A 57,671-nucleotide genomic window follows, 5' to 3' on the forward strand; every position below is an offset into this window, starting at 1 on the left:
AGAAGCATAATAGTTGGGAACACCCGGCGTTATATCCTCTGGCTTTATAGCATAGGGGATAGCCTTGCGCACCGGCATCTCACAGCTCGATACTATCGTGGCTGCAAGCGTGCTGAAACCCAGGAACTTCAGGAAGTCGCGACGCGGCGTTGTAGCGTTGAACACGCTCTCGCTCAGGTCGAAGGGCAACTCTTCCTTGAACTCGTTCTCCCCTATCTCCTTCTGTGTTTCGATATTCCGGCGGTCTTCGAGGTCCGACCAATATTGTTTTTGACTCATAAATTTATGATCCGTTTCTTAGTAGCAGGCCTGCTTTCGCAGATGCCCATCACTTTGTGTTTTTATTCTGAATTCTAAAAACTTCTTTTTTAACACTGTTCCCGGTACCGAAGTACCGTGTCTACTAGTAGTGGCACTTCTGACACTCCATACCACCCAGCTCGGCCTCGGTCACTTTCTCGCGCTTACCGCTCTTCAGTTCTTCGTGGTACTTAGAGAAGATGCTGTAATAGTTGTTGTTGGTGAACTGTACCTCTGTCTGGCGGTGACAGTTGATACACCAGCCCATAGACAGCGGAGCGAACTGGTAGACCTCGTCCATCTCTTCTATGTTGCCATGGCACTGCTGGCACTGTACCTTGCCCACTGCAACGTGCTGTGAGTGGTTGAAGTAAACGTGGTCGGGCAGGTTGTGGATCTTCACCCACTGTATAGGCGTAGCCTTTATGTTGCCGTTCTCGTCGCGTATGTAGTCTTTCTTCACAGGATCCCAGCCGGCATATTTGTAAAGAAGCTGTATCTGCTCTGTACCGTTGATGGTCTTGCCTTCTGCGGTCTTCAGCGGATGGTCTTCCTCGCCGCTGTAAGAGTTTATCTGCTTGTGGCAGTTCATACATACGTTCGATGACGGTATCATGGCCTGGCGGCTCTTCTCGGCGCCGGCGTGGCAGTACAGGCAGTTCACCTGGTTTATACCTGCATGCACTTTGTGAGAGTAGTATATAGGCTGTAGTGGCTGGTAGTTCTGCTGGCGGCCTTCGTTTATGGCACCGTTCACTATCCAGTAGCCAGAGAGTATGAAGATCAGTATGGCGGTCACCGCTATCACCAGCTTGCTGCGGTACAGGGGTATCTCTTTTTCGTTGGGTATGCCTTCTTTTTCGTTGGCAGCGCGGCGCAGGCTGTTGTTGGCCTTCCACAGTATCAGTACCAGTACCAGCAGCGACAGTGTTATCACCGTATACAGCCAGCCGTTGCTCTCTGTGCTCTGTGAACCTGCAGCAGCGGTCTCGCCACCCTTATCGGCCTTGGGCGGCTCTACACTGTTCACATAGGCGAATATCGCATCTATTTCTTCCTCTGTCAGTTGGGGGAAGGGCGTCATCGCCGCCTTGTTGTATTTGTTGTAGATGTCTACGGCCGTTTTATCGCCCGCAGCTATCAGCTTGGCCGAGTTGTGCACCCAGTCATAGCCCCACTGCTTGCTGGGGAAGGTAGCATTGATGCCCTTCAGTGCCGGACCCGTCGCATCCTTCAGCGGGTTGTGACAAGACGCACAGTTGGACATAAAGAGCGCTTTCCCATCGGGAGCGGCTATGGCGGGAACATTGCATAACAGCAATACTACAAAGAACGACAGTACGCTACGATAGCAAATTCTGAACATCGGCTTTATTGATTCTGGCACAGGAATAAATATTGAAAATTAACTTTCCTTTATATAAAAGCGAGGCAAAACTACAAAACGATCTTTAAAATAGGAACACATTTTGTAAAAAATGTTCTTCAATACTGGCGCGGCTTTCAACCGATTTTTTTGTATCAATTTTTTCTCAATGTCATTTTTTTGTCAGGAAAAACCACACATTTTTTTGCATATCGGCAGGTTTCCCACAGGGGTATTAACATTTTCGTATCTGCATGACCATAGGTCTTCCCGTTTTGCGAAATTTTTTTACCGATACTGAAAAGGCCCGTATGCTATAGTTCTCATCTTTGCGCTGCCTTTGCCGGTACGGGCTTCTTTATATAAAAGCCATACTCTCTTCCCATTGCCCACCGGCGCCTTTTTTATACTGAATGTTCGCTATACGCCTGCACTATACGGCATGCTGTGATGGGCCTATATACTGCCCGTTCTGCCGCCATCTACAGGTATAGAGGTGCCATTCACATAGGCCGCCCCCGGCGATGCCAGGAAGGCCACTACGGCCGCTATCTCCTCTGGCCTGCCAAAGCGCCGTGCGGGTATCTCGTTCAGCATTTCCTGCTCTACCTCCTCGCGGTCCTTTCCCATCTTGGCAGATCTATTGCCCACAATAGTGGATAGCCGCTCTGTGGCCGTAGCGCCGGGCAGCACATTGTTCACCGTTATACCATACTGGCCCAGCTCATTGGCCATGGTCTTGGCCCACGATGCCACCGCCCCGCGTATGGTGTTCGATACGCCCAGCCCGCTCAGCGGAATCTTCACCGATGTGGATATGATATTCACTATACGCCCGAAGCCCTCGCGCTTCATGCCCTCTGCTACTAGGGTGGCCAGTATGTGGTTACATATCAGGTGCTGTGTAAATGCATTGGTGAATTCCTCTGTACGCGCCTGTGTTATAGGCCCGCCCGCAGGCCCACCCGTATTGTTTATCAGTATATGTACCGTGTTGGCAGTCACAAAGGCTGCTACTGCGCTGCGCACCTGGTCGGGGTCGGCCTGGTCGGCCACTATATAGCCGTGCTGCTGCCCCGCAGTAGTGGCCAGCGTGGCCACAGCGGCTTTCAGCTTTTCTTCATTGCGCGATAGCAGTATGCATCTGGCCCCCATCCCGGCCAGTGCCTGTGCCGATGCCAGGCCTATACCCTGTGTGCTGCCGCCTATCAGTGCTGTTCTGTTCATTAAAGTATGCGCTGTCATATGCTGTGTTGTTCTGTTTCGTATCGATGTGTGCTGTTACGCCCGCTCAAAAATAGCAGATAATGCGTGGTTCGCATCAGGAAAGATACACGCCCTATCATCTCGGGCCGTTCATACAGCTTTGCATAACGAAAAATGCGCTACCGTAAACCCCTCGCTACCTTTATAGTGGCGCCGGGATGCCACCATTGTTTGTTTTTACTGTGTTTTCCACACGTTATCGAGTTGTTAGTGGGCTCTATTATGTATTGCTTAAATGACATTTCATGTACTTTTGTCATAAGAAAAACCGTTCCGACCAGAACGATAATATCCGGCAAATGAGAACACTCTTACATACTTCCTGCTTTCTGCTCGCTTTACTTGGCTTTGGTATCAATAGTATGGCCCAAAGCCCCACTGCGCCTGCGCTTGGCTTCAACGTATTCCTCGAGGGCAATGCCCGCCTTGTGAACAATGAGACCGAAGGCCCGCTGGCGTGCGGTGGCAACCTTATTGTGGCCGGTGGCTACCAGGTATCCATCAACGATCCCGGTACGTTCTATGTATCGGGCGTGCGCACCACACTTGTTGTAGGTGGCCGCATAGAATACAGCAGTGGCACCCTGCAGGTGAACCAGAACGGGTATATGAAAATAGGCAACTGCATAGGGTCTACCGTATGGTACCAGGACCCCAACGGCGCCTATCCGCCCATTCGCATCACTCCGGGCAGCAGTTATGATGGCTATCCGCGCATCCACCTGCAGGCCAGCGCCAATACCCTGGGCGTAAGCGCCGCCGTGAACCCCATTTGCCAGGCCAATGTCATAGATTTCGCATCGGCATTCGCTACCATGAGGGCCTGCGCGCTGTCTATGAAAAACCTCACCGACAATGCCTACATCACCAACTCGGGCGGTACACCCATACCTCATACAGGCCTGCCATCGCAGGTGAAGATAACACTGAACCCCGGCCTTAATGTGCTCAATATCTCAGGTGCAGACTTCAACGCCATGAGCGAGCTTACCTTCATCAACAGCCCCAGCGCATCGCAATACCTGGTGGTGAATGTGAACGCGCCCGGCTCTTTCACCTTCAATGTGCCCAACATAAACGGTGTAGGTCTTGCACAGTGCAAATATATCCTCTACAACTTCCACAATACCACTGCTCTTAACATAGCAGGTTATGGTGTTATAGAAGGTACACTGTTCGCCCCCAATGCCGACATCACCAAAACGGCCAATATGGCCAACATAGAAGGGCAGATAATAGCCAAGTCCTACCACCATGCCGGTGGCGAGAACCACTATGCCGTATTCGCGCCATCTATAGGCGGCTGCAGCGCTACTACGCCTACACATGCATCTTTCACCGTGAACAGTAATATACAGTGCCTTGCATGCAACTCTTTCTCATTTACCAATACTTCTACCGGCTCGGGTACGCTCTCTTACCTGTGGCGCTTTGGCGATGGCACCACATCTACATCTGTGAGCCCATCCAAGATCTATACCGCTACCGGCACATATGCCGTTAAGCTCAGGACCACCGGCACAGGCGGCAGCGACTCTACCACCATATCTGTGACCGTAACAGACAACCCTGCCTATGGTTTCTCCATCAACGACTCTGTGCAGGCCCTCACCGGCAACAGCTTCGCATTCACCAGCACCACACCCACATTCGGCAATACCTACTTCTGGATATTTGGCGATGGCGGCACTTCTGCCGCTGTAAACCCTGTGCATACCTATACTGCAGCAGGCGTATATACCGTTATGCAGCGTGTCACAGGTAGTGGCGGCTGCCTCATAAGCATGTACAAAACAGTAGTGGTAGAAAGCGACGCTGTAGGCGGTGGCGGCGGCGGCGGCCTGGAAAGCGAAAGCCTTGGCGACCTCATCAGCAAACGCGAATATGCCAAGATAAAGAACAGCGTGAACAGCAAGCCCGACCTCAGCACATTGCCTACCTTCAGCAAGCCAGGCAGGCTGGCCCTGGCAGCAAAGGGTTCGGCCGCTACCAGCTCTCTGGAGCGTTTCATACCTGCCAACCTCGATGCCTCCTCTACGCCTAAGATCACCTCGCCCAGCGAGCTCAAAAACATTACCCGCGCAGTAGATGCCTTCGCCGTGGATTATATGAAGAACGACATATCGAAGGCCGTGGTGCTGGGTATCACTACCGAAGGCAGGGTGTACAATCATACCAAGTCCATATGTGATAGGTTCCGTGGTGCAACGCTCGTAAGCACACGCGTGGTTACCATCAACGGCTACAACTTCATAGAGTTCGCGCTGAAACAGAACGATGGCCATGTAGAGCACTCTATCACCTTCACCCTGGGCAAGACGGCAAATGTGCCCAACTTCAGGCTGCAGGCCAAATGGCTCATTTCCGAGTACTCGGGTGACGACTCTGTGTTCAACTTCCAGGTATGGGCTACCTCTCCTGAAAGCGTAGAGAAGCTGACCAAGGACCTGCTGGACAATGCAGCGAACATAATGCCCATACAGCAGGTAGATGCCAGCTTCGGCCTGCCACAGACCTATATGGCCAGCGGTACCAGGAAGAAAGAATTCCTGAACGTGAATATAGCCAGCACCAGGCCTTCCAACAATACGAAGATGATATTCATACGCAGGCTCAATGAGACCGCCAATGAAGATTCCCTCATCATACCGTTCAATATAGCGGCCGGTAACGAGAACGATTTCAGCATTCCCATTTACGATGGCTACGAATATGAAGGCCATTACTATGTGAACGATACACTGGTAGATGATGTATACCTTGCCGATGGCGGCTGGAGCCTGGATGTGGACAATAGCTACACCAATGTCATCAAATTCAAGCCCGATAACAACCAGGGCAGGATATATAGCGATGACGAATTTCCGCTGTACAGAAGTGTAGAGGTAAAGGCCAGCACAAATGATTATGTATCTATCTACAAGTTCATAAAGGCCGGCCAGGAAGCCGCAGACCTGTCGAAGTACAACTCTTACAAGTTCTTTGCAAGGGGTTCTGGCGAAATGACCATTCGCCTCATAAAGAGCTCTGTAGTGAAGTTCTCCGATCAGTACCAGACCACCGTCAAGCTCGATCCCGCCGGTCAGAACCACCAGATCAGCTTTGAGGACTTCACCTCAAAGAACCTGCCCGCAGCATTTGATGCCAGCGATGTAACGGCCCTGGTCTACACCTTCGAAATGAAGGGTGTGCCTACCGACCTCAGCTTCTTTGCCGACGAGCAGGCCTTCTCGCCCACAAAAGTGCAGAGCATAAAGGCCCTCTCTTCAAAAGCAGTAGAGCTGTTCCCCAACCCGGTGGCCGATGGTAAGTTCCAGGTAAAATTCGTGAGCGAAGAGCCCCGCGATATGGACCTTACGGTTACCGATCTTACCGGCAAAGTGATGTACAGGCAAACGGTACATGCCATTATGGGATACAACAAGGTAGATGTAGAGTTGCCCGCATCTGTACCTGCCACGGTGATGTTCGTTCAGCTGGGCAACGACCAGGTGATGTACGGCATCACCAAGCTGGGCATTGCGAAATAATAGTTCGTACCCGATAGCAGATAACTTTGGAAAGGCTTTCCCACCGGGAGGCCTTTTCCTTTTGTACCGGTAGCGGTAAGGGTGCGTGTGTGCCGCCACACACATAGAACTATTTCGCAACGATAAAGCCCGATAACATGACCGCGATCGCCATAACGCAATAATTATTTACTTTTACACCCTCTGATCTGAACATCTGACCCCACCCCACAGTTACCGATGAATAACGCACAGGCCGTAACAAAAGAACGTTTCCATTTTATAGACGGTCTTAGAGGTATAGCATCTATTCTCATAGTGTTGCACCACTCCGTTACATCAGCCATCGCCAGGTTCTTCATTGCCCGCGGGCACGATCATATAGGTACCATCGTCACTTATTTCACTCAGTCGGGTGTAGTATTGTTCTTCACACTCAGCGGCATAGTACTATTGCGTCCCTACCTGCGTGGCGAACGCAAATTCAAGGTAGGAGAATACTTTGTGCGAAGGATCAAAAGAATATATCCGGCATTCTTCGTTGCACTCGTTTTTGGTTACCTGGTGCTCAAGTTCATTGCCTGGGGCCCTCAGACCTTCTATAGTGATATGTGGGGCGGCATGGATACTTCATTTCAGAAATTCCTGCAGCAGGCCCTTATCCTCAGTATGTCGGGCGTATACTTCAATCTTGCATGGTGGAGCCTGCAGATAGAGGTGGTCTTCTATATACTGGTGCCGCTGTTTGTACTGGCGTTCAGCTTTCGCAAACAGTTGAATTATCTGTATTTTTTCATCAATATAGCCGCTGTGGTAATAGGCTCGCACCTGCTGCAGTTATATTTCGAGGCGCACCACCCAGAAATATACTCTCTTAGCCAGCCCGTGCTGAACATGGTGCATTTCATAGACGCGCCGGTATCTTTTGTGCTGGGCGTATACCTTGCCAAGTACGACTTTAAGCCATATGCCGGCTGGGTACTTGTAGCCGCCGGTGTGCCGCTGGTGCTGCTGCCACCTACGGGCCCGCTTATTAACTCGGGCTACAGCCTCATATATGGGGGCCTGCTCATATTCGCCTTCAATAGCAAAAAGCTGCGTTCCCTGCTGGACACCCCTATTATGATATGGCTGGGCGAACGCTCCTACTCCCTGTTCCTGGTACATTTTTCCGTCTTCTACCTTGTCAACTACATATGCTCTATGTTCCTGCCCGACCGTAATATGCTCTATGGCATACTGACGCGTGGCGCAGGTATACCACTTGCATTCCTTTGCGCCATGACACTGTTCTACTTCGTAGAGCGCAGGCAGGCCAGGGGATTGGTAACAGACAGGATATTCTGGCCATGGCAGCTGCGCAGGCTGAACAAGGATGCGCTAAAAGACAAATAGCAACAGATGACCGGGGAAAGGAACAATGATATGGTAGTAAGGCGAACGATGATATGGCTCATCGCCATCACGCTTGCCTGCTATTTCGGCACCATTCTCTACAAAGGCCCATGGGTGGATTGCGACCTGCTGGAAGGCATCTTTTCCCTAAGCAACTACCTGAACGGCCAGGGCTTTCACCAGGTATACGGCATAGATGAGCGCTACCACATGCTGCCTTTCTTCCTTTCGTACTGGGCGCCGGGGCAGTATGTGTATTCGTGGGGTATAGCCAGCCTGCTGCATACCAATATCGGCAATGCCATTATCATCACCAATGTCATTTTTGTTTCGGTAGGTCTATATACTTATTACCGGTTGCTGCAGCATTTCCGCTTTAGCGACACACTCATTTTCACAGCCATATTCATGCTGGTGATACAGCGCTTTTTCAATGGCCTGCTGCTGAAGATGAACGGGGTAGATATATACCTTATCGTATTCGCATCGGCCACGGTACTGCTGTACGAGCGCTACTATGCGGCGCGTACAGCGCGAAAGCATGCGCTATTGCTTGCCGCCCTGTTCCTGCTGCTGTGTGCAGGGCTTTTTTCCAAGAACAGTTTTCTGCTGTTCGTCATCACTTGTTCGGCCTTTTATTTCATTTACTATGTAGTGCGCTACCTGCGCAATATGCCCGGCAGGCCCTCGCTGGTGAAAATAGCCCTGCCCGCCATTGTGAGCCTTACTGCTGCTGTTATCTTCCAAGTGTTCATCTATGGTCGTGGCCGTACCCCGTTCGATGAGCGCTTCAATGAGGCCCCGCTAGACCTTACTGCCCTGAAACTGGCCAATATCTTTATCAAGCCCGCAGTGCAGACCCTCGGCTCGGGCTTTACACTCGATGCCCTGCTGCTGCATATACCCTCTACCAGCAAAAGCTATTTTTCCTACCTGTTCGATTTCTCGTGGGAGGGTATCGCAGGTAGTATCCTCATACTCATACCCCTCATATATTCCATATACCGTTTCTGCGCGGCTCATAAAAAAGCGCTCTTCCCCTACCTGGCGGTAGCGGCCGTGTGCGTGTATACGCTGTTCTTTGCCACGGCCATAGTACAGCGGTCCGATGTGTATGCCGAGGACAGGCTGTTCCTGCCCATGCTGCTGCTGTTAATGCCCGTATATGCCTATACCGTACTGTACGAAAAGAGACCGGTACGGTATGCGATGTTCATTTTTGTGGGTATATCCATAGCATTCTCGGTGCTGTCTGTTCCGGTCACCTTCAAATACTATGGCAAGAGCCGGTATATAAAGAAGGAAGGCCTCATCAGCGGGTTCCTGATACATTCGGAGACCGCCAATTTCGATGAGCTGGAACAATTGGGCAGGCTCCTGTCGGAAAAATACCCCAAGAACAACCTGCTGATCACCAGCTCATCGACCGGATTTTTGCTCATGCAGACAGAGCTGCCCTGTATAGTTACAGACCTCACCACCCGCAGCGATATGGATGCGATGATAGATACCAACATGGCCTTTCTGCAAAAGAATGGCACCTCTGTGCTATCGGTAGTGAAGGCCAATAGCATACCTATAAGAACGGGCAGATACCAGGTGCTGGAACATATACGCCTGAAGGACAATGAACTGTATGTGATAGCTACCCGGAAGCGGGACACAGTAAGCCAATAAAAAAGGCCGCCCCGGATAAAGGCGACCTCTCTCGTGCCGTTGCCGGCACGCACAACTATTATCAAGACAGAGGGTTCAAGGCTTATTCAATGATCTTCGCGGGGGCGCGAACAACGATGCAGTAGCCCGTACAGGCCTTAGGCCTGGGTCTTTACGAAGTTCTCCAGCTTGCGCACATAGTCGAAGTAGCCGAACTGCATGCGCACCCAGAACAGCATGAACACCAGCACACTGGACCCGAACATGATGTAGGTGATGTGCGGCTCGCCGCCCAGCAGGAACAATATGACAGAGGCGCAGAACAGGAAGGCGCAGAACAGCATTACCAGCAGCGGCCCACCATAGTCTATAACGCGTATCTTGGATGTCATAACTATATGATTACCATCGCCTTCCTTCACTACATCCACATCGGTTATGGGCAGCGTTCGTATCTCATTCAGGTCTTCGGCATGGGGCGCTATCTTCAGCAGTGTTTCCTGGTCGTAGACCTCGAAATCGAGGTTGTGGATCTTGATGTGCTTACCGGCCAGGCGGTTCATAAAATCCTCCTTTGAAACAGGCAGGGGGTATTTGCGAGTTCGTGTGAATATCATAAAATATGGTTTTTATGGTGAACGATCACTCTTATATATATGATAGACACATAAACTGTGCCAAAAGTTTGTACTTTCAAAAAATATTTTGTAGGTATACCATGTTTTTAACTTTTCAAAACATCTACATTAAATTATTTTTCACAAATACTATTTTTTACTCTGTATTACTTGCTGTATGACAAGCGACGAGTTGCGTTTAACTATCGGTAATATGCTGTTGCGGTTGTACCAGACATATTTTGCGGGGGGATGAGGATGTGATATGCGACAAAGATCTGGTATGATGTTTGTGGCAAAGGCCGCCAGGAACGGGAAAAGCACGATGAAGCTAATGGAACCGCTCCCCGACCCTCTTCAAAGGAGAGGGTGGTTGGCTGTGGTCCGAACGCGGGCACATTCATTAGTATCGTAGGTGTGAGGTCGCCAGAGCCCGTAGCCATGCCTATAACTGTCGTTCTCCGGTTGGCTATCTTATGAGCGTCACTTCGCCTTTGTACACCTTATCCACATTGCCCAGCTTTGCCATGATGATGGAGTAATGGTATACACCTATATCGGCAGGTCTGCCATTAATGGTGCCATCCCAGCCTTGTGCATCGCCGGTCTTGTGGTCGTACACTACTGCACCCCAGCGGTCGTATACCTTGAAGTCCACTATGCGCTGGTATTTGATACCGCGTATGCGGAAGAGGTCGTTAAGGCCATCGCCATTGGGGGTAAATGCCGTGGGTATGTACTCGGTCATGTCGGTCTCTACATATATAATGGTCTTGGCAGAGTCTATGCAACCCCACTGGTTCATGCCATATACTGTATACAGGGTAGAGTCGAGCGGCTTTGCCACGGGGTTATTGATATTGGGGTTGGTAAGCGAGCCATCATTGGGCACCCAGGTATAGAAGAGCGGGTCGCTGGTGGCCTGTGTGGCCGTAAGCTGTATCTCCTCGCCATACTTTATGATGGCATCGGCAGGGTCTATCGTTATCTTCACGGGTGGGGCCACCATAATGGTGATGCTATCTTCCCATTTGCAGGTAGGCATAGGGGTCTCTACCGTCACAGTATACTTGTATACGCCCGGCACCATGGTAAAGAACTGCGGAGCCAGCGATGTAGTAGCATCTATGAGGTAGGTGGTAGGCGACCAGGTAAAGGTATAGGGCAGCTCCTCGGGGGTGTACCGCACATTGAGCGGCATGGGTAGACCTATACATACCGTAGTGTCGCTGATGAGGATATCGACCCGTGGGTCCCATATGGAATACTTGATGGTATGCTTTATATCGGGGCAGTTGGGGTAAGAGGCAGTAACGGTATATATGGTCTCTGCGGGCGGGTATGGCGGCGCTATGGTAGGCAGGTAAATGAGCGGATCGGACACACCGGTAGTGGGGCTCCAGCTATAGGAGAACTCGGTGTCGCCAATGCCGCGTACCTGGTAGCTGCCGGCAGGATAGCATATGATGGTATCGAGGGTATGGAGCTGGAAATCGTTGGGCAACACATGCAGGAATATGGTATCGGTACTGCTGCAATCGTATACGGGTGCGCTTACGGTCACATACTGCCAGCGGTCCACACTATCGGACGGAGTAAAGACCGGGTTGGCGATATTGGGGTTGCTGAGGTCGGTACCCGGCGACCATAAGTAAGTATAGGGTATGCCTACCGGCGTGGCCGTGACCCCTAGCTGCAGGGGTGTGCCATGGCAGGTTATCTTCAGGTCGGGCCCGGCATCGGGCGTAGGGCGCTCGTATACGGTAATGGTGATACGGTCTCTGGACGGCGCACAACCCGGGAAGACGCCCGTGAGCGTATAGGTGGTGGTGACCGTAGGTGAGGCTATGACCGGGCTAAGGGTAGATGTGCTGCTGAGCGCAGTGCCGGGTGTCCATGTAAAGTCGAGCATGGTATCGCCATCGGCCATAAGGGTCACATACTGGCCACGGCATATGGCGGTATCAGATGTGAGTATGTTGAGCCTGAACGAATCGAGGATGGTGAGCTCGGCGCTGTCCAGGATGGCAGGCATGCCGCCACAGGTATAGGGAGCGAGGATGTAGAGCTTCACTACTTTGGGACCTGTGGGCGGTACAGGTAGCCCATTTATCCATAAGATCTGCACAGAATCTGTAGCGGGTATGATCACGCTATCGGGTATCCAGGTATAATCGAACCCATTGACAGCGGTACCGCCTATGAGATATTTGATAGTGAAGGGGTTCGCAAGGTTGCCCCTGCGCTTGAACACGAACTTGCCCGGCATGCAACCGCGCACGCAATACTGCGAAGAGGTGGTATCGTTGGGGTTGATACCCTGCGGGGCCACGCTGATAGAAGTAGAGGTAAGGCTACCGGCCTCGAGGAACACACCGGAATCGTAAATACCATCGTTGGCATCAGATACGCCAAGCTTCAGGTGAAAGGTATCGCAGGGGGTCACGGTGGCAATGGCCATGAGCTTCCTGGTGATACCGCTGTAGGTAATGAGGGTACCGGCAGCATTGTTGATGAAATAGGCACAGAACGGCGCACCGGGGCCCATGGCAGTACATGTGGAAAGCGGGTAACCGCCCGTGGCGCCACAGTTGATACTATTGATGCATACAGGGATATTGGTGCCGGGCACAAGGGCTATATTGGTAGCTGCAGGATAGCCCGGACCGCTGATGAAAAAGCCGAAAGGATCGTTGAAGGGTGAGCAGGTGTAGCCGGGATATTCTTCGGAACCGAATATATAATTGAACCGAACGGTATCGCCGGCAGGGCGGAAGTCGAAATCGAGGAGGCAGGCATTGTACGATGTACTGCCGGCAAGGGTAGTGAGCATGGGGTGACCGGGCGCACCGTTATCTACCGAGGCAAAGAAAGAACCCGGACCCGCTGCCTGTGTGGCCACGCCCGATGTGAGCACGATGCCGCTATCGAAAATGAGTGGCGATGATGCAGTGACAGAGAAAGTACCATGAGCCGTGGGCAGGCAGGTAAGCACAGCGTTCATGCCTATGACACCGGGGCCCAGCAGCTTGTTCATAATGGTGGTGGCAGTATAGCCGGGCGTACTGCCGGGCGTGATAACTATCTGCGCCCGGGCGCCTGCAGAGAGTAAAAGAATGCTTAAGGCAAGGTATAATTTCTTCATGTGCTCCATCATTTAGGTATAATGATAATTGCGATAGAGGTGTAAGGTGTGGCACTGGCAATACGCGACATATCATATCGCCTCATACTAAATATTCCTTCCCGGTAAGATATCGGGTATGCGTTTATTATTAGACAGCATAATTTACCTTACCGTTGGGCACGAACCCGATTCATTCTCTTTCAAATATAAAGCAAATGTCGATATACTTGTATCTTAAAAAACGCAAAGCGTAATGTGTATAAAGGCACAGGCCGTGATATAGGTAATATATTTACAGTGTGTCATATTATGCCGGGGTTGCTTAATTTGCGTGCATGGCTTTGAATTTTTGCAAAAAATACCTGTTGCTGCTGCCCGTAGTGGCGATGGCCACAGGCTGCGGATCGGCGAAGAAAGGAGGAAAAATGCCTGCGCGTATGCCCGGCACATGGCAGGCGCAGCCCATAAAGATAGATGGCGACTGTACCGACTGGCCATCGCCCTACCCCAACTATGATGCCAAGGCGATGGTGGCCTATGCGACATCGAACGATGCGGAGAACCTGTATGTGACCATACAGACCGGCGACCCGCTGACGCAGATAAAGATACTGAAACAGGGTATGGCCGTAATGATAGACACAGGAGGGCGAAAGGATGCCAGCTTTGTGATAAACTACCCGCTGCAGAACCCCGACGACCTGTCGGAACTATTTGCGCAGAACAAGGATGGCGGTACATCATCGCACCTGAGCCGCCAGTTCGACCAGAAGCTACAGAAAAGCGCAGAGGGCTGCAACCAATACTCGCTCGATGGCTTTGGGCCATGCAACGGGGGATATATGGTGTCGCAAAGCGCCCCCTGCGGCGTAAGGGTGACATTGCGCATAGACGAATATAAGCAACTGGTGTGGGAGGCGGTAGTACCCTTCAAGGCCATATTGAACAAAAGCAATATATCTGCCGCAGATGCGGGTAAGGCCATAAGCGTGTGCTATGCGATAAAGGCCTTCAAAGCGCCATCTACCAAGGCCGATAACGCGGCCACACCCATGAACAACAATATGGGAGGACAGACGGGTATGCCCGGTGGACGCATGAACAGCATGCAGATGAACAGCCCGGGCACGGTGCGCGCCAGTGGCGGGCCGAACGGACATCTGTACGAAAGCACGAAGACGTGGAAACATTTTGGGCTGGCATGGGGAAAATGACCTGGCGATCTTTGTGTTTCCTTAACCTGAAGCGCTCTTGCATTTTCGCTCCATAACTGTAACTTTGTCTGTTCAGTATCATTTTTTCAACCACCCGGTACAGCACCCGAATATGGATCTTCAATTACTGGCTGCAAATACGCCGTTCAACTATTTTCCTATTGCCCTGCAGATAGTGGTGGCCATAGGCTTTGTTGTGGTAATGATGGCAGTGACCCACCTGCTGGGCCCCAAACGCCGCACACAGGACAAGCTCATCAACTTTGAGAGTGGTATACCTTCTGTAGGCAATGCCCGCCAGCCCATGGGCATCAAGTACTTCCTGGTGGCCATACTGTTCGTACTGTTCGATGTGGAGGTGATATTCTTCTACCCCTATGCGGTGAATTTCCGCTACCTGGGGCAGGAGGGCTTTATAGAGGTACTGCTTTTTGTGGGTTTCTTCCTTTGCGGCTTCATATATATAGTGAAGAAGGGCGCACTGGATTGGGAAGACTGACGATAACAGAAGCGAACGAAATATCAAAAATAATAGCATCGAGCATTATTAAAATGAAGGGTGACCAGGTAACGAGTTGAGGGTTGTGGATAGTGTGTATCTTTTAATTTTTGCTTTTTAATTTTTTAGTTTTTATGCCTCGTCCGGTACAGTATAATACGAATATAAAAATGGTGGAGATGCCCGAGGGCTACTCCGGAGAGGGCTTCCATGCCACATCTTTCGATAAGGTGGTGGGCCTGGCCCGCAAGAATTCATTGTGGCCACTGCCGTTCGCTACATCGTGCTGCGGTATCGAGTTCATGGCCACCATGGGCTCCAACTACGACCTTTCGCGTTTCGGCTCGGAGCGTATGGGCTTTACCCCCCGCCAGTGCGATATGCTGCTGGTAGCCGGTACCATAGCCAAAAAAATGGCGCCCATACTGCGCCAGGTATACCTGCAGATGGCCGAGCCCCGCTGGGTGATAGCCATAGGCGCATGCGCCAGCAGCGGTGGTATATTCGACTCTTACTCTGTACTGCAGGGTATAGACCAGGTGATACCTGTGGACGTATATGTGCCCGGCTGCCCGCCCAGGCCCGAAGGCATACTGGATGGCATACTCAAGCTGCAGGACATAGTGCAGAACGAAAGCCTGCGCCGCAGGAGCAGCCCGGTATACAAAGAACTGATGACCAGCTACGGTATACAGTAAGCAGCCCCGCCCGCAAAGGGAGGAGATAGGTTGTGGTATTATTTAAATAAAAAAGCCCTTTTTAGGGGTTCGGGGTTATGACGAACGAGATATTGAAACAACGGCTCACAGACAAATTCGGCGAGGAACTGACCGAATGGGGCGAGCCATATGGCATGCTTACCTTTCGTGCACCGGCCGAAATGAACCTGAAAGTGATACAGCACCTGTATGATGATGAGGAACTGCGTTTCCGTTTTCTTACAGACCTGACGGGTATACACTACCCCGACAGGGCAGGCGAGGAGCTGTGCGTGGTGTACCACCTGCACAACCTGGTAGACAATGTGCGCCTGAGGATGAAGGTGTATGTGCCTATAGACCGGCCCGATGTGTATACGGCCACCTCGGTATTCTCTGGCGCCAACTGGATGGAGCGTGAGACGTATGACTTCTTTGGCGTGAATTTCGTAGGCCACCCCAACCTGATACGCATACTGAACGTAGAGGAGATGGAGCACTTCCCGATGCGTAAGGAATTTCCGATGGAAGACCCTACGAGGAGGGATAAGGATGATGAGATGTTCGGCAGGTAAAATGAGATAACGATAAAAGAGATAAACAAAAGATGCTACTAGCGGATCTGGACCTGAATAAGACCTACACCTATGCCGACTACTTCAAATGGAAGCTGGAGGAAAGGGTGGAGCTGATCCGTGGGCGTATCTTCAGGATGAGCCCTGCGCCTAACAGGAAGCACCAGCAACTGACGGGTGATATATTCTTTGCGATCCGTAATTTCCTGAAGGAAGACAGATGTAAAGTATATGTAGCGCCTTTCGATGTGCGCATACCCCGTAGGTCGAAGGACGATAAAGATATACTTACAGTATTGCAGCCGGACATATGTGTGATATGCGACCCTGCAAAACTGGATGACCGTGGATGCATAGGCGCCCCCGACCTTGTGGTGGAGGTACTATCGCCGGGCAATAATGCAAAAGAACTGAAGAATAAATACGAGGTATACGAAGAGTCGGGCGTGAGGGAATACTGGGTAGTGTCTCCGCAAGATCAGACACTTATCATATATACACTTACCAACGGAAGCTATCGTGCATCGCGACTGATGGTAGCGGGAGATATAGCAAGGTCGGAGGCACTGGATGGCTTTTCGCTGGATCTTACAGTATTATTCGAAGGACTAACTTGATGTTTCGAAAGAAAGAGGGAAGAAAAACAAGTTTATGGAACTACAACCACATCAGCAGCAACATATAAAACTTTCTGAAGAGTCGCTTCAGAAACAGACCACCACGCTGAACCTGGGCCCTACGCACCCGGCCACGCATGGTGTGTTCCAGAACATAATGGAGATAGATGGCGAACGCGTGATGGAGACCGTGCCTACTATAGGCTACATTCACCGCGCATTCGAGAAGATAGCAGAGCGCAGGCCCTACTACCAGATAACCACCCTTACGGACAGGCTGAACTACTGCTCGGCCCCCATCAACAATATGGGCTGGCACCTGACCATAGAAAAACTGCTGGGCCTGAAACTGCCTAAGCGTGTGGACTACTACCGCGTGATACTTATGGAGCTGTCGCGCATAGCCGACCACCTGGTGTGCAACTCGGTGATAGCTGTGGATACAGGCGCGCTCACACCCTTTACCTATGTGTTCCAGTGGCGGGAGAAGATATATGAGATATTCGAAGAGGTGTGCGGCTCGCGCCTTACTACCAATATAGGCCGTGTAGGCGGTTTTGAGCGCAACTTCTCTGAGGCGTTCCACAAAAAGCTGGCTGATTTCGTAGAGAAGTTCCCTGCTATAATGACCGAGTTCGAATCGCTGCTGAACCGCAACCGCATATTCATGGACCGCTGCATAGGCGCGGGCCCCATCAATGCCGAGCGTGCACTGAGCTACTCGTTCACCGGGCCCAACCTGCGTGCCGCCGGTGTAGACTATGATGTGCGCGTGGCACAGCCATACTGCTCTTACGAGGATTTCGATTTCAAGATACCGGTAGGCACTACAGGTGATGTGTATGACCGCTTCATGGTGCGCAACGGCGAGATATGGGAGAGTATGAGCATCATACGCCAGGCCATAGACAAGATAGAACAGATAGAAAAGGCCGACCCCTCGCAGAAACATGTATTCTATGCCAAAGAGGCCGACCGATACCATATACCGCCAAAAGAGGATGTGTATACCAAGATGGAGGCGCTGATATGGCACTTCAAGATGATAATGGGTGAGATAGACGCACCTGCAGGCGAGGTGTACCAGGCAGTAGAGGGCGGCAATGGCGAGGTAGGCTACTACCTGATAAGCGATGGTGGTCGCACGCCCTACAGGCTGCACTTCCGCAGGCCATGCTTCATCTACTACCAGGCATACCCCGAGATAGTGGCGGGCGGCCTGCTGAGCGACGCGGTGGTAACACTGAGCAGCCTGAACGTGATAGCGGGAGAACTGGATGCGTAAATGATAATTAGCTGATGAGGTGATCAGCTAATTAGCTGATGTAAACAATGTTGCAGATGAAATGATGAGGACATGAATGAAGAGTTGAAGAAGGGAAATCTTATTGTGCAATTATCATTCGGTCTTGCAGTAGATATGATACCTTTCTGTGCGGAGCTGGATGCTATGAAGAAATGGTCGCTGGCGAACCAGATATTAAGAGCATCTTTGTCGATAGGAGCTAACGTAAGAGAAGCACAAAATGCAGAAAGTAAAGCGGACTTTATTCATAAAATGAAGATCGCAGCAAAAGAAGCGGATGAAGTAGAGTATTATCTGGAAGTATGTAATGCCTCGATATTGTTACCAGACGCTGGTATATTATTAGAAAAGGTCCGTTCGATCTGTAAAGTATTGAACAAAATAATTGGAAGTTCAAAAATGGCGAATACTTAAAATATTTAATGAACATGCTAATTAGCCTATCAGCTAATTAGCTAATCAGCTAATATAAATGAATATACAGTTTAGCGAAGAAAAAATGAACAAGGTGAGGGAGATCATCGCACGCTACCCGGAAGGGAAGCAGAAAAGTGCGCTGATACCCCTGCTGCACCTGGCGCAGGACGAATTCGGCGGCTGGCTGGATGTACCGGTGATGGACTATGTGGCCAGCATACTGAACATACTGCCTATAGAGGTGTACGAGGTGGCCACATTCTATACCATGTTCAACATGAAACCGGTGGGCAAGTACCTGCTGGAGGTATGCCATACGGGCCCCTGCATGCTGAACGGCAGCGACGACATCATAGCGCACATAAAGGACAGGCTGGGCATAGGCCCGGGCGAGACGACACCCGACGGGCTCTTTACCCTGAAACCGGCAGAATGCCTGGGTGCCTGCGGCTATGCACCTATGATGCAGCTGGGCAAGACCTTCAGGGAGCACCTGACGAAGGAAAAGGTAGATGCGCTGATAGACGAGCTAAGGGCACAAGCTAATAACTGATAAAGGAATGGCCTGGGACCTGACACTGGAATTTCAGCTATCGGCGCCACCTGCAAGGGTGATGCAACTGCTGACCGATGCGGCACTGATAAGAAAGTGGAGCGGAGAAGATGCTGTGATAGAGAATAAACCGGGTGGCAGGATGTCGATGTATGGCGGATGGGTAACGGGTGAGGTGACAAAGACGAGTGCGGACGAGCTGGCCTATACATGGCTCACTACCGACCAGCCAATGGGGGCAAAACCTTCAGAAGTTCATTTTGTACTGAAGAAACAAGATGGCGGCACGCGGGTGATACTGAAACATACCGGGTTTGCCACCGAGGAAGAGATGAAGGAACACCGCAGCGGCTGGGCCGATACTTTCTTCGAGCCGCTGGAGGACTTTATAATGATTTTTGATAACAGAGAATAGAAGAAGTATGGCAACACAGAAATATCATTTCCCTATCCTTATAGAACAGGACGAAGACGATATCTTTATCGTATCATGCCCTGTTTTTAAGGGGTGTCATTCTTATGGTAAGACGATAGATGAAGCAATGAAAAATATTCAGGAAGTAATAGAGATGTGCCTGGAAGAAGAAAAGCCCAATTCTCTGAACCACTTTATCGGGTTCAGGGAAATAGAAATGCAAGTAGCGGTATAAACAGGCAACTTTGGCATCATAGTAGATACGATGAGTAAAAAGCAGATCGTTATTACAGGTAAAGAATTGATAAAGATCTTAGAAAAGTTAGGTTTTAATGTAATAAGAATAAATGGTTCGCATTACAGATTAAAACATTCTGATGGAAGGGTAACAACGGTTCCCGTTCATGGAAATGATGACCTGCCTAAGGGATTACTAGGAAAAATATTAAAAGAGGATATTCAAATATCTTTTGAAGAACTTGAAACTTATATAAAATAGTGCTGATGAAACTTATCCTTACCATACTATTCGTTTCGCTGCTGGTACCTGCATTTGCGCAGCAGGCCGACAAGGAGGCACTGAACCTGTCTATGATGGTATTTGACAGGGCGCTGGAGAAAAGGGATACCATATCTCTGAAAAGGCTACTGAGCAACGAGGTGACCTATGGACACTCTAACGGCTGGGTGGAGAACAAAAAAGAGGTGATAGCCGACCTGTACAATGGCATTATCGGCTATGACCGAATAGTGACCTCGCAGCCGGAGATAAAAATAGCCGGTAAGGTAGCGCAGGTGCGCAGTACGGCCGAGATATGGGCAACGCTGAATGGTGAAAAAGGCTATTATAAACTGAAAGTATTGCAGGTGTGGCTGTGGGAGAACGGGCATTGGACCCTGTTCGCAAGGCAGAGCGCACCTATGAAGATGGAAAGCTGAATCATGAACTCAAAACAGGAAGGCCGGACGGCTTGCTTTCTACCTTCTGCTTTTTGACTTTGACTATATAAAAATGGCAGTAAAACTATTATTAGCTAACGACCACATAGAAGGTATCCGTTATTACGATACCTACCGCAAGCATGGTGGCTATACCGCGGCCGAAAAGGCATTCAAGATGTCGCCGGCCGACATAGTGGAAGAGGTGAAGAAGAGCGGCCTGCGCGGCCGCGGCGGTGCAGGCTTCCCTACGGGTATGAAATGGAGCTTCCTGGCCAAGCCGGAGGGTGTACCCCGCCACCTGGTGTGTAATGCCGACGAATCGGAGCCGGGCACCTTCAAGGACAGGTACCTGATGGAGTTCCATCCGCACCTGTTCATAGAGGGCCTGCTGATAAGCAGCTATGCGCTGGGCAGCAATGCCACCTATGTATACATACGCGGCGAGTATGCCTGGATACCCGATATACTGGAGCAAGCCATAGCCGAGGCCAAGAACAATGGCTGGCTGGGCAAGAACATACTCGGCTCGGGCTTTGACTGCGAGATATATGTGCACCGCGGTGCGGGCGCCTATATATGCGGCGAGGAAACGGCCCTGATAGAATCGCTGGAGGGCAAACGCGGTAACCCGCGCATGAAGCCGCCCTTCCCGGCCATACAGGGCGTATGGATGCGCCCCACGGTGGTGAACAATGTGGAAACACTGGCGGCCGTAGTACCCATCATCACCATGGGTGGCGATGAATATGCCAAGATAGGCGTGGGCAAGAGCACAGGTACCAAGCTGCTATCGGTATGCGGCAATGTGAACAAGCCCGGTGTATACGAGATAGATATGACCTGCTCTGTAGAGGAGTTCATATACAGCGACGAATACTGTGGCGGCATACCCAAGGGCCGCAACCTGAAGGCATGTATACCGGGTGGCTCATCGGTACCTATAGTACCGGCAAACCTGCTGCTGAAGACCGCCAAGGGAGAGACAAGGTATATGAACTACGAGAGCCTGTCTGACGGCGGCTTTGCTACCGGCACCATGATGGGGTCGGGCGGGTTCATAGTGCTGGACGACAGCCAGTGCGTAGTGCGCCACACCATGACGCTGGCACGCTTCTACACTCACGAAAGCTGCGGCCAGTGCAGCCCCTGCCGCGAGGGCACCGGCTGGATGTACAAGCTGCTGAAGAACATAGAATACGGAAAGGGTAAGATGAGCGATATAGACCTGCTGTGGGACATACAGCGGAAGATAGAGGGCAATACCATATGCCCGCTGGGCGATGCCGCCGCATGGCCTGTGGCCGCGGCCATACGCCACTTCCGCGACGAGTTCGAATGGCATATAAAGAACCCCGACGAGGCGCAGACACGCAACTATGGGCTGGCACACTATGCCGACCCCATACATGTACCTGCGAGTGTGTAGAATATTAGTTAGAACATTTAATTCTCGACATATATGTCAGAGCAGACACCGAATTTCAAAGTAACGATAGATAACATAAGTATAGAAGTGCCTGCGGGTACTACCATACTGAATGCGGCGCGTATGATAGGCGGCGATGTGACACCACCCGCCATGTGCTACTACAGCAAGCTGAAGAACAGCGGCGGTAAGTGCCGCACCTGCCTGGTAGAGGTAAGCAAGGGATCGGAGAAGGACCCGCGCCCCATGCCGAAGCTGGTGGCCAGCTGCCGTACCACGGTGATGGACGGTATGGAGGTACGGAACATCACATCGCCCAAGGTGCTTGATGCGCGTAAGGGTGTGGTGGAGTTCCTGCTGCTGAACCACCCGCTGGACTGCCCCGTATGCGACCAGGCCGGCGAGTGCGACCTGCAGGACCTGAGCTATGAGCATGGTGCAGAGAATACGCGCTACGAGTTCAAGCGCCGCACATTTGAGAAAGAAGATATAGGCCCATACATATCGCTACACATGAACCGCTGTATCATGTGTTTCCGTTGCGTATACACTGCCGACCAGCTGACCGAAAGGCGCGAGCACGGTATACTGGAGCGTGGCGACCACGCGCAGATAAGTACCCTGCTGGGCAAGGCGCTGGATAACGACTTCATAGGCAATGTGATAGATGTATGCCCCGTGGGCGCTCTCACGGACAAGACCTTCCGCTTCAAGAACCGCGTATGGTTCACAAAGCCGGTAGATGCATACTGCTCTTGCACCAAGTGCAGCGGCAAGGCCCGACTGTGGCTGAGGGGCGAAGAGGTGTTCCGCGTGACGGCCCGAAAGGACCAGTGGGGCGAGGTAGAGGACTGGATATGCAATGAGTGCCGGTTTGAAAGGAAGTCGACAAAGGACTGGGTGATAGAGGGCCCAACGAAAGTATCGCGCAGCAGCGTGATAGCGCAGGGCCACTACCAGGGCAACGTGGGTACCACAGCATCGCCGGTACTGATAGACAAAGTGATAGGCAAACAACCCAAATATACCCTGGACATACATAATATAAGTGATGTGAACCGGCCCGAGATAGAACTGTCGAAGATAGAAGGCCCGGCACACTCGGATGATTTCAAGGCTAATAAGTAGTGATACTGACCATCGAACATATCAAAAAGGTAATAACTGACTACTTTGCACAGAAGCCGGTGAAGAGGGTTTGGCTGTTCGGGTCGTATGCGCGGGTCGAGGCCGATGAGATAGCGATGTGGATGTGCTGGTGGACCATAAAACCTTTTATAGATACCGATAAGCAGATAATATATGAAAGGGACGCTTCCAGATAGTGTAAGGGTTCGAAGCACATAAAGATCATTTGGGAATCGGCAAGCATATTTGTGCCAATATTGAAAAAGGAAATAGGATCGATAAGGCTAAACTGACTACATTTTTTAACTAACTAAAATTACTTTTGCGCAGTATGATGCTATTACAGATAGATGCGGCGTTGATAATAGAAAAGCTCATCCTTATATCGGCGATACTGGGTGTATCGCTGGGTATAGCCATGTATGCAACATGGGGTGAGCGCAAGGTGGCTGCCATTATGCAGGACCGTATAGGCCCCAACCGTGCGGGTCCGATGGGACTGTTGCTGCCACTGGCCGATGGTCTGAAGCTGTTCTTCAAAGAGGAGATCATACCCGACCGCTCTACGCGTTTCATATTCATACTGGGACCATGCCTGGCCATGCTTACCGCCCTTATGACCAGCGCTGTAGTGCCCTGGGCGCCCGACTATACTACGGCCAGCGGTCATACTATAGCCTTCCAGGTGGCCGATATAAACATAGGTATCCTTTTCGTGTTCGGCGTAGTGAGTCTGGGTGTATATGGCGTGATGCTGGGCGGCTGGGCATCGAACAATAAATTCTCGCTGCTGAGTAGCATACGCGCTGCATCTCAGGCCATATCTTACGAGCTGGCCATGGGCATCAGCCTGATAGCCCTGCTGATGATGACGGGCTCGCTGAGCCTGCGCGATATAGTAGCACAGCAGCATGGCTTCTGGGAACATGGTTATTTTACCTGGAACTTCTTCAAGCAGCCCGTTGGTTTCGTCATATTTCTGACCTGCGCTTTTGCAGAGCTGAACCGTGCGCCCTTCGATCTGCCGGAGTGCGAGAGCGAACTGAACATGGGCTACCACCAGGAATATTCGTCGATGAAGCTGGGCTTTTACCTGTTCGCAGAGTATATAAACCTGTTCGTGAGCTCGGCTATAATAATCACCCTGTACTTTGGAGGCTATAACTTCCCCTTCATGGACCAGGTGGCTGCACATGCAGGCCCGCTAATGTTCAGCATCATATGTATGCTGGTACTTATAACCAAGGTGATAGGCATGATACTGTTCTTCATGTTCATTCGCTGGACGCTGCCCCGTTTCAGGTACGACCAGCTGATGAAACTGGGATGGCGGTCGCTGATACCCCTGGCACTGGCAAATATGGTGATAACTGGTGCACTGATATTGTGGGTGTTCAAAAGCTAGAGACCGAAGAATGCTGACCGTGCAACAAATAAAAGATACCGTTACCGACTATTTCAAAGATAAGCCGGTAAGAAGGGTATATTTGTTCGGGTCTTACGCAAGAGGAGAGGCGAATGAGAAGAGCGATATAGACATATTGTTCTCGCTGGCAGAAAATACCCGGATAAACTATTTTGGGCTGGCGCAATACCTCGTGGACCTGGAAAGCAGATTTTTGAATAAGGTGGACATGGTGGAAGAGGAACACATATACCCCAGGTTGAAAAAATATATAGACAGAGATAAGATATTGCTGTTCTCTAAATGATAAGCAGTTTGAAACGAGATGATGCCATTTATGTAGAACGGATAATAGAAGCTATAGACCAAATATTTGTGTTCATTGGCGATGCAGATGAAGACAAGTTCTTAAGGAACAGAATGATGTGCGATGCCTGCCTGATGCAGCTTGTGGTAATAGGAGAGAACGGAGGGAAGGTATCACAGGAGAATAAGGAGAGGTTCAGTGAAGTGCAATGGCAGTTGATGAAAGCAGCCCGGAATTTTTTCGCTCATGCGTATGAATTCACCGACTGGAATAGAGTATGGGACACCATCAATACGATCTTGCCTTCATTGAAAGTGAAATTGGAGAACATATTAGACATTCTTGAAAAAGAAAGAGATGCAGAAACTAACTAACAGAGCAGTACAGATAGACCGCAGTCCGATGACCTTTGCGGAGCGGGCCTACCTGCCTGCTATAGCCAAAGGACTGGGCACTACGCTGAGCCACATATTCAAGAAGAAGGCAACAGTGAGCTACCCCGAGGTGAAGCGTCCGTTCAGCCCGGTATTCCGTGGGCTGCATGTGCTGAACCGTGATGAGAACGGTGCCGAGCGCTGCACCGCATGCGGCCTGTGCGCACTGGCATGCCCTGCAGAGGCCATAACCATGGAGGCAGCAGAGCGCAAACCCGGAGAGGAGAAGCTGTACCGCGAAGAGAAATATGCCGCCAAGTACGAGATAAATATGCTGCGCTGCATATTCTGCGGCTACTGCGAAGAAGCCTGCCCCAAAGATGCCGTTTACCTGTCGGAGACAGTAATGCCATCCAATTACGACCGTGCGGGCTTTATATATAAAAAAGAAGACCTCCTTATACCTCATCCACATAAAAAAGACGCTAAATAGAAATGAGTATCCACGACCTTTTATTCTGGCTGATATCAGCGATGGCCGTAGGGTGCGCACTAGGGGTGATACTCAGTCGTAACCCGGTGAACAGTGTACTGTTCCTTATAGCTACTTTTTTTGCCGTATCGGGGCATTACTTCCTGCTCAATGCCCAGTTTCTGGGTATAGTGAACCTGATAGTATATGCGGGCGCCATAATGGTGCTGTTCCTCTTCGTGATAATGCTGATGAACCTGAATGCCGATGTGGAGCCGCAAAAAGGGCACCTGGTGCAACTGGCGGGCATCATATCGGGCGGGGCACTGTTCCTGGTATTGCTGGCGGCCATACATACGGCATCGCCGGTGAACATAGACAAGCAACCTATAGATATAGGGCTTATAGACAACCTGGGCAAGGTGCTGTTCAAGGAATATGTGCTGCCGTTCGAGATAAGCAGTGTCCTCTTCCTGAGTGCGATGATAGGCGCCGTGGTGATAGGTAAGAAAGAAGACACCCCCGCCCCTAAAGGGGAGGTGAACTCTTAACGAGCAAAGGCCGTTGCGAGATGGAAAAGAAAATGTTCTACGGCGCGACAAATTTGATATTTGATAACGCTAGAAAATTAAGAAACGACCTTACAAATGCAGAACTAGTTTTGTGGGGCTATTTAAAACAAAGACCATTAGGATATAAGTTTAGAAGACAACACCCATTAGGAATATATATTGCTGACTTTTACTGTCACGCGTTGAAATTGGTAATAGAAGTTGATGGAAGCGTACATGAAGATCCCGAGATGGCGGAGAAAGATAAAGTAAGACAAGACATTATAAATTCTTTAGGCGTAAAAATGATACGCTTCCGGAATGAAGAAGTAGAAAAACGACTAGAAACGGTCATAGACAAAATAGAAAACCATATTATTAACAACAGATCGCCGAAGGCGATATAAAAGCCCCTTTAGGGGTTGGGGTATGCCGGTAAATTCGACACATTACATCTTTCTGAGCCTGTTGCTATTCTCGATAGGCATAATGGGCGCGCTGATGCGGCGCAATGCCATTATCATATTCATGTGCATAGAGCTGATGCTGAACGCGGTGAACCTGCTGCTGGTGGCATTCTCTAAAATGTATGTAGATACGAACGCACAGCTTTTTGTATTCTTTATAATGGTGGTGGCCGCTGCCGAGGTGGCCGTGGGACTTGCAGTGATAGTGATGATGTACCGTAAGGTACACTCGGTGGATATCAATATACTGAACAGATTGAAACACTGATCGCTACCCTATGGGGTGGTGTGTATAAATTAATTAACATGTAAAGTTTCGCTACGGCGAAAATTTTGGGTCATATGTCTCATATCGTTTACCTGGTACCGTTATTTCCGTTGATAGGATTCCTTATCAATGGTCTCTTCTGGAAAAGTATGCCTAAGTCGCTTGGCGGCGCCATAGGCTCACTGGCCATACTGGCATCATTCATCGTTTCCCTCGGTATATTCTTCGAGGTGAGGAGCGCCGGCTTCCATGGCCCTGTTATCGTGCGCCTGTTCGATTTCATCAGCTCGGGCACGCTGCATGTACCCTTTGCCTTCCAGGTAGATGCGCTCTCGTCGCTTTTCCTGCTCATTATAACGGGTGTGGGTTTCCTGATACACGTTTATTCTACCTCTTATATGCACGAGGATGAGGGCATGGTGAAATATTTCGCCTACCTGAACCTCTTTGTGTTCTCGATGCTGCTGCTGGTACTGGGCGCCAACTATGTGATCATGTTCATAGGCTGGGAAGGTGTGGGCCTCTGCTCTTACCTGCTCATAGGCTTCTGGTTCAAGAACCGCGACTATACCAATGCTGCCAAAAAGGCCTTTGTGATGAACCGTATAGGCGATCTTGGCTTCCTGGTGGGTATGCTGCTGGTGCTGTTCCACTTCGGCACCCTGTCTTACAAAGAGCTTTTCGGAATGATGAACAGTGGTGTATCGGTATCGCCATCGGTGTATAACTGGATAGCGCTCTGCTTCTTCATAGGCGCTACCGGCAAGAGTGCGCAGATACCCCTGTATACCTGGCTGCCCGATGCGATGGCCGGTCCTACACCGGTATCGGCACTGATACATGCCGCTACCATGGTGACGGCGGGTATATACATGATAGCCCGCAGTGGTGTACTGTATAGCCTCACCCCGGGCGTGCTGCATGTAGTGGCCTTCATAGGGCTGGCCACGGCCATAGTGGCGGCCACCATAGCCATTTGCCAGTATGACATCAAAAAAGTGCTGGCCTACTCTACCGTGAGCCAACTGGGTTTCATGTTCCTGGCGCTGGGCGTGGGCGCATATACTACGGCCGTATTCCACGTTATGACGCATGCCTTCTTCAAAGCCCTTCTGTTCCTGGGTTCGGGCAGTGTGATACATGCTATGGGCGGCGAACAGGACATACGCAAGATGGGCGGCCTGGGCAAGCATATGCCCGTGACCAGGGCCACCTTCCTGATAGGCTGCCTGGCCATATCGGGTATACCCGGCCTGTCGGGCTTTTTCTCTAAGGATGAGATACTGGCCAATGTTTTCGGGCACAGCGCCGTACTGTACATATTTGCCGTAATGGCAGCCATGATGACGGCCTTCTACATGTTCCGCCTGTATTTCTACACCTTTGGTGGCAAGTTCCGCGGTACAGAGGAGCAGCACCATCACCTGCACGAGAGCCCTGCGGCCATGACCATACCACTGGTGGTGCTGGCACTGCTATCGATAGTAGGTGGCTATGTAGGCCTGCCATCGGTAATGAGCCATCACAATGCGTTCGCATCATTCCTGGCACCTGTAGTGAAGAACTTCGGCGTACATCATCTATCGCACGGTACCGAGTGGGGATTGATGGGATTGTCTGTAGCCGTATCTGTGATAATGATAGGCGTGGCCTACTCTACCACCCGCAATGTGGAATTCAAAGAGAACACAGGCCTTGCCAAGGTACTGGAGAACAAGTGGTATATAGATGAGCTATATGACGCTACTATAGTGCGCCCGCTGGCAGCGCTTTCGAAGCTGATGGACACATGGGCCGAAAGGCGTGGTATAGACGGCATAGTGAATGGCGTGGGCAAGACCGTGCGCTGGGGCGGCGACAGGCTGCGCCTGCTGCAGTCGGGCCATGTGGGCTCTTACATATTCGTGATGGTACTGGGCATTGTGATATTGTTCACTATAAGTTTCTTTTGGGTAAAATAGAACCCCAAACCCCTAAAGGGGCTTTCCCGTGAGACGGGAAATGGCCAAAGGGGTAAGGGAAAGTTTGAAAGTAAAAAATAGGCTCCTCCTCAAGAGGAAGCCCCCTTTAGGGGGTTGGAGGTTAAAATATTATAGATAGTATGATCCTTTTATTACTTATTCTCGTTCCGCTGCTGACGGGTATCCTGTCCTTCGCCATCAAGGGCGATGGGGCAAAAACGCTCGCCATCATCAGTTCTATGATCACGCTGGGGGTTGCGGCCTATGTGAGCGGCGCCAACTATACCGATGTGATAGCCTACCAGCACGACTGGCTCCCTATGCTAGGCTCGCAGTTCAGCCTGATGGGCGATGGCATGAGCAGTATGCTGTGCCTGCTGACGGGTATAGTGACACTGGTGGTGTTCCTGGCCAATGCCAATAAGGAGGTAAAGGACCCGGGAGCTTTCTATGGCTTCATGCTGCTGTCGCAGGCGGGCCTGATGGGTGTGTTCCTGGCGCTGGATGCGTTCGTATTCTACATCTTCTGGGAGCTGGCGCTGATACCTGTGTATTTCCTTTGCTCGCGCTGGGGCGGCGAAAAGCGCATACCCGTTACTTTCAAGTTCTTCGTGTACACGTTCGTGGGCAGCCTTATGCTGCTGTCGGCACTTATATATATATCCCTGCAGAACCCCGGCATGAGCAGCTATTCGTGGGCCGATATAGTAAAGGCCGGCTCATCGCTGCCACCTGCCACACAGCAGTGGCTCTTCTGGCTGGTGTTCATTGCGTTCGCCATCAAGATGCCCATTTTCCCGTTCCATACCTGGCAGCCCGATACTTATGAGCAGTCGCCCACACCGGTGACGGTGATACTAAGCGCGCTGATGGTGAAGATGGGCCTTTTTGCAGTGCTGCGCTGGTTGCTGCCTATGCTGCCCTATGGCGTGGCATACTGGGGCAATACGGTAGTGATACTGTCGGTGATAGGTATAGTATATGCATCGTGCCTGGCCATAGTGCAGACAGACATAAAGCGACTGATAGCCTACTCGTCCATAGCGCATATGGGCCTGATGTGCGCCGTTGCCTTCAACTACAGCAGTGTGGGTATGCATGGTATAATGGTGCAGATGTTCAACCACGGTATAAACATAACCGGCATGTGGCTGATAGTGAGCATGATAGAGGACCGCTGGGGTACCCGCGACATGACCAAACTGGGCGGTATGGCCATAACAGCGCCCCGCATGACCATAGCACTGGTGATAATAGCTTTCGCCAATATAGCGCTGCCGCTGACCAATGGCTTCGTAGGAGAGTTCATGCTGTTCAACGGCCTGTTCTATGGCGATGGCAGCGTACCCCGCATAGCAGTGATGGTAGTGGCTGGCCTGGGCGTGATACTGGGCGCGGTATATACGCTGAACATGGTGCAGCGCGCGGCCTATGGCAATGCGGTGGAAATAACAGGCGGCAGCAAAGACCTGAGCGTGAACGAATATGCAGGCATTGCCATCATCATAACTGTGATATTGTACCTGGGCGTGTACCCCAAACCACTGCTGGACCTGACCGCAAGTATGATAGCGCCCACACCATAACGGACCGGGCCCGAGAAAAGAATATTTTGTAAACAATATACCCGGAAGCGCCACGGCGCCACGGACAACAAAAAAAGACCCCGCTACGGCGGAAAGGGAATATGAAAGCGATCATTGCTACGACCATTTGCGGTATCATCATGATGTTCTCCGGTATAGCGGTGAACAACAAGAAGGCCATCGCTACCATAGCCGCGCTGCTGATGGCCGCGCTGGTAGGTGTCAACATATGGGACCTTGCCGGTACATCTACCACAGACCTGGGCAAGAACCTGGTGTTCAACAATATGCTGCGCATAGACCACTACCCGGTATGGTTCAACACCCTGATGACGGGCTGCTCGCTGCTGTATGTGCTGCTGATGGGCCGCGAGATACAGAAGGTGGGCGCTTATGTGGCAGAGTATTTCGCACTCATATTCTTTATACTATGCGGCCTGTACCTGCTGAGTACATATAACAACCTGCTGATGATGTTCCTGGGCATAGAGATACTGTCTATACCGCAGTACATACTGGCGGGATCGGACAAACGCAACCTGAAGAGCAGTGAAGCCTCGCTGAAGTACTTCCTGATGGGCGCTTTCTCTACCGGCATCATGCTGATGGGTATAACCCTGCTGTATGGCGCTGCACGCAGCTTCGACATCATGAACATAGCGGCCATGCTGAATAGCGATGGCCTGAACCCGCTGGCACTGGCAGGTATCATGTTCATCATGATAGCGTTCTCCTTCAAGGTATCGGCAGCGCCCATGCATATGTGGACACCCGATGTGTACGATGGAGCACCTACGCCTTTTACCGCCTATATGGCCACGGTAGTAAAGGCAGGCGCGTTCTTTGCCTTCCTGCGCCTGTTCCAGTCATCGTTCAGCACACTAAGCGCCCACTGGACCACCATACTGGCCATCATTACCGCTGCTACCCTGCTGATAGGCAATGTGACAGCCGTCTTCCAGCAGAGTGTGAAACGTATGCTGGCGTATTCATCTATAGCGCAGGCGGGCTTTATGTTGTTCGCGGTACTGGCGGTGAACAGCTATGCTGCACAGGGCATACTGGTATATGCCGCTGCATACAGTGTGGCCACCATAGGCCTCTTTGCCGTAATGGTGAAACTGAGGGACTACACCTATGACGGCTTTAACGGGCTGGCAAAGAAAGACCCGCTGCTGGCATTCACAGCTACTATATTCCTGTTCTCGCTGGCGGGTATACCGCTGACGGGTGGCTTTATGGCCAAGTACTATGTGCTACTGGCCGTAGTGCAGCAGGGTCAACTGATGTGGCTGGTGATATTCGCGCTGCTGATGGCTGCCATAAGCGTATACTACTACTTCAGGGTGATAATAGCCATGTACTTCAAAACGGGCACACCCGAAATGACCGGCTCCGTGACCGGTGGCGACCGCCTGATGCTGATAGTGACCAGCATAGTAGTGATACTGCTGGGTATAGTACCTCAGCTGTTCCTGGACAAGATATAAGTAAGGCCCTTGTGCTTCAGCCTCCCCAATGGGAGGAGATGGGCTCTGAACACACTATATCACATTTTTGTACCTAAGGTTTTTCTACCTCGTATAGTACACATTCGCGCAGACGGGCATCGTGCTGCAATAGCGGGTGCGCAAAGTGCATCACTTCTTTCATTCCCAGCTTTTGCATGATGCGGATGGAGCGCACATTGATGATGGGCGCTATGGCATATAGCTTTGCGAGCCCGCATTTGCCGAAGGCATATTCCATACATGCTTTTGCGCCCTCGGTGGCATAGCCGTTTCCCCACGCTTCTTTACACAGCCGCCAACCTATATCGGTATATGGTGTGAAGGGTGCTTCGTAGGTCTGATACGCTATGCCTATGAAACCTATGAGGCTACCATTGTGCAGGGTATCTACGGCGAAGTAGCAATATCCCTTTTCCTCGAAAAGCTGCTGCATTCGGCTGATGAAGGCCTTGGTCTGCTCGTGGTCCTGTATGGATGGGAAGAACTCCATGACCGCAGGATCGGCATTGATGGCGGCCATAGTGGCTATATCACTATGCTGCCAGGTACGAAAACCAAGCCGGGCCGAGGTAAAGAGGTACATTGGTACAAGGTAGCACAAAACAGGCGACCAAAACAAGAACGGGCCGCATGATAGCGGCCCGTCTCCTGGTTATTTATACAGCAATTATTTCTTCTTCAGAAATACCATTTGGCCTAGGTGTCCGGCAAGGTGGTTGGTGCGGCTCACCACCACGCCCAGCTTGTTGCGATGGGGTTCTTTGGCAAAATCCTCTTCCGATACGGATGTATGCCGTTGGAACCAGTCTGCAGCGGAGAGGGTCTTGAAATGGGCATCCAGTTTGGCATTCGCGTCGTTCCAGCTTGCGCGCAGCTCTGCCACCGATGGCATCTCCTTGCCCGACCTGTCGGGGCTGGTAAGGAACACATCGTTGTAGTGCGCATATGCCTGCTCGCCAAAGCCCAGCAGGGGCATCATACGATCGTGTACGGCGGCCAGGTGGCCCAGCAGGTATTTACCACTGTTGCGGTCTGCAGATACTTCGCCCTCTATCTCGGCATCGGTCAGTTCGCCCAGCAGTTTGTTGGTGCGGGCCACGGTGCCGTACCAGTTGTCCAGCACTATCTTTATGAGTACTTGTTGTTGTTCCATATTGGTCGCGTGTTTTTTGCATGGTGAAAGTACAGCGCACATACACAAGCGCACTGATATGGGTATAAGCACTCGTTATGGCACAGGATGGGTCAGTGCAGGTATATTCGGCATAGCCCGGTATAGAGCAGGTCTGTTCCTTCATCGGCATCTGCGGTCTGGGCATTGGTAAGTATGATGAAAGCCCTATCGGAACCGGGGAACACATATACCTTGGAAAGAAAAGTACCGGGATTGCCGATGTTGTATGCATAGTGGCGACCGGCAGTATCGGTGGTATGGAACCAGCCAACAGCAAAGCGCGAACGGCCGAACAGCAGCATATCGAACTCGCTGCGCGAAAGGAGATGTGAGCGCCCCTGCATACCCCGAAGGTGCTCCTGAATGAACTTCACATATGCCGGAAGGGTACAATTGATATTGCCTGCTGCCAGCAGCCAGCTGAGCTTATGGTCGTTATTCCCGGTGACCTCGGGGCGCAGCGATGCATCGTGGCCACAGGTGGCATTGCTATCGCGGGCATTGGGCCTGCCGTATGCTACAGGCATGCCTATACGCTCGCCCAGGTCTCCTGCCAGTTGCTCGTAACTGCGGCCAGTTGCTTTTTCAAGCATGAGACCTGCGGCTATGTAGCCGAGGTTAGAGAAGTTGATACTATCTGTGGTAGGCTGCGGCTCGTGCATGAAGAACCATTGTGTGAACTGGTAGCGCTGCCGGGCCTCGCTGCCCTCGAAACGGTCTTTGGCGGGCTCTGTATCGGTATAGGTATACCTGAAAAGCTTTGTGCGAAAAGTAAGCAGATCGAGAAGGGTGAGATGGTGATATTCTTTCCTTGCTTTTGGTCTCATTTCGGGGAAGAGGTCGAAGAAACGGGTATCCCATTTTATCTTTCCATCCTTTACCAATATGGCAGCTATAAGACCCGTAACAGCCTTGGTGTTGGAGCCTATACGGAAACGATCGGCAGGTGTGGCATACTGGCGTGTGCCCAGCTTTCGTACGCCGGCCACATGCAACTCATACACACTATCGGCCGATACGACGGCATAGGCAAGGGCCGGTATGTGGAACGCCTTCTGTATGCTATCGGCAAAGCGGGTGGCCTGTGCTGAGGCAGCGAAAGAGGACAGGAACAGAGAACAGGAGAACAGCAGGCGGTACATATGGTGAGAACGAAAAGACGGCCTAAAAGTAACAGATAGATACTGCTGAACAAAAAGAAAAGGAGCCGCAGACCGCGACCCCTTTACCGATAAGGCTTACCTGATGGACCACACTAGTGTACTATCAACGATCTGCGGAAAGCTACCTGCCGCCCGGCAGTAGTGATGCAGGCATGGTATATGCCGGCGGGCAAATGCGCTATATCAATAGTTGCAGTGCGGGATATATCTTCTATCTTTTGTGAGAGCGCTACCTGGCCCAGCATATTCACAATATCTACCGTGGCGCTACCGGACATGCCGGCGGCGAACTGAAGCGATACAGCACCGGCAGCGGGGTTGGGGTACAGAGAGAAGATACCGGCATCGGCAGGCAACTCTGTGATACCTGTAGGTGCATTGGCACTGATGTACACACTATCGATGTATACCTGGAACCAATCGTATATGCCATAGTACCTGAAGGCTATGTAAGAAGAACCGGATGTAGGCGGTATGACGAAATTGCCGGTGTCCCTCATTGACAGACCGAAACCCTTTGCCATGGTAGTGAGGTTGGCCAGGCGGGTACGCGATGTGGCCAGCGAGGGGTTCTGCGAACCCTTGAGCAGGTATACCACTATAGAGTCGGTAGGCTGCGCTGTACCTGTGGCTCCGAACACGGCTATAGACATAGAATCGATATGGCCGCCCGATGTGAAGTAGAAGGGCGGAGAGACCATCCACTGGTCTATGGTATCGGTCATGGCAGAGCTGTTGAACTCGGCATTGGGCGAGACAAGCAGATAGGGCGAGCTGGATAGTGAGGACCAGGGGCCGTAGTTCCAGGTCTCGGAGGTCATGTTGCCTTTGGCGAACTGAGCCCAGCCTGCACGCTCTGTGGCGTTATTGAAGCCTGTGTAATAGGGCAGCGGCGTTTGCGCCGGGGAAAGGAGGGGTGCGCCGATAGCGCAGCAAAGAAGTAGCAATAACTTTTTCATACCTGTTCATAGGTTTTAGTTCACACAGGTGACGCGCACAAGCGATGCCACGTTTGCTGTACATGGCCTATTTCCTGACAATAGTGGGTATTCCTTGGCAATGGCCATATAAACGGCATACCGTAGTGAATGTGTGATTGTTATAATATTCCGGAAGAGTTGTGTAATGCCAGGCGCGACCGGGCAGTATACCTTTGTAATAGAAAGCCAATGATACAGTTCACCCTTTAAAACAACTCGTTATGAAAACCACGCGCATCATTATGGCATTCGCGCTCACTGCGCTCGCCGCAACGGTCACATCTTGCAGAAAAGATTATACCTGTACCTGTACCACTGTAATAGGTACGACATCGACCGAAAAAACACACAGCATCAATAACTCTGGCTATGCCGACGCACGGCTTTCCTGCCAGAACTACCAGGATCAGGCCAATGCATCCCTGCCCGGAGGCACTACCTGCCGCCTGTAACAAAGAGAACAAAAGACCGGAAACGGTTCTTTGTGGATGATACAAGTGACCGCAACATAGTTTACGGTCGCTTGTATCTGTTTTTGTGATATCCACAATTTGTTTCTGCACATGCGGCTGCGGTATGCATGTGCGTACCTTAGCATAACATGGCTAACGAGGCTACACGACAGCGAAAGATCATCCATATAGACATGGATGCTTTTTACGCATCGGTAGAGCAGCGCGACAACTCCGAGTACTGGGGACGGCCGCTGGTAGTGGGCGGATCGCCGCAGGGACGGGGTGGCGTAGTGGCGGCGGCCAGCTACGAGGCGCGAAAGTTCGGTATACGGTCGGCAATGCCATCGCACAGGGCATTGCAGCTATGCCCTCATGTGCTGTTCGTACGGCCGCGGTTCGCAGTGTACAAAGAGGTATCGGGGAGGATACGCGAGATATTTCGCAGGTATACCGACCTGATAGAACCCCTATCGCTGGACGAGGCCTACCTGGATGTGACGGAGGACAAACAACAGATAGGATCGGCGATAGCCATAGCCCGCCAGATAAAAGAGGCCATACGCGCAGAGCTGCAATTGACGGCATCGGCAGGAGTATCGGTGAACAAATTCGTGGCCAAGATAGCATCGGACCTGAACAAGCCTGATGGGCTGGCATTCATAGGGCCGGACAAGATAGAAGCATTTATGGAGCAGTTGCCGGTAGAGAAATTCTTTGGCGTAGGGCGGGTGACCGCCGACCGCATGAAGAGTATGGGCCTGCATACAGGCGCCGACCTGAAACAACTGACAGAGGAAGAGCTGGTAGAGCACTTTGGCAAGACAGGACACTTCTACTACAAGATAGTGCGCGGCATAGATGACAGAGCGGTGCAGCCCGACAGGGAACATAAGTCGGTAGGAGCAGAGGACACATTTGCCTACGACCTGACAAAGGCCGAAGAGCTAGATGCGGAGCTGGACAAGATAGCCACCACAGTGGCCGACCGCCTGCAACGCAATATGCTAAAAGGCAAGACCATAACACTGAAGATAAAGTACAGCGACTTTAAGCTGATAACGCGCGGCAGGTCTTATGCCCTACCTACGAATACTGTACAGGATATAGCCGAGACCGCAAAACAACTGCTGCGCACAACAGATCTACAAGATGTGCGTATACGGCTGCTGGGCATAACGGTCTCGAACTTCAAAGAACCCATGCCGGCGCAGAACCGGCGGAAGAACAACGGGCAGCTAAGCCTATTTGATGAATAAGACGCGACCCACTACAGGCACCTTGCCGACCTTTTCTTTTTACCTATAGCATTCTTACCCTCGGCCTTTTCTATATACTCCAGCGCTACGGGTATCTTGCAGGCGGTATCGCCCATATCGGCCTTTACCTTGCCTATCTCCCTGGCGGTCTGTTTTGCCAGCTCGTTCAGCTCCTTTACATGTATGCCTACGGCCATCACAAAGCCGTTCATGGCCAGCTTTTCGCGGTTGCCGCTGGCGTGTATGGTTGCGGCCACTTTCTTCAGCAGGTCTTTCAGCAATTGCATGTCCAGGTCCTTGTCTTGCGTAATGGTGACCACGCTGGACAGTGTGGCCCAGCCCGTGGTAGAGAGGTGCTCATTGCCCGATGCTATCCATTCCAGCGCCTTTTCCAGCCCATAAGGGCTTTCGGCGGCCACCCATGGCGCAGTATATTCGCGCAGTATGGGGGCATTGGCTTTCTGCGCCCACTTTTGCAGTTGTGGTCTGGTCATCTTCTGTGGTTCGGCCATCAGGCCCGCCAGGTACATAGCATCGTATATGCCGGAATCATACAGCTTCAGCGCTATATCGTGGCCGTTCTTTACCTGCTTCGCTATCTTTTTCATCTCTTCTATCTTCACGCCATAGAAGGGTTCTTTCACGCCATGCTTCAGCATCACATTCTTATAAGATGCTTCGCCCATTGTACTTAGCTGTTCCAGTATGCTTTCTGCTGTCATAGTACGGTGTGTTTTTTGTACATACAAAATTAATGAGATGGCATCACTAGTTACAAGGTACGCTTCTTTACGGCTATATGCCTACCTTTGCAACGCAAGCAATATCATATCCTGATAAAAATGTAATAGCGATCTTTTTCACGGTACAGAGTAAACATGCTGGCGCTATGCAGCGCAGGCATCATTCCTTCCTACAGAAAAGAAAAAGATCATGCTTGTTCTACAGAACATCTCATATACACATGCCAATGGGGATACCCTGTTCGGCGATATAGACCTTTCACTGGCCATGGGCCAGAAGGTAGCGCTTACCGGTAATAATGGTACGGGGAATCGACCCTGCTGCAAATGATAGCGGGGCAACTACGCCCAGCAACAGGGCGGCTGGCCGTGCAGGCACAGCCATACTATGTACCGCAGGTATCGGGCTCGTTCGATCATATGACGGTAGCACAGGCGCTGCATGTAGCCGACAAGCTACATGCGCTGCAAAAGATACTGGGCGGCGATATGAACGATACCCACCTGGCGACGCTGAACGATGATTGGAACATAGAAGAAAGATGCCATGAAGCACTGGCACAGTGGCAACTGCACGATGTGGGCCCAGGCAGGAATATGGGCACACTAAGCGGGGGACAGAAGATGAAAGTACTGCTGGCAGGTATATACATACACCGGCCACGGCTGATACTGCTGGACGAGCCGAGCAACCATATGGACACCGGCAGCAGGCAGATACTGTATGCCATGGTGCGCGACCTGAACGCCACCATGATAGTAGTGAGCCACGACCGGCAACTGCTGGAACTGCTACCCACCATATGCGAACTGGGCAGGAACGGCATAACCACCTATGGCGGCGGATATGCCTTTTACCGCACGCAGAAAGAGATAGCCCTCTCCGCCCTGGGCGATGATATAAAGAGCAAAGAGAAAGAGCTGAGAAAGGCCCGCGAAAAGGAACGTGAGACCGCAGAAAGACAGCAGAAGCTGGATGCACGCGGCCGCAAGAAACAGGAAAAAGCAGGCACGCCTACAATAATGCTGAACACACTGAGGAACAACGCCGAAAAGAGCACATCGAAACTGCGGGATGTACATGCAGAAAAGATAGGAGGTATAGCCAATGACCTAAGACAGTTACGGGCAGCGTTGCCGGAGCTGGACAAGATGAAAATGGCCTTTGCGAACGCTGCACTGCACAAGGGTAAGGTGCTGTTCTCTGCGCAGGGCATGAACCATAGCTATACCGGCAAGCCGTTGTGGAAGAAGGACCTGGACATAGTAGTGACAAGCGGCGAACGGATATCCCTAAAGGGTGATAATGGCACAGGAAAGACCAGCCTGATAAAAATGATGCTAGGCGAGCTGGCGCCAATGAAGGGGGCCGTGACACGGGCCGAACACACAACAGCATATATAGATCAGGACACATCGCTGCTGAATGATGGGCTGTCCGTTTTCGAGCAGGTGCGCACATACAACAGGATGGCGCTGCAAGAGCACGAGATAGGTATATGGCTGGGCAGGTTCCTCTTTGGATATGATGAGTGGGGCAAACCATGTGCCGCCCTGAGCGGCGGTGAGCGCATGCGGCTGGTACTATGCTGCCTGTCGGTAGCAGAGCAGGCGCCCGACATGATGATACTGGACGAACCTACCAACAACCTGGACATGCAGAACGTGGATATACTCACTGCGGCCATAAGCGCCTACCGTGGCACGCTGATAGTGGTATCGCACGATGCGTGGTTCCTGCAGCAGCTAGGGGTGGAAAGAGAGATACTGCTGGAGTAGAACCTACTGAAGCCCTACAGTATATAGGCCTGCCCATGACCCGGGTATACTGTGTTCGCGCCCATTTCTTTCAGCATATGCCATGTCGCTTCGGCAGCGGTACCGTAAGCAGTGGCAAGGGCAGGCGCAGGCAGGTCTCCCGTGAACACTGCCCCCATGTCCAGCAGCATGCATACGCTGTCTTCGGAATGTACGCTTACAGGTATGATGTTTCCCATTATACCGATACCTGCAAGAAAGTTGCGGGCATCGGTGGCAGATATCAGCATGTTGTCATCGCACCGCAGTGGCCTGTAGGGCCATTTGCCTGCGGCCATATGCTCCATAGGCGCTATGAATGGCTGTTGCACATCTACCACCATAGCGCGTACGCCCTCGTCTTTCAGTTCCTGTAACGAGCCCGCATGATCTATATGAAAATGAGTGACCATAACGTAGTCGATATTGCGCACTTTCAGGCCATACTGTCTCAGCGCCCTTCCCAGTGCAGGCATAGAGCCGGGAAAACCGGTATCTATAAGAAAACGGCATGCCCCGGTATCCAGCAGATACAGGTTCACAGCATTTATCGTTATTGATATCACCTGTATCATGGGCTTATTCTACAGGCTTGCCGGCGCTTTGCCATTGCTGTATACCGCCCTTCATGTTGTATACCTCTTTGAAGCCCTGCTGCTGCAGGTATGTGGCGGCAGCGGCGCTACGCTTGCCACTGCGGCAGTATACCAGCACAGGGCGGTTCTTGTCCAGCGTATGGGCGTTCTGTTCCAGCACACCACCTGTGTGGTCCAGGTTGCGCGAGTTCACAAGATGGCCTTCGGCATATTCTTCGGGCGTTCGTACATCCAGCAGTTGCACCCCGGGCGTTGCCAGTTTCTTCTCGAATTCGTCGGGCGATACATTGTGTACCATACACTTCACGCCGTTCACGATGCGCTCATTATTGCCACCTATGCCCTGGCAAGATGCGGTAAAGAAGAATGTAACAGGCAGCAGCAGCGCCAGTATAAGATGTTTCATGAACGTACATTTACAGCCATTGCAAGATCATGCATAAGACCACCTAAAGGTACGATGCTACATGAAGATGTACTGATACCTGATACCGAGCGTGTAGTAGTGCAGAGATGCATCGTTCTTCATTACATTCATTACCCCATAAGAGAAAGAGAGGCCCACCTGTACCCTGCCACTACCTACCTCGGGCCCACCGCGACCCGCTACCAGGCGGAAGGGGGCATTGAGCCCTATGCCTACACAGGGATCTACAAGCACACGATTGTAGGCGGCATCGAGTGCTTTTTTCTTGGCGCCATCTACGCTGGTAAGGTAGTTGACATTGACACCTGCCTGCCAGTAAAAACCCCGGCTCTGGCCATCGGGGCCCATACCCAGGCTGGTGTAGGAAAGCGGTACAGAAGCAAAACCCATCTGGCGCTTGGCCATTTTAGCGCCAAAGCCGCCTACTGATATGGACAGCAGGCCGATCCTGGTATCGTACTTTGCGGGCAGTTCTATTTTGGTGCCTATCTCGGCCCTGAACATGAAGCCGCCGCCCTTTACTATAGAATCTTTGATGTTGGAATGGCCCCTGCCCATACCGAACTCCATGCCCCAGAAGAAATGTACGCGACTACCGCCGCCACCATTATAGTAGGGCGTCAACGACCGCCGCAGGCCGGGTGCATCGTCTTTGGCATGGCAATAGAAAGTAGTGGCCATAAACAGGCCAAGAGTGAGTATATTTTTCATATCATTGGTGGTATATAGGTATAAATGTACTTGTTGCTGTTGTATATCGCAACAGTTACTGTGAATGCAGCATAGTGATGCATCATACCTAGGTCCGGCGGTTGCTGTTCGTTATGCACCGACCCCTTCTATACATTTTGTGCGCGAGGCGGCGGGTCCCTGCTAGCGCACAAGCTTAGGTAAGGAGACCCGCCTGAAACTTTGAACCTACGCCAAACGGGATATGATGTGCGTTGCAAACGCACTGCCGTGGCATTCTCGTCACAGACGAGGACGAGTGATGTTACATTCAGCGCGGAATGGATGGCAGTGGTGCTATGTCTGCTTAGGGATGGTAGTTCCTGTTCACTACATTATCGTACCAGCGGCCTAGGACAAGTATGCGCCATATGGTGAAATCGAACGGGCGCCGGCCGGTGAGCACATCATCGAAGAGTTGCAGGGTCTTCTGCCTGTCGAAGAGCGCAGGGAAGAGATCGAGTGTGGCATGTATGCCATTGCGGAACCACTCTTTGCCTTCTTCCTTCAGCCATATCTCTTCGGGGGTTACGAAGCCCATCTTGTCTTTGCGCTGCTCTATGGCCTGTGGCAGTATGCCGCGCATGGCCCGGCGCAGTATGGTCTTTCTTTCGCCCTGGCGGTACACATACTCTTCGGGCAGGCCCAGGGTGAACTCGAGCAGGCGATAGTCCATAAAAGGCGTGCGCGACTCTACGCTCCATGCCATAGAGTTGCGGTCTTCGTAGCGCAGCAGTGCCGGCAGCGGCTCGCCATATACCTGTCGCAGCAGGTTGTCCTGCAGGCTGTGTGCAGGCTGTGCATGTATGCTGGCCGGCTCGGATCCATTGAGCCAATTGACGGTAGGCATGGCCACAGACCGACCCATTACCAGCCTGGCAGCACCCATAAGGAAGCCTACAGGCCAGGCGCCTTTTTCTTTTTTGTAGGCACGGGCCTCGTCCATCAGTGCCAGCAGGCGCAGCTTGCGCAACAGGCCGGTGTAGAGGGCTATATCATTGCCCCCATAGCCGGCCAGTTGCTCGTCGGCACCCTGTCCGTCTATCATCACCTTCAGCCCTGCCTCATGACTGGTGCGGAACACCGACCACTGGCTGTATATGGATGTGCTGCCTACGGGCTCGTCCTGGTGCCAGAGGAAGCGGTCCATATCCCTTTGCAGGTCTGCAAAGGAGGGGAACACACGGTGCGGGCGGGCATTGGTCTGTTTGATGACCTCTTGTGCGAACTTCCATTCATCGAAGCGGGCATTCTCGAAACAGGCAGTTACGGTCTCCTGCCCCGAGTGGTCGCCACCGGCCTCCAGCAGTTGCGCCATGATGCAGACGATGCTGGAAGAGTCGAGGCCGCCGGAGAGGGCAGAGCCCACCTTTACATCGGAGCGCAGGCGCAGGCGCACAGCATCGGTAAGCAGCGCTTTCAAGTGCTCTGCGGCATCGTCATAGCTGCCTTGCCATTTCTTTGGCTGCAGGGTGTACCAGCGCACTATCTCAAAAGCATTGCCGGAGGCATTGAGATCCATGCGCAGGTAGTGGCCACCCGGCAGGTGCATGATGCCATTGTGCATGGTAGCCGTAGTATGCTCTGCAGCACCCGTGGCCAGGAACTGGCGCACGAGGCCTTCGTTGAGGCTAAAACTATGATCGGGCGAGGTGCGTATCTGCTTTATCTCTGAGGCGAGATAGAGGGCATTGGCACCCTTGTAGTAGAACAACGGCTTTACCCCGAAACGGTCGCGTACAGCATATAACTCGTTCCTGCGGTAGTCGAGCAGCACAAAGGCGAACATGCCGTTGAACTCGTTTATACATTTGGGGCCCCACTCCTGCCAGGCATGCAGTATCACCTCGGTGTCCGATGTGCTGCGGAAGGTATGTCCCAGGCCTTCCAGTTGTGCCTTTATCTCCAGGTAGTTGTATATCTCGCCATTGAAGGAGAGCGCCAGGCCGCCAGGCCGGTGCAGCATGGGCTGGTGCCCTGCGGGCGAAAGATCGAGTATGGACAGGCGGCGGTGCCCCATACCCACCCTGAAGGGCTGTGAGGGTGACAGGTCGCTGTACTTTAAATGAGCGCGGGTAGAAGGTGCGGTATCATCGCCGGCCCAAACGGAGGGCTCCTCGCTGGGAGACCATGTGAGGTAGCCCTCATCATCGGGGCCGCGGTGACGAATGATATGGGCGGCTTTGATAAGGTCTGAACCAACGGCCTTGTTGTGTAGACCTACTATGGATAAAATGCCGCACATATATGATAAAAATGGTCGCAAAGATACTACAAAGGCCCGAGGGAATGAATGTGAGAATGTGAAAAATGCGATAATGCCATGAGGGAGCGGAAGAGTTACACCCCTATACACTTGCCATCATTTTTCTTACCTTGGCGGTCAGACAGAAACACTTGATAAATACACTGCATTTATGAACACTATAGGTATAGTAACCTACCACTACCCCCACCTGAAAACGGAACAAGTGATGCTGAACCTGCTATCGCGCTACGATGCGTCGCGGTTCAGGATGTATGCGCTGCCATTCACCTCCCGCAAGGAAAGGATCATACAGATAAACCACCGGCCCGACCAGACCAAAAGCGTACTGCCCGAGCTGCTGGCCAAGGCCCATGGCATACCCTATACCGCAGTAGCCAGCGATGCCGAGATACCCAACGGGCTGGACCAATACCTGATATTGGGCGCAGGCATACTGTCGGAAGCATTTGTGCGGGGGAAGAAGACCATAAACTGCCACCCGGGTGTGATACCCGCGGTGCGCGGGCTGGATGCCTTCAAATGGTCGATATACGAAATGAAGCCCCTGGGCGTGACCCTGCACTACATAGACGAGGAAGTAGATGCAGGCGAGGTGATATCGATAGTGCCTACCGATGTATACAAGACCGACACCTTTGAAACGCTGTGCCGCAGGCACTACGAGACAGAGATAGACCTGATATGCGACTTTGAGCGGTACCAGCAAAGCCCCGTGAACCCCTTTGCCGGCATAGCCACAGGCGAGCCCCACCGCAGGATGGGCCAGGAGACCGAAGCAGAGATGATACGAAGGTTCGACGAGTATAAGGAGCGCTTCGGTATAGGGCATTGATACCACCCGCCCGAAAAAAGTTATTTTTGCGGCCTGCAATAACAGGCGCATTCATCATACCGCCCCTTGCTGTACAATTCTATGAAGATACTTGCGCTCACTCATGCCCACCTGAACTCCGAAGGCCTGTCGCCGGTATCGTGCGAGCGTGCCGACTCTGTGACGGGCACCTGGGCCGACCGCCTGGGCTGGAAGGTAGATGTGGTGCATACCGCAGGCACCAAGTGGCGCGGTATATGGCCCGGCGGAAAGGGCATGAAAGTGAACATCATTGAAGAAGCCCCGCCTACGGGCCTGATGATGGAGGCACAGGAACTCTTTGCTACCGCGCTAAAGGAATCACTGAAAAAAGGTAGACCGATAAAAGCTGCATCGCTGATAGTACAGCGGCTGAGGAAACGTACCCGCGCGCGGCTGGCCGCAAAAGGCATGGCCGACCCGCAAGAGCTAGTAGTGGCCATGAAGTGGGGTAAGTACCTGGCCGCATCGGCACAGATACAAAGAGAGCGGTATGATGCCGTATTTGCCTGCGTGGGCTATGGCGATGAATACCTGCTGCAAACGGCCTATACACTGTCGGAAAGGCTGGGCCTGCCGATGGTGGTAGACTTCCGCGACCTGTGGAGCGGCCACCATGAGGCACACCGGTTCACGGCGGCGCAGCGCGCACTGATAAACAAGTACGAACGCCGCCTGCTGGCGCGCACCGTACTTATAAGCGTACCGCAAACACATATGGTGCATCTGCTGGAAAAATGGGTACAATGCCCCGTATACCACCTGATGCACAGCGCCTATGTGGACAAGCGCTGGGAAGATGGAGCTGTGATAAGCAACGAATTCACCATGCTGTATGCGGGCAAACTGTACCCACTGGGCCCGGGTATACGCATGCTGCTGGAAATGGTGCAACTGATGGCGCAGGCGGGTATGACGAGGCCCTTCAAATGCATACTGCATGTGGATGACCCTGTGGCGCTGACGAGGATGGCCGAAGAATATGGCGTAACGGAACATATAGAGGCCAATGGGTGGATATCTCCGGCAGAGCTGTGGCAAAAGATACGCAGCGCACACCTGTTGCTGATACCAGACTCCGGCGTGGCAGAGGACCACCCGGTGGTGCCTACCAAGACCTTCCAGTATGCCTATGCAGGCAGGCAGATATTGTGCCTCTTCCGCTATATGAACGACGAGATGCGCGACTTTCTGCAAGAACACCATGCGGGTGCGGTATGTACCGATGCCTCAGCGGCCGCAAAATGGGCCGTGGACCTGGCGGCCGATGCTGGCCTGTACCGCGAGCTGCCCCCGCTGCGCAATGTGCCCATGCGCGAGGATGTAGCTGCTGCCTATGGCAAAGCAGTGGCCAAAGCGCTGGGCAAATGAGCCGTTCTACCGCAACCACATGAAAAATAATGGGTAAGAGCGGCCCAATTTTTTAAATTGCATCGTTATTTATGAAAAACTTCGTGTTGATAGGCGCTGCCGGCTATATAGTGCCCCGCCACCTTGCAGCCATCAGAGATACCGGCAACGACCTGCTGGCCGCACTGGACAAGTTCGATAGTGTGGGCATACTGGACAGCTATTTTCCCACGGCACACTTCTTTACGGAGTTCGAGCGCTTCGACCGTCACCTGGACAAGTTGAAAAGGAAGGGTACCGCTATAGACTATGTGAGCATTTGCACGCCCAACTACCTGCACGACTCGCACATACGCTTTGCGCTGCGCAACCATGCCGATGCCATATGCGAGAAACCACTGGTGCTGAACCCCTGGAACGTAGAAGCCCTGCGCGAGATAGAGAAAGAGACCGGCAACAAGGTATATAACATACTACAGCTGCGCCTGCACCCCAGCATAAAGGCACTGAAAGAAAAGATAGCAGCCGATGGCGACCGCATATACGATGTGGACCTGACCTACCTGACATCGCGCGGGAACTGGTACTTCAATAGCTGGAAGGGCGATGTGACCAAATCGGGCGGCATAGCTACCAACATAGGCATACACTTCTTCGATATGCTGACATGGATATTCGGGTCGGTAAAGGAGAACGTAGTGCATGTATCGGAGCCGGACAGGGCGGCCGGTGTGCTGCACCTGGAAAAAGCCCGCGTACGCTGGTTCCTGAGTGTGAACTACGACCATATACCCGAGGAGATAAAGAAGCAGGGCAAACGCACCTACCGCGCCATAACTGTAGATGGCAAGGAGATAGAGTTCAGCGACGGCTTTGGCGACCTGCACACACGCAGCTATGAAGAGATACTAAAGGGCAATGGCTTTGGACTGGAAGAGGCCATGCCCAGCATACAGACCGTACACGACATACGAGTGGCCACGGCAGTAGCGCCAACAGGCGAGTATCACCCCTTTGTAAAGAGGAAATAGTACCAAACATATTTTGTCTTAGCCCCTCCCGGCCTCCCCGTTGGGGAGGTGATGTGCTCTGACCACATTACTACTTATGATCGTTTGCCGCGGGTGGCGAGATGCTGTGTGAAGATATCCAGCAATCTGCGGCCGTTCTGCAGGTAATCGCCGAAGCGCAGCATACGGGCGCAGGCGCGGGTACCCATTGAGGAACGAAGAGCCTCATCACGCATCAGCGTGCGCATGGCCTCGGTGAGCTCTCCTTCCGAACGTGGCCTTATGAGCATGCCATCCACACCATTCTCTATCACCTCGCTATGGCCGCCTACGTCGGTGGCCACTACGGCTATGCCGCTGGCCATGGCCTCAAGCACGGCATTGGCCATACCCTCGTTGTAGCTGGGCAGCACAAAAATGTCGCATACACGGAACAGCTCTGCAAGGTCGGCCGGCCTCATGCCGGGTATGTATCTTACCTTACCTGTAAGGCCCGGTTCTTTTTCTTTTGCCGCCAGGTCTATAGTATCGTGGTGGTCGCGCAGGTGGGCCACCATCAGCAGCTCCCAGCCATCCATATCGCTGCCCAGCGCCTTTACAGCCGCCAGCAGCTCGTGCCAGCCCTTCAGGGCCACCGGTGTGGCCACACATATCAGGTAGCGGGTACCGGTGTGCAGACCATACTTTTCGCGCAGGTGCATTTTTTCGGCATCATCGGTCACCGGGCGGTAGGCCTCTGTGTTCACGCCATTGTATACCACACCTACTTCGCGCATATTGCCGGGCTGCATCCATTTGCGGGCATCGGTGGCCAGGCGGCCGCTATTGGCCAGCAACAGGTCGGCATGGCGGAAGACATAGGTAAGATTATCGCGCAGCGAGGGATCCTGTTCGGGCCAGGCATGTATATCATCGCCACGCGCTATGGCGGCCAGTTGCAGGCCCAGTATATCTTTCACTTTCGCAGCTATGAAGGCATTATCCGTCATAAAGTGGGCATAGAGCAGGTCGGCGCCCTGTAATTCGGCATGGCCCTTTATATACTTTACGATCGCCCTTGCCGCACGGTCGTAGTGCGTTTCGGGGAATAGCCTGCCGGGCATACGCACGAACATAGGCACATGGTGTATGGGCACACCCTCATAGGTGTGGAACAAGGTAGAGCGAAGATCGTGACCCTGCTGCCAGTAGGGATGGTATTTGTGCAGTCCAAAACGCGGGTACCAGTTGTGCAGCAGCAGTACATGGCACTCTGCGCCCAGTTGCAGCAATGCCTTTACCTGCTGATGTATGAAGATGCCATTGTTGAGGCCACCCTTGCGGGGATAGTTGCCTGTAAGTATCAGTATTTTCACTTCTTCGCTGGAGGGGATGATGACAGGCCTGCGAACAACAGGTCTGTACGCCACTCTCAAAGTTATACCAAAGTACAGGAAAGAAAAAGCGGAGCGCCGTGGGCGCTCCGCTCTGTATGTCACGGTGTACACTTATCAATACTTGGTGAACCTGGTGACCGTGGCATTGGTATTGCTCAGGGTCTTTACCACATACACGCCTGCAGGCAGGGCGCTTATATCTACAGCGGTGTTGCCTTTTATCATCTTTTGTGTGGTTATAACGCTACCGTTCAGGCCCATTATCCACAGGTCGCCCTCGGCGGTGGCATCTACATATATCCTGTCGGTAGCGGGGTTGGGGTATACCTTTACCGTGCTACCTGCGGCCACCTCTTGTACTGCCGTTGGCAGCGCTATGGTGTTGAGCGTGGTATTGGTGACAACGGGCGGATTCAGGTCGAAGTATATGTAACCGGTGTTCTTTATCTGTGTACCCAGGGGCCGACCGCTGCGCAGCGCTACAGAGAAACGTACACTGCCATGACTGGCAGGCTCGTTGGTAGTACTATCGGGCAGGTAGATATAGTCGAAATCGAAGCGAACAACATTTGGCGCCAGCCATTTCGGCTCCATACTATGCGATGCACCCAGTATCTTCAGCGAAGCGGGATCTATATCGGCGTCCAGTGTGTCTATCACCTTTATATCGTAGGCCTCGGCAGTACCTGTGTTCTGGAAGTGCAGAGTATATGTGAGGGTATCGGCACTGGGCGGTATATTGCCCAGGGGTCCTTCGCCACGGGGGCTTACTTCCTTTATATTGGGATCGTAGGAGTATACAACGGGTATACAGATGAGATGGCTATTATTGGAAGGATCGATATCGGTGGGCAGAATATTGGTGTAGGTTCTGAAGCAGAGCGTATCGCCCACGGCTACGCTGGTATCGGGCGTGAGGTGGGTACCTGCAATGAAGCTGCTCCAGTATGGTGTGCTGCCCGCCAGGCTTGTAAGGCCCGTATAATTCCATACAAGGGTATCGCCATATACGGCATCGGCCGGGTGGGTGCTTAGCGTGGCATCGTATATAGCGCGGCTGTCCTTTACCAGTACCAGCGTGCCACTGGCCGGGTCACAGCCGGTATTATTGACATAGGGGTGCAGGAAGAAGGGAGTGTGCGCCCTTATAGTAGCAGGCGCCAGCGAGCCGCATTGCACATCTATATTGTGGCTGCACAGCAGCGGGAAGTCTACACCGGTCATGGGCAATGTGGTATATGTAGATGGGCCCGAATAACAGGGAGGAGCGGGAAATATGAAAGCATAGTAGGCAGGTAGGGTAAGCATATAATCGACCATCCAAGACTTTTGTATCTGAATAGTGAACGGCAATCCGCTGCCTGCAGAATAGTATCCCAAGGTGCTCACCGTGGGGCTGGATAAATTCATACTGGTGGTAAAGTTGACCGAGGATGGCCCGTCTTCCCCAGCATCATAAACACAGTTCGCATTGCCATCAAAAAATATGCGGCCCGATACCATGTCGTACTCGCAGGGGTCATTCACCTGCAGACTGTCGTTGGGCAGCACATACATAGTATCGGTTGTGTATATGATCTTCATAGTGGGGCGGGCAAAATGGATATAGCTACCCGGCGCACCCGCTATTATCTGGTCGGTAAGGCTGAAAGACGACAGGCTATCTACAATGGTCCATGGCGAGGCGCCGGTAGTATTTACATGAGATGCTATGGGTGTACCATCGATAGAATCTCTGATGATGACCATATCCCACATATGTGCCGTATCTATGGTGATGGAGTACCTGTATGTGCAGCTGCTTTGGCACCGGGTAGAATCGTGCCACATGGTATCGGTGAGCGTAGTGGTGATATGACCCACGGTGGTGGTCTGCGCCTTGGCACCTGCAAAGAATAGCAGGCATATGAGAGAGAGGAGGGCTTTTTTCATTCGGAGTGCGTTTTAGAGTAAAGGTGTTAAAATTCTTTAACGCAAAAATAGTGCCAAAAGTGTGTTTTGTTCTTAATATGAACCGCGGGTTATTATGTATGTGCCTAAAATAGAAAGCGGCCATGGTGTCCCATGGCCGCTCTTAGTATCTGAACTATCTTTTGTAATACTATTTCCTTGCCCCACTGCCCTTGCTAAGGCTATTGCGGTAGGCAACTATATCGCGGTCGAAGAGGTAAAGGCCGCTCTTGTCGGCGCCTATCATCTCCAGCTTCTCGTTCAGGGTGCGGGCCAGGCGCTCTTCCTCTATCTGCTCGGCCACATACCACTGCAGGAAGTTGTGCGTGGCATAGTCTTTCTCCTGCAGCGCCAGGTGTACTATATCGTTGATGCTTTCGGACACACCCATCTCGTTCTTCAGGAATTCCTCGAACACGCGCGTGAGCGACTGGAAGGTGATGATGGGTTGCTCCAGCGAGGGTACTATACCAAAGCCGCCGCGCTCGTTGATGTACATCATCAGCTTCAGCATATGCTGCCGTTCCTCTTCGGACTGCTGGTAGAAGAATTCTGTAACGCCCTGCAGGCCGGGTTGTATATCGGCCCATGATGCCATGGCCAGGTATATCTGCGAGGACATGGCCTCGTGTTTCAATTGCTTGTTCAGCGCCTCCTGTAGTGTTTTGCTCAGCATAGTGGTGTAGCTTTAAATGCTTATCTCAAATTTACGACATATCTGTCGCATTTGCTATAGCGGAAAGTGTTTTTAACAGTACAGAGATACCGGGCCGTTACTCCCTGTACATGAACCATTTTATGAGCTCTTTGTAGCTGGCCTTCTTGCCATACATCAGTATACCTACACGGTATATGCGCGCGGCGGCCCATGCAGTGATGAGGAAGCCCACCACCAGCAGGAACATAGACAGCGCCAGTTGCCAGCCGGGCACCCCGAAGGGTATGCGTATCATCATGGCTATGGGCGATGTGAACGGTATCATGGACAGCCATACCGACAAGGGGCTGTCGGGGTTGTTGATGATGAAGCTCTGCGCCAGCGCAAAGGTGAAAATGATGGGCAGCGTGATGGGAAAGACGAATTGCTGGGTCTCGGTCTCATTATCTACAGCAGAGCCTACAGCGGCGAACAGTGCGCTGTATATGAGATAACCAAAGAGGAAATAGAAAAGGAAGCAGCTAACGGTATATGCCACAGGAATGCTCTCTATGCTCTGCATAATGGTCTGCGCGGCATTATCGGGCTTGGCCATTTGCCTTATTTCCTTGCGGTCCTCTGCTATCTGCTGCATCTGTTGTACCTGTGCTTGCTGGCTTTGGGTAACCTTTTTGGCCATAATGCTGCCACCGGCTATGGACAGACCAACGGATATGACTATCCACAGTACGAACTGTGTAAGGCCCACCAGGCCCACGCCTATTATCTTGCCCAGCATCAACTGCATGGGCCTTACCGACGATATAATGACCTCTACTATGCGGCTCACCTTCTCTTCTATGACACCGCGCATGACCTGGGTACCGTATATGAGCAGGCACAGGTATATGAGAAATGCGGAAAGAAAACCTATGGCATAGGCCGTATATGTCTGCGCATCTTTTTCGCCGGCCTCTGTTATCTGCTTGGCCTTTACGGCTATGCGCCGCTGTGCCTGCGCCAGCATGGCAGTATCTATACCTGCCGCCTTCAGCCTGCGGGCCTCGGCCACACGGCTCAGCCCGCTTTCTATAGATTCTATGGTAAGGGCGCTGGGGTTCTTTTCGCTCAGCAGCTCCACATCGCCCTCATTAGCGGGTATGAGCAGCAGGTAGTTATAGCCTTCTTTCAGAAAGCTGGCCTTTGCCTGCTCGAAGCTGCCGCCGGTATACACATACTTCATGGTGGCGGTGTTCTGCAGCTTGCCCTCGAAGACGCCTGTCTGGTCTATGACCTGTACCTTCCTTTCCTCGCCCAGGTCGCTGCCCTTTACGGCTATATAGGCTATAAGGGCGAACATGGCTATGAATAGCGCAGGCACCAGGAAGGTGAGCACTATGAACGACTTTTTCTTTACCCTTGAAAGGTATTCGCGTTGTATGATGAGGAGTATCTTGTTCATTTGTTTACCTGTTCGTTCACGGTTCTTATGAATATCTCGTTCATGGTAGGCACCACTTCTTCGAAGTGGGTGATAGTGGCCTGTGGCAGCATATAATGCAGCGCCTCGTTGGATGTGCGGCCGGGGTTCATTCTCAGCTTCATGCTGTGGCCGGTACCGGCTAGCTTCTCATCGAGCACAGAGAATGGGGCATCGGGCCCGGCAACGGCCTTGTCGCCGGCATATTGCAGCAGGTAGGTACCATTGCGATAGCTGTTCTTTATTTCGGTGACCTTCCCGTCCAGTATCTTGTGCGAGCGGTTCAGCAGGGCTATGGTATCGCACAGCTCCTCTACCGACTCCATGCGGTGGGTAGAGAAAATGATGGTGGTACCATTGCGGTTCAGCTCCAGTATCTCGTTCTTTATGATATCGGCATTCACGGGGTCGAAGCCCGAGAAGGGCTCGTCGAGTATCAGCAGCTCGGGCTCGTGCAATACTGTGGCCACGAACTGGGCCTTCTGCTGCATACCCTTAGAGAGATCCTCTATCTTTTTGTTCCACCAGGCCTGTATCTGCAGTTTCTCGAACCACATTTTGCTGCGCCGCATGGCCTCGTGCCTGCTAAGGCCCTTTAGCTGTGCCAGGTACAGTACCTGCTCGCCTATCTCCATTTTTTTGTACAGGCCGCGCTCCTCGGGCATATAGCCTATCTGCTCTATATGTTTGCGGCCCAGGTGCTCGCCATTGAAGAGGACCTCTCCGCCATCGGGGGCTGTTATCATATTCAGTATGCGGATGAGGGAGGTCTTGCCTGCGCCATTGGGCCCCAGCAGCCCAAAGACCTTGCCTTTCTCTATCTCCATGCTCACGCCGCTCAGCGCTTTGTGACCTGCATACTGTTTCACTATGTTCCTGATACTTATCATGGGCACTTTGTTGCTGGTGTAATTTACTAACGAAAGGCGACAGAATATGTGTAGTGCATTGCTTTTTCGCGATACAGACCTGTAAATACAAATAATGGCGCATAAATCGCACACATGTGTTTTCTGTGCATTTGCGGTAATTTCTCTTTGTTTCATAAAAAACGTTGTTATGTGAGTGGTCTCTTTAGCTTCGTTTTTTTGAATACTTTGCATAATAAAAAGACCTAACTTTACTAACGAAACGATAATATAGACGTCTATAACATGTAGACAGCGCGCACTTGTGTGTAACAGGTGCGTGTATATGTTCATTTGAAGAACCAACATGAAAAGGATAACTCTACGATACGCTTTTGTATTTCTGATGTTCATATTGGCCGGTACCCATGCAAATGCGCAGGTGGTAGTACACAGCAGCGACTCCCTGAGCTGTACGCAACTGTGCACCACACTTACTGCCGTGGTGACGGGTGATGCCCCTACCAACTCCGGCATAACCATAGATGATGAATACTCTGCGATACACCCCATAGGTTTCCCGTTCAATTTTTATGGCACTACCTATACGCAACTGGTGATAGGCCCCAATGGTACGCTCTGCTTCGACCTGTCGCTGGCAGGCGCATACGACCCCTGGCCCATAACTGCGGCACTGCTGGGCAACCCCAGCAAGTACAACAACATCTGCGGCCCATGGTGCGACATTGACATATCTATAGCCGGTGGTGGTACCATCACCTATTCGCTCACAGGTATAGCTCCGTATCGCAAATACATAGTTACCTTCTGTAACGATGCCATGTACTCCTGTACCTCACAACGTACCAGCACACAGATAATACTGTACGAGACCACCAACATAGTAGAAGTGCATGTGGCCACCAAGCCGGTATGCGCCGGCTGGAACAGCGGCCGCGCCATAATAGGTGTGCAGAACGCTACAGGTACGGCCGCTACAGTGGCACCGGGCCGCGACTTCCCGGCGGTGTATACCTGCACCAATGAGGCATGGCGCTTTACGCCCAATGCATCGGTAACGGCCTATACTGTGGCCTCTATAGCGTATGCGCCTATACCCTATGCCTCATCGGCAGTACACTGGTACAATGTGAACACAGGCGCCTACCTGGGCACCGGCACTACCGTCAATGTTTGTCCTACCACTACCACCACATACCGTGCAGGTGCGCTGGGCTGTGCCGATACCTCTTTCGGGTATTATACCGTGACACCTTCGCCGGCTTTCTCTATATCGCTAACGCCTACCAACCCCACACGCTGCGAAAGCTGCGATGGCTCTATAACCGTGAGCGGCATGCTGCCCGGCATAGCCGATACCATTACCTATACGCTGGGCGGCGTACCACAGCCTACCGTGATAGCTACGGCATCGGGCGCGGGCACTACCACCATTACCGGGCTGTGCGCAGGAACTTATGACAACTTCATAGCGCGGCAGGGCGGATGCGCCTCTTTGCCTGCGGGGCCGGTGACGCTTACCAATCCTGCAATATCTATAAGCGGTGTGACAATGGTGCAACCCTCGGTATGCGGCGCCTGCGATGGTGAGCTGACCATAAACGGGCTATACCCGAGCCACACCTTTACCATCAATTACAACCTGAACGGTGTGGCGCAGCCGCCATTCAGCGGCACTACCAATGCATCGGGCAGCCTTACGCTGACGGGCCTGTGCGAGGGCACATATGATAACATAGTGGCATCTTATGGTATTACCTGCATCACCCCGGCCGTAGGGCCGTATGTGCTGGCGGGACCGCCGCCGCCACCGGCCAGCATAGTGGCCATAGTGCAGCCTACAGAATGCGGCATGTGCGACGGCAGCATCACTATACGCTCTGTGATACCATTCTCTTCGGACACGATAACCTATATGAAGAACGGTGTGCCACAAACGGCCATCATTACAGTGGCATCGGGCGACAGCACAATATACCTGCCCGGCATGTGTGAGGGCACATACTCCGGCTTCCAGGTGAAGATAGGCAACTGTATCACCATGGTATCGGGCTCGGCCACGCTGGCAGGGCCACCACTCACCGCGGCCTTCGATACTACATTCCGCTATGGCTGCTCGGGCGATACGGTGTTCTTCCACAACCACTCTACATCTGCAGGCCCGCTGTACTATGTATGGCAGTTCGGCGACGGCACAACCGATACCTCATCGGACCCATACCATGTATATGGCCCCGGCACCTATACCGTGACCCTGCTGGCCACCAACCACCACTGTGCCGACAGTATGAAGCTGACCTTTACGCTGGGGCACCCGCTGGATGCGATATTCGTACCAGACCCCATCATTGCCTGCCAGGGCAGACCTGTGGCCTTCCTGAATACATCGGTAGGCGCGAACGGCTACCTGTGGGACTTTGGCAATGGCAGGACAGATACTGCCATGCTGCCTACGAATATATATACGAAGTCGGGACAGTATACGGTGCAGTTGATAGCGAGCAACTTCATTCCGTGCTATGATACGGCATATGCTACCGTGCAGGTAGATACACAGAGCGGTATACAACTGAAAATGACCGACTCGGTAGTGTGTGCGGGCACATATGTGACGCTGACCGGCCTGTATGCACCGATAGGCTTGACAGGTATGAGCTGGGACTTTGGTGATGGCACCGACAGCATACAGAACATGAACCCTGTATACCACTCATTTGCAGGGCAGGGAGTATATACCGTAACGGTGAACGCGCACTACCGCGCCTGCGATAATGTGAGTACTACGCGCACCTTCACCGTATTCCAGCGGCCGAATGCGAATGCCGGAGCAGATACATCGATATGTAAAGGCAGCAATTCTATAAGGCTTAGCGAATATGCCAATGAGAAGAACTCACTGGCCACCTGGCTGTGGAGCACCGGCGAGCGTACCCGCAGCATTACCATAACTGCACCCGGCAAATACCATGTGACCGTAAGCGTGAACAACTGCGAGACCACCGATTCGGTGAATGTAGATGACGACTGCTATGTACATATACCCAACGTATTCAGCCCTAATGGCGATGGCATGAACGATTACTTCTTCCCACGCCAGCTGCTGGCCCGCGGCCTTACATCGTTCAGGATGGCGATATACAATCGCTGGGGCCAGGTGATATTCGAGTCGAAGACACTCGACGGATCGGGATGGGATGGCAGGCTGAATGGTGTGAACCAGCCGGAAGGTGTGTATGTGTACACAATAGATGTAGAGTTCCGCGATGGACAGAAAGAATCGCATAAAGGGAATGTGACACTCATGCGATGACAGCATTCGTTCTTAAGTATATTTGTAAGGCGCACTGTATAGTGTGCCTTACCTTTTTATACCCATGTACACAGACCAACAGAGCTACAGCCTATCGGTGAACGAGGCCATGCGGAAAGGCAAATGGCAATTGCTGTATATACCATTATCGGTACTGTTCGGGCCGCCCTTTCTGATACTAGTGATAACTCCGCTGGTGACCACAAATGATGCATGGCTGGGCTCTGCGGCCGGGCCGGTATTCCTGGCGGCATTTACACTACCTTTTATCTACTACTTCATAGCCATGCCACGCTGGCGGATATGGGCCTTCCTGCAGGTGCGCAATGTACATGAGTTGAAAGAACGAGCCATACTGGAACGTATATTGCCACGCGATGGAAGCTGGATATGGAAGCTGCAGATAACGAGCGCACAGCAAAGAGCGGCGCTGGCGGCCGTTGAGCAAAGGTTTCTGCAGGCCGATGTGTTCATAGACGACCAGGAATTGCCTTATGAGACCACCTTCAAGCCATCGGAGACAGGGCGCATGCTGATGGTGGCATCTTCAATAGTGTGGTTCGGGGTGGCGATCTATTTCGTCACACGATCGGGCGCGTCGGACAGCAAGAGTTTCCTGCTGTTCGGGCTGGTGGTGATATTCATTATTGCAGTACGCACCTTCAAAAAGAACGCAGTGCTGACAATGAGCAATGAGGGCATAAAAGTGAGTGGCGAGCACCTGCACCCCTGGCGCGATATAGCGAACGAGCATATATACTTTGTAAACGCAGGCCGCGACTCTCACTACAAGCTATCTTTTACCACAGAGGGAAAAGAAGTAGAAATATCGCTGCGCGGCATAGCCCGTAGCGGCCAGGTACACCATGCCATGCGTGTGTATCGTGGCAGGTACAGGGCACAGAACAATATATAGCCCTCCGAGCCTCCCCTTGGGTTTTTGTTCCTTTTGCTGCAGGCCGGAAAATATTTTTTGCCCGGGTGCCAACTTTTTCTCTCTTTTGCCCGTCTTATTATCAACAAGGGGTTAAAGTATTGGTAAAGACCTGCTAAAAAATATTTGGCCATATCAGATATTTTAACTTTTTTGCAGTACAATTCTTCACAAAAACTATTTGTCTATAAGAGCATACTTCTACACTGAACCAAAATAAGGCCAATGACGTGATACCTACATTACGTTAAAAACCAGTAGAAGTTATGCAATTCACCGACCATCTTACAGATGCAGAGCTCATTCTTGCATACCAGCAAGGAAATGAGAACGCCCTTTCCGTGTTGATAACCCGTCATAAAGACAAGGTATACACCACGCTCTACAT

Annotated in this window: 57 protein-coding genes (2 of these 57 running past the window's edge); 38 read left to right on the plus strand and 19 right to left on the minus strand. The window is 52.0% G+C overall.

The features are described from left to right. The 3 genes from ABD843_RS08120 to ABD843_RS08130 form a co-directional block, all read right to left on the minus strand. Positions 1–279: the 5' end (the start) of a TAT-variant-translocated molybdopterin oxidoreductase gene (locus ABD843_RS08120; protein WP_345081246.1), read on the minus strand. 2,856 nt of this gene lie to the left of the window's left edge; only the first 279 of its 3,135 coding nucleotides appear in the window; it begins with the start codon at positions 277–279; its stop codon lies off the left edge, out of view. A 124-nt stretch (positions 280–403) separates the two neighbouring features. Next, the gene (locus ABD843_RS08125) at positions 404–1,666 is read right to left on the minus strand and encodes a c-type cytochrome (RefSeq protein ID WP_345081250.1); all 1,263 of its coding nucleotides are present in this window, start codon (positions 1,664–1,666) and stop codon (positions 404–406) included. Positions 1,667–2,122: 456 nt separating this feature from the next. Continuing rightward, positions 2,123–2,893, minus strand: a complete 771-nt coding sequence (locus ABD843_RS08130) for an SDR family oxidoreductase (protein WP_345081253.1) — start codon at positions 2,891–2,893, stop codon at positions 2,123–2,125. Between the two features lie 338 nt (positions 2,894–3,231). Between ABD843_RS08130 and ABD843_RS08135 the strand changes: the two genes are divergently transcribed. The 3 genes from ABD843_RS08135 to ABD843_RS08145 all read left to right on the plus strand — a co-directional run bounded on the left by ABD843_RS08135 (position 3,232) and on the right by ABD843_RS08145 (position 9,513). After that, positions 3,232–6,462 carry a collagen-binding domain-containing protein gene (locus tag ABD843_RS08135; RefSeq protein ID WP_345081256.1) on the plus strand — a complete coding sequence of 1,077 codons (3,231 nt, stop codon included), beginning with the start codon at positions 3,232–3,234 and terminating at the stop codon, positions 6,460–6,462. A 219-nt stretch (positions 6,463–6,681) separates the two neighbouring features. Further along, the gene (locus ABD843_RS08140) at positions 6,682–7,836 is read left to right on the plus strand and encodes an acyltransferase family protein (RefSeq protein WP_345081259.1); all 1,155 of its coding nucleotides are present in this window, start codon (positions 6,682–6,684) and stop codon (positions 7,834–7,836) included. Between the two features lie 6 nt (positions 7,837–7,842). Next, a complete protein-coding gene (locus ABD843_RS08145; protein WP_345081262.1) occupies positions 7,843–9,513 on the plus strand; it encodes a hypothetical protein in 1,671 nt (556 codons plus the stop codon). Positions 9,514–9,650: 137 nt separating this feature from the next. Here the strand turns inward: ABD843_RS08145 and ABD843_RS08150 are convergent, their stop codons facing one another. Continuing rightward, a complete protein-coding gene (locus tag ABD843_RS08150) occupies positions 9,651–10,109 on the minus strand; it encodes a hypothetical protein (RefSeq protein WP_345081265.1) in 459 nt (152 codons plus the stop codon). Between the two features lie 469 nt (positions 10,110–10,578). Beyond that, on the minus strand, positions 10,579–13,254 hold the full coding sequence (locus tag ABD843_RS08155; RefSeq protein WP_345081269.1) for a choice-of-anchor L domain-containing protein: 2,676 nt from the start codon (positions 13,252–13,254) through the stop codon (positions 10,579–10,581). Positions 13,255–13,571: 317 nt separating this feature from the next. Between ABD843_RS08155 and ABD843_RS08160 the strand changes: the two genes are divergently transcribed. The 25 genes from ABD843_RS08160 (at position 13,572) to ABD843_RS08280 (ending at position 31,907) form a co-directional block, all read left to right on the plus strand. Further along, on the plus strand, positions 13,572–14,450 hold the full coding sequence (locus ABD843_RS08160; protein WP_345081272.1) for a hypothetical protein: 879 nt from the start codon (positions 13,572–13,574) through the stop codon (positions 14,448–14,450). Between the two features lie 112 nt (positions 14,451–14,562). Then, positions 14,563–14,949: an NADH-quinone oxidoreductase subunit A gene (locus ABD843_RS08165; protein ID WP_345081275.1), complete on the plus strand. Its 387-nt coding sequence runs from the start codon at positions 14,563–14,565 to the stop codon at positions 14,947–14,949. Positions 14,950–15,083: 134 nt separating this feature from the next. Beyond that, positions 15,084–15,647, plus strand: a complete 564-nt coding sequence (locus ABD843_RS08170) for an NADH-quinone oxidoreductase subunit B (protein WP_425575703.1) — start codon at positions 15,084–15,086, stop codon at positions 15,645–15,647. 77 nt (positions 15,648–15,724) lie between these two features. Further along, a complete protein-coding gene (locus tag ABD843_RS08175) occupies positions 15,725–16,222 on the plus strand; it encodes an NADH-quinone oxidoreductase subunit C (protein WP_345081278.1) in 498 nt (165 codons plus the stop codon). 32 nt (positions 16,223–16,254) lie between these two features. Beyond that, on the plus strand, positions 16,255–16,839 hold the full coding sequence (locus tag ABD843_RS08180; RefSeq protein ID WP_345081281.1) for a Uma2 family endonuclease: 585 nt from the start codon (positions 16,255–16,257) through the stop codon (positions 16,837–16,839). A 34-nt stretch (positions 16,840–16,873) separates the two neighbouring features. Then, positions 16,874–18,124, plus strand: coding sequence for an NADH-quinone oxidoreductase subunit D (locus ABD843_RS08185; protein ID WP_345081285.1), 1,251 nt, complete (start codon positions 16,874–16,876; stop codon positions 18,122–18,124). 72 nt (positions 18,125–18,196) lie between these two features. Next, positions 18,197–18,559: a four helix bundle protein gene (locus ABD843_RS08190; protein WP_345081288.1), complete on the plus strand. Its 363-nt coding sequence runs from the start codon at positions 18,197–18,199 to the stop codon at positions 18,557–18,559. A 58-nt stretch (positions 18,560–18,617) separates the two neighbouring features. Then, complete coding sequence (locus ABD843_RS08195) at positions 18,618–19,115, plus strand: NADH-quinone oxidoreductase subunit NuoE family protein (RefSeq protein ID WP_345081291.1); 498 nt, start codon at positions 18,618–18,620, stop codon at positions 19,113–19,115. A gap of 7 nt (positions 19,116–19,122) precedes the next feature. Beyond that, positions 19,123–19,530, plus strand: a complete 408-nt coding sequence (locus ABD843_RS08200) for an SRPBCC domain-containing protein (protein WP_345081294.1) — start codon at positions 19,123–19,125, stop codon at positions 19,528–19,530. Between the two features lie 7 nt (positions 19,531–19,537). After that, complete coding sequence (locus ABD843_RS08205) at positions 19,538–19,765, plus strand: type II toxin-antitoxin system HicB family antitoxin (protein ID WP_345081297.1); 228 nt, start codon at positions 19,538–19,540, stop codon at positions 19,763–19,765. A gap of 30 nt (positions 19,766–19,795) precedes the next feature. Then, entirely contained in the window at positions 19,796–20,029 is a 234-nt protein-coding gene (locus ABD843_RS08210; RefSeq protein WP_345081300.1) for a type II toxin-antitoxin system HicA family toxin, read from the plus strand. A 5-nt stretch (positions 20,030–20,034) separates the two neighbouring features. Next, a complete protein-coding gene (locus ABD843_RS08215) occupies positions 20,035–20,469 on the plus strand; it encodes a nuclear transport factor 2 family protein (protein WP_345081303.1) in 435 nt (144 codons plus the stop codon). Positions 20,470–20,542: 73 nt separating this feature from the next. Further along, on the plus strand, positions 20,543–21,898 hold the full coding sequence (gene nuoF / locus ABD843_RS08220; RefSeq protein ID WP_345081306.1) for an NADH-quinone oxidoreductase subunit NuoF: 1,356 nt from the start codon (positions 20,543–20,545) through the stop codon (positions 21,896–21,898). Between the two features lie 33 nt (positions 21,899–21,931). After that, positions 21,932–23,026 (plus strand): NADH-quinone oxidoreductase subunit G, encoded by a 1,095-nt coding sequence (locus ABD843_RS08225; protein WP_345081309.1) that lies wholly within the window; start codon positions 21,932–21,934, stop codon positions 23,024–23,026. Continuing rightward, positions 23,026–23,223 carry a hypothetical protein gene (locus tag ABD843_RS08230; protein WP_345081311.1) on the plus strand — a complete coding sequence of 66 codons (198 nt, stop codon included), beginning with the start codon at positions 23,026–23,028 and terminating at the stop codon, positions 23,221–23,223. Before ABD843_RS08225 ends, ABD843_RS08230 begins: the two co-directional genes overlap by 1 nt. Positions 23,224–23,357: 134 nt before the next feature. Beyond that, on the plus strand, positions 23,358–24,431 hold the full coding sequence (nuoH, locus tag ABD843_RS08235) for an NADH-quinone oxidoreductase subunit NuoH (protein WP_345081314.1): 1,074 nt from the start codon (positions 23,358–23,360) through the stop codon (positions 24,429–24,431). A gap of 19 nt (positions 24,432–24,450) precedes the next feature. Continuing rightward, the gene (locus tag ABD843_RS08240) at positions 24,451–24,738 is read left to right on the plus strand and encodes a nucleotidyltransferase family protein (RefSeq protein WP_345081317.1); all 288 of its coding nucleotides are present in this window, start codon (positions 24,451–24,453) and stop codon (positions 24,736–24,738) included. An 8-nt stretch (positions 24,739–24,746) separates the two neighbouring features. Beyond that, entirely contained in the window at positions 24,747–25,112 is a 366-nt protein-coding gene (locus tag ABD843_RS08245) for a HepT-like ribonuclease domain-containing protein (RefSeq protein ID WP_345081319.1), read from the plus strand. Beyond that, positions 25,096–25,605 (plus strand): NADH-quinone oxidoreductase subunit NuoI, encoded by a 510-nt coding sequence (nuoI, locus tag ABD843_RS08250; RefSeq protein ID WP_345081321.1) that lies wholly within the window; start codon positions 25,096–25,098, stop codon positions 25,603–25,605. Before ABD843_RS08245 ends, nuoI begins: the two co-directional genes overlap by 17 nt. Positions 25,606–25,607: 2 nt before the next feature. Beyond that, entirely contained in the window at positions 25,608–26,135 is a 528-nt protein-coding gene (locus ABD843_RS08255) for an NADH-quinone oxidoreductase subunit J family protein (protein WP_345081324.1), read from the plus strand. A gap of 20 nt (positions 26,136–26,155) precedes the next feature. Beyond that, on the plus strand, positions 26,156–26,542 hold the full coding sequence (locus ABD843_RS08260) for an endonuclease domain-containing protein (protein ID WP_345081327.1): 387 nt from the start codon (positions 26,156–26,158) through the stop codon (positions 26,540–26,542). Positions 26,543–26,564: 22 nt separating this feature from the next. After that, entirely contained in the window at positions 26,565–26,870 is a 306-nt protein-coding gene (gene nuoK / locus ABD843_RS08265; RefSeq protein ID WP_345081330.1) for an NADH-quinone oxidoreductase subunit NuoK, read from the plus strand. Positions 26,871–26,944: 74 nt separating this feature from the next. Next, entirely contained in the window at positions 26,945–28,831 is a 1,887-nt protein-coding gene (gene nuoL / locus ABD843_RS08270) for an NADH-quinone oxidoreductase subunit L (protein ID WP_345081333.1), read from the plus strand. 140 nt (positions 28,832–28,971) lie between these two features. Continuing rightward, complete coding sequence (locus ABD843_RS08275; RefSeq protein WP_345081336.1) at positions 28,972–30,417, plus strand: complex I subunit 4 family protein; 1,446 nt, start codon at positions 28,972–28,974, stop codon at positions 30,415–30,417. Positions 30,418–30,518: 101 nt separating this feature from the next. Beyond that, positions 30,519–31,907, plus strand: coding sequence for an NADH-quinone oxidoreductase subunit N (locus tag ABD843_RS08280; protein ID WP_345081339.1), 1,389 nt, complete (start codon positions 30,519–30,521; stop codon positions 31,905–31,907). Between the two features lie 73 nt (positions 31,908–31,980). Here the strand turns inward: ABD843_RS08280 and ABD843_RS08285 are convergent, their stop codons facing one another. The 4 genes from ABD843_RS08285 to ABD843_RS08300 form a co-directional block, all read right to left on the minus strand. Beyond that, the gene (locus tag ABD843_RS08285) at positions 31,981–32,511 is read right to left on the minus strand and encodes a GNAT family N-acetyltransferase (RefSeq protein ID WP_345081342.1); all 531 of its coding nucleotides are present in this window, start codon (positions 32,509–32,511) and stop codon (positions 31,981–31,983) included. Positions 32,512–32,595: 84 nt separating this feature from the next. Next, the gene (locus ABD843_RS08290) at positions 32,596–33,081 is read right to left on the minus strand and encodes a DinB family protein (RefSeq protein ID WP_345081345.1); all 486 of its coding nucleotides are present in this window, start codon (positions 33,079–33,081) and stop codon (positions 32,596–32,598) included. A gap of 92 nt (positions 33,082–33,173) precedes the next feature. After that, complete coding sequence (locus ABD843_RS08295; RefSeq protein ID WP_345081348.1) at positions 33,174–34,244, minus strand: serine hydrolase domain-containing protein; 1,071 nt, start codon at positions 34,242–34,244, stop codon at positions 33,174–33,176. Between the two features lie 113 nt (positions 34,245–34,357). Further along, positions 34,358–35,224: a T9SS-dependent choice-of-anchor J family protein gene (locus ABD843_RS08300; RefSeq protein WP_345081351.1), complete on the minus strand. Its 867-nt coding sequence runs from the start codon at positions 35,222–35,224 to the stop codon at positions 34,358–34,360. Between the two features lie 242 nt (positions 35,225–35,466). Here ABD843_RS08300 and ABD843_RS08305 point away from each other — a divergent pair, with 242 nt between their 5' ends. Then, entirely contained in the window at positions 35,467–35,697 is a 231-nt protein-coding gene (locus ABD843_RS08305; protein WP_345081354.1) for a hypothetical protein, read from the plus strand. A gap of 149 nt (positions 35,698–35,846) precedes the next feature. Next, positions 35,847–36,956 (plus strand): DNA polymerase IV, encoded by a 1,110-nt coding sequence (gene dinB / locus ABD843_RS08310; RefSeq protein WP_345081357.1) that lies wholly within the window; start codon positions 35,847–35,849, stop codon positions 36,954–36,956. 11 nt (positions 36,957–36,967) lie between these two features. Here dinB and ABD843_RS08315 read toward each other — a convergent pair whose 3' ends face one another. Further along, positions 36,968–37,678 (minus strand): DNA alkylation repair protein, encoded by a 711-nt coding sequence (locus ABD843_RS08315; protein WP_345081360.1) that lies wholly within the window; start codon positions 37,676–37,678, stop codon positions 36,968–36,970. Positions 37,679–37,889: 211 nt separating this feature from the next. Here ABD843_RS08315 and ABD843_RS08320 point away from each other — a divergent pair, with 211 nt between their 5' ends. Continuing rightward, entirely contained in the window at positions 37,890–38,030 is a 141-nt protein-coding gene (locus ABD843_RS08320; protein WP_345081363.1) for a P-loop NTPase family protein, read from the plus strand. Next, the gene (locus tag ABD843_RS08325; RefSeq protein WP_345081366.1) at positions 38,027–39,478 is read left to right on the plus strand and encodes an ATP-binding cassette domain-containing protein; all 1,452 of its coding nucleotides are present in this window, start codon (positions 38,027–38,029) and stop codon (positions 39,476–39,478) included. Before ABD843_RS08320 ends, ABD843_RS08325 begins: the two co-directional genes overlap by 4 nt. 14 nt (positions 39,479–39,492) lie before the next feature. Here the strand turns inward: ABD843_RS08325 and ABD843_RS08330 are convergent, their stop codons facing one another. The 4 genes from ABD843_RS08330 to asnB all read right to left on the minus strand — a co-directional run bounded on the left by ABD843_RS08330 (position 39,493) and on the right by asnB (position 43,493). Next, positions 39,493–40,071 (minus strand): MBL fold metallo-hydrolase, encoded by a 579-nt coding sequence (locus ABD843_RS08330; RefSeq protein WP_345081369.1) that lies wholly within the window; start codon positions 40,069–40,071, stop codon positions 39,493–39,495. 4 nt (positions 40,072–40,075) lie between these two features. After that, on the minus strand, positions 40,076–40,498 hold the full coding sequence (locus ABD843_RS08335; RefSeq protein WP_345081371.1) for a rhodanese-like domain-containing protein: 423 nt from the start codon (positions 40,496–40,498) through the stop codon (positions 40,076–40,078). 57 nt (positions 40,499–40,555) lie between these two features. Next, entirely contained in the window at positions 40,556–41,230 is a 675-nt protein-coding gene (locus ABD843_RS08340) for a hypothetical protein (protein ID WP_345081374.1), read from the minus strand. A gap of 325 nt (positions 41,231–41,555) precedes the next feature. Beyond that, on the minus strand, positions 41,556–43,493 hold the full coding sequence (asnB, locus tag ABD843_RS08345; protein ID WP_345081377.1) for an asparagine synthase (glutamine-hydrolyzing): 1,938 nt from the start codon (positions 43,491–43,493) through the stop codon (positions 41,556–41,558). 172 nt (positions 43,494–43,665) lie between these two features. On the opposite strand from asnB, the gene ABD843_RS08350 reads away from it, so the two are divergent. The 3 genes from ABD843_RS08350 to ABD843_RS08360 all read left to right on the plus strand — a co-directional run bounded on the left by ABD843_RS08350 (position 43,666) and on the right by ABD843_RS08360 (position 46,748). After that, positions 43,666–44,349, plus strand: coding sequence for a formyltransferase family protein (locus ABD843_RS08350; RefSeq protein WP_345081380.1), 684 nt, complete (start codon positions 43,666–43,668; stop codon positions 44,347–44,349). Positions 44,350–44,430: 81 nt separating this feature from the next. After that, on the plus strand, positions 44,431–45,738 hold the full coding sequence (locus ABD843_RS08355; protein WP_345081383.1) for a glycosyltransferase family protein: 1,308 nt from the start codon (positions 44,431–44,433) through the stop codon (positions 45,736–45,738). 71 nt (positions 45,739–45,809) lie between these two features. Further along, on the plus strand, positions 45,810–46,748 hold the full coding sequence (locus ABD843_RS08360; RefSeq protein WP_345081386.1) for a Gfo/Idh/MocA family oxidoreductase: 939 nt from the start codon (positions 45,810–45,812) through the stop codon (positions 46,746–46,748). 74 nt (positions 46,749–46,822) lie between these two features. Here ABD843_RS08360 and ABD843_RS08365 read toward each other — a convergent pair whose 3' ends face one another. The 5 genes from ABD843_RS08365 to ABD843_RS08385 all read right to left on the minus strand — a co-directional run bounded on the left by ABD843_RS08365 (position 46,823) and on the right by ABD843_RS08385 (position 53,060). After that, positions 46,823–48,136 carry a glycosyltransferase family 4 protein gene (locus ABD843_RS08365; protein ID WP_345081389.1) on the minus strand — a complete coding sequence of 438 codons (1,314 nt, stop codon included), beginning with the start codon at positions 48,134–48,136 and terminating at the stop codon, positions 46,823–46,825. 81 nt (positions 48,137–48,217) lie between these two features. Next, complete coding sequence (locus ABD843_RS08370; RefSeq protein WP_345081392.1) at positions 48,218–50,035, minus strand: DUF7619 domain-containing protein; 1,818 nt, start codon at positions 50,033–50,035, stop codon at positions 48,218–48,220. Between the two features lie 169 nt (positions 50,036–50,204). After that, positions 50,205–50,729: a ferritin gene (locus ABD843_RS08375; RefSeq protein WP_345081395.1), complete on the minus strand. Its 525-nt coding sequence runs from the start codon at positions 50,727–50,729 to the stop codon at positions 50,205–50,207. 97 nt (positions 50,730–50,826) lie between these two features. Then, entirely contained in the window at positions 50,827–52,152 is a 1,326-nt protein-coding gene (locus ABD843_RS08380; RefSeq protein WP_345081398.1) for an ABC transporter permease, read from the minus strand. Continuing rightward, complete coding sequence (locus tag ABD843_RS08385) at positions 52,149–53,060, minus strand: ABC transporter ATP-binding protein (RefSeq protein WP_345081401.1); 912 nt, start codon at positions 53,058–53,060, stop codon at positions 52,149–52,151. The genes ABD843_RS08380 and ABD843_RS08385 overlap by 4 nt, the downstream gene beginning before the upstream one ends. A gap of 325 nt (positions 53,061–53,385) precedes the next feature. Here ABD843_RS08385 and ABD843_RS08390 point away from each other — a divergent pair, with 325 nt between their 5' ends. From ABD843_RS08390 to ABD843_RS08400, 3 genes are all read left to right on the plus strand, one after another. Further along, complete coding sequence (locus tag ABD843_RS08390; RefSeq protein WP_345081404.1) at positions 53,386–56,349, plus strand: PKD domain-containing protein; 2,964 nt, start codon at positions 53,386–53,388, stop codon at positions 56,347–56,349. 64 nt (positions 56,350–56,413) lie between these two features. After that, the gene (locus ABD843_RS08395) at positions 56,414–57,265 is read left to right on the plus strand and encodes a hypothetical protein (protein WP_345081407.1); all 852 of its coding nucleotides are present in this window, start codon (positions 56,414–56,416) and stop codon (positions 57,263–57,265) included. 284 nt (positions 57,266–57,549) lie between these two features. Continuing rightward, positions 57,550–57,671, plus strand: the start of a protein-coding gene (locus ABD843_RS08400; RefSeq protein ID WP_345081410.1) for a sigma-70 family RNA polymerase sigma factor. 460 nt of this gene lie beyond the right edge of the window; 122 of the gene's 582 nt are visible here — the first part of the coding sequence; its start codon is at positions 57,550–57,552; its stop codon lies beyond the right edge, outside the window.

The sequence above is a fragment of the Nemorincola caseinilytica genome (genome assembly GCF_039540515.1).
GTDB classification, from domain to species: Bacteria; Bacteroidota; Bacteroidia; order Chitinophagales; family Chitinophagaceae; genus Nemorincola; species Nemorincola caseinilytica.

Excerpts from the sequence above, each read along its gene's own strand:
- ABD843_RS08125 (WP_345081250.1), bottom strand. The coding sequence starts at position 1,666 with ATGTTCAGAATTTGCTATCGTAGCGTACTGTCGTTCTTTGTAGTATTG.
- ABD843_RS08130 (WP_345081253.1), bottom strand. The coding sequence starts at position 2,893 with ATGAACAGAACAGCACTGATAGGCGGCAGCACACAGGGTATAGGCCTG.
- ABD843_RS08135 (WP_345081256.1), top strand. The coding sequence starts at position 3,232 with ATGAGAACACTCTTACATACTTCCTGCTTTCTGCTCGCTTTACTTGGC.
- ABD843_RS08140 (WP_345081259.1), top strand. The coding sequence starts at position 6,682 with ATGAATAACGCACAGGCCGTAACAAAAGAACGTTTCCATTTTATAGAC.
- ABD843_RS08145 (WP_345081262.1), top strand. The coding sequence starts at position 7,843 with ATGACCGGGGAAAGGAACAATGATATGGTAGTAAGGCGAACGATGATA.
- ABD843_RS08150 (WP_345081265.1), bottom strand. The coding sequence starts at position 10,109 with ATGATATTCACACGAACTCGCAAATACCCCCTGCCTGTTTCAAAGGAG.
- ABD843_RS08155 (WP_345081269.1), bottom strand. The coding sequence starts at position 13,254 with ATGAAGAAATTATACCTTGCCTTAAGCATTCTTTTACTCTCTGCAGGC.
- ABD843_RS08160 (WP_345081272.1), top strand. The coding sequence starts at position 13,572 with ATGGCTTTGAATTTTTGCAAAAAATACCTGTTGCTGCTGCCCGTAGTG.
- ABD843_RS08165 (WP_345081275.1), top strand. The coding sequence starts at position 14,563 with ATGGATCTTCAATTACTGGCTGCAAATACGCCGTTCAACTATTTTCCT.
- ABD843_RS08170 (WP_425575703.1), top strand. The coding sequence starts at position 15,084 with ATGCCTCGTCCGGTACAGTATAATACGAATATAAAAATGGTGGAGATG.
- ABD843_RS08175 (WP_345081278.1), top strand. The coding sequence starts at position 15,725 with ATGACGAACGAGATATTGAAACAACGGCTCACAGACAAATTCGGCGAG.
- ABD843_RS08180 (WP_345081281.1), top strand. The coding sequence starts at position 16,255 with ATGCTACTAGCGGATCTGGACCTGAATAAGACCTACACCTATGCCGAC.
- ABD843_RS08185 (WP_345081285.1), top strand. The coding sequence starts at position 16,874 with ATGGAACTACAACCACATCAGCAGCAACATATAAAACTTTCTGAAGAG.
- ABD843_RS08190 (WP_345081288.1), top strand. The coding sequence starts at position 18,197 with ATGAATGAAGAGTTGAAGAAGGGAAATCTTATTGTGCAATTATCATTC.
- ABD843_RS08195 (WP_345081291.1), top strand. The coding sequence starts at position 18,618 with ATGAATATACAGTTTAGCGAAGAAAAAATGAACAAGGTGAGGGAGATC.
- ABD843_RS08200 (WP_345081294.1), top strand. The coding sequence starts at position 19,123 with ATGGCCTGGGACCTGACACTGGAATTTCAGCTATCGGCGCCACCTGCA.
- ABD843_RS08205 (WP_345081297.1), top strand. The coding sequence starts at position 19,538 with ATGGCAACACAGAAATATCATTTCCCTATCCTTATAGAACAGGACGAA.
- ABD843_RS08210 (WP_345081300.1), top strand. The coding sequence starts at position 19,796 with ATGAGTAAAAAGCAGATCGTTATTACAGGTAAAGAATTGATAAAGATC.
- ABD843_RS08215 (WP_345081303.1), top strand. The coding sequence starts at position 20,035 with ATGAAACTTATCCTTACCATACTATTCGTTTCGCTGCTGGTACCTGCA.
- nuoF (WP_345081306.1), top strand. The coding sequence starts at position 20,543 with ATGGCAGTAAAACTATTATTAGCTAACGACCACATAGAAGGTATCCGT.
- ABD843_RS08225 (WP_345081309.1), top strand. The coding sequence starts at position 21,932 with ATGTCAGAGCAGACACCGAATTTCAAAGTAACGATAGATAACATAAGT.
- nuoH (WP_345081314.1), top strand. The coding sequence starts at position 23,358 with ATGATGCTATTACAGATAGATGCGGCGTTGATAATAGAAAAGCTCATC.
- nuoI (WP_345081321.1), top strand. The coding sequence starts at position 25,096 with ATGCAGAAACTAACTAACAGAGCAGTACAGATAGACCGCAGTCCGATG.
- ABD843_RS08255 (WP_345081324.1), top strand. The coding sequence starts at position 25,608 with ATGAGTATCCACGACCTTTTATTCTGGCTGATATCAGCGATGGCCGTA.
- ABD843_RS08260 (WP_345081327.1), top strand. The coding sequence starts at position 26,156 with ATGGAAAAGAAAATGTTCTACGGCGCGACAAATTTGATATTTGATAAC.
- nuoK (WP_345081330.1), top strand. The coding sequence starts at position 26,565 with ATGCCGGTAAATTCGACACATTACATCTTTCTGAGCCTGTTGCTATTC.
- nuoL (WP_345081333.1), top strand. The coding sequence starts at position 26,945 with ATGTCTCATATCGTTTACCTGGTACCGTTATTTCCGTTGATAGGATTC.
- ABD843_RS08275 (WP_345081336.1), top strand. The coding sequence starts at position 28,972 with ATGATCCTTTTATTACTTATTCTCGTTCCGCTGCTGACGGGTATCCTG.
- ABD843_RS08280 (WP_345081339.1), top strand. The coding sequence starts at position 30,519 with ATGAAAGCGATCATTGCTACGACCATTTGCGGTATCATCATGATGTTC.
- ABD843_RS08285 (WP_345081342.1), bottom strand. The coding sequence starts at position 32,511 with ATGTACCTCTTTACCTCGGCCCGGCTTGGTTTTCGTACCTGGCAGCAT.
- ABD843_RS08290 (WP_345081345.1), bottom strand. The coding sequence starts at position 33,081 with ATGGAACAACAACAAGTACTCATAAAGATAGTGCTGGACAACTGGTAC.
- ABD843_RS08295 (WP_345081348.1), bottom strand. The coding sequence starts at position 34,244 with ATGTACCGCCTGCTGTTCTCCTGTTCTCTGTTCCTGTCCTCTTTCGCT.
- ABD843_RS08300 (WP_345081351.1), bottom strand. The coding sequence starts at position 35,224 with ATGAAAAAGTTATTGCTACTTCTTTGCTGCGCTATCGGCGCACCCCTC.
- ABD843_RS08305 (WP_345081354.1), top strand. The coding sequence starts at position 35,467 with ATGAAAACCACGCGCATCATTATGGCATTCGCGCTCACTGCGCTCGCC.
- dinB (WP_345081357.1), top strand. The coding sequence starts at position 35,847 with ATGGCTAACGAGGCTACACGACAGCGAAAGATCATCCATATAGACATG.
- ABD843_RS08315 (WP_345081360.1), bottom strand. The coding sequence starts at position 37,678 with ATGACAGCAGAAAGCATACTGGAACAGCTAAGTACAATGGGCGAAGCA.
- ABD843_RS08320 (WP_345081363.1), top strand. The coding sequence starts at position 37,890 with ATGCTTGTTCTACAGAACATCTCATATACACATGCCAATGGGGATACC.
- ABD843_RS08325 (WP_345081366.1), top strand. The coding sequence starts at position 38,027 with ATGATAGCGGGGCAACTACGCCCAGCAACAGGGCGGCTGGCCGTGCAG.
- ABD843_RS08330 (WP_345081369.1), bottom strand. The coding sequence starts at position 40,071 with ATGATACAGGTGATATCAATAACGATAAATGCTGTGAACCTGTATCTG.
- ABD843_RS08335 (WP_345081371.1), bottom strand. The coding sequence starts at position 40,498 with ATGAAACATCTTATACTGGCGCTGCTGCTGCCTGTTACATTCTTCTTT.
- ABD843_RS08340 (WP_345081374.1), bottom strand. The coding sequence starts at position 41,230 with ATGAAAAATATACTCACTCTTGGCCTGTTTATGGCCACTACTTTCTAT.
- asnB (WP_345081377.1), bottom strand. The coding sequence starts at position 43,493 with ATGTGCGGCATTTTATCCATAGTAGGTCTACACAACAAGGCCGTTGGT.
- ABD843_RS08350 (WP_345081380.1), top strand. The coding sequence starts at position 43,666 with ATGAACACTATAGGTATAGTAACCTACCACTACCCCCACCTGAAAACG.
- ABD843_RS08355 (WP_345081383.1), top strand. The coding sequence starts at position 44,431 with ATGAAGATACTTGCGCTCACTCATGCCCACCTGAACTCCGAAGGCCTG.
- ABD843_RS08360 (WP_345081386.1), top strand. The coding sequence starts at position 45,810 with ATGAAAAACTTCGTGTTGATAGGCGCTGCCGGCTATATAGTGCCCCGC.
- ABD843_RS08370 (WP_345081392.1), bottom strand. The coding sequence starts at position 50,035 with ATGAAAAAAGCCCTCCTCTCTCTCATATGCCTGCTATTCTTTGCAGGT.
- ABD843_RS08375 (WP_345081395.1), bottom strand. The coding sequence starts at position 50,729 with ATGCTGAGCAAAACACTACAGGAGGCGCTGAACAAGCAATTGAAACAC.
- ABD843_RS08380 (WP_345081398.1), bottom strand. The coding sequence starts at position 52,152 with ATGAACAAGATACTCCTCATCATACAACGCGAATACCTTTCAAGGGTA.
- ABD843_RS08385 (WP_345081401.1), bottom strand. The coding sequence starts at position 53,060 with ATGATAAGTATCAGGAACATAGTGAAACAGTATGCAGGTCACAAAGCG.
- ABD843_RS08390 (WP_345081404.1), top strand. The coding sequence starts at position 53,386 with ATGAAAAGGATAACTCTACGATACGCTTTTGTATTTCTGATGTTCATA.
- ABD843_RS08395 (WP_345081407.1), top strand. The coding sequence starts at position 56,414 with ATGTACACAGACCAACAGAGCTACAGCCTATCGGTGAACGAGGCCATG.